Below are 56,057 nucleotides of genomic sequence, written 5' to 3'. Positions count from 1 at the left end.
TTGGTGTCGGAGTCGGTGTTGGACCCGGATTCGTGCCAGGGGCGGCGTCCTCGATCCGAATCGTCAAAACATTTGCGCTGCTGGAAAAGGAAACTTTGAGTCCGCTATTCTCCGACACGAAGCGCAACGGCACCATCGTACGACCGTCAATGATCTGAGCAGGTACGTCCAGAGCGACCACTTTTCCGTTTACGATGGCATTCTTATTATTGATCGTCAATTCGATGGAAAGGCCATCCTTGGTTCCGACCGCCTTCTTGACTGCCCCCTCTTCTACCCATTTCACCGTAAATCCTAGCGTTTCAAACAGTTTGCGGAATGGGACCAGCGTGCGACCGTCTTTCAAGATAGGCTGCTCATCGTCAAATTGAAGCTCTGTCCCTTTGAAAAGTACATGGATCGCAATATCTTTCGATCCATCCGCAGGGGACGGAGCAGGGCTCGGCGTCGGTGCAGGACTTGGAGTCGGAGCAGGACTCGGAGTCGGAGCAGGACTCGGAGTCGGTGCAGGCTGTGTCGGAACTGGTGCAGGCGAGGTTGTAGACCTTTCAGATTTCATCGGCTTATTATATTTAATCGGTTGGGAAACAATCGTACCTTGCGGTGTCTCGATTTCCAACACATAATATTGCGATTCCTTAATCGTCCCGTTGTTGCTGGCATACAAGTCGAATGTAAGCTCACCATTGAACTCGCCGACAGGCTCCTTTACATCTTTTCGAAAACCCGGGTTAATGATCACACTTTCATGAGTGGTGCCGCTTGATGTCGTTACCGTTTTATCCTGGACGATACCGAGCAACCAACCCGTGGTGGCGCGGTTTGTTCTCCACACTCCCTGAAAATTATCCTTGCCGTAATCATCGGTAGAGCGAAGCACAATCGCATTAATGACCGTTTTCTGCGCTAAGCTCAGCAATAGCTTGAAGTGGCCATCCTTATTGCCCTCCGGCTTGAAGTCAGCTGCGCCGACGATGTCGGAAGCCGTATCCAACAGACTGAACTCCTTGATTTCGGCGCCCGTAGGCGTTGTCTCGCCAAAGGCAGACGCGCTGCCGGTAAATGCGAACACTCCAGCCAGAACTGAACTGATGAATACCGATTGCATTTTATTACGTAAAATAGACATCACTTTCAACATCTCCTCATCCATTCTTCGAATCCGTGGAGGGCGTGCCTTCTCCACAAATCAGATTATAGAAGGTGCAGGGATAGCGAGGGAGGCTGAACTTTCTTCACCCTTGGAGCTGCAAAAAAAGAAGCCCGGAGGCACACCTCCAGGCTTCAACTCGACGGTTTATCTAGAACTCGCGCTTTATTTCAAGAGCTTCATCCTGATGCTTCTCACTTGCGTTTTGATCGTGTTCAAGGATTTGTGCAGCACTTCGGAGATTTGCGTCCGGTTGTACCCTTTCTCCTTAAGGTCGTGAACTTGCCGCTCGGACGGGGTGAGGAGCATCAGCCGGATTTCCTCCCGCATCGCGGTAGCGGCGTCCGGATGAATCGAAGACTGCTCGGTGACCGCTGCCCGGATCGCGCCGACGATATCCCCGAAGTTCGATTTGTTGATATAATTGACAGCCCCGTTCTGAAATGCCTTGATGATCACCTCTTTATCCGTCAACGAAGTCAGCATGATGATTTTGATGCGAAAATCGGTTAATAGCATCAATTCTTTCGTGATCTCCAAGCCGTCGAGCTGATTTTCCGTTAAGTTGATGTCCATTAGCGCGACATCTACTTGTGTCATCTTGGCCGCTTGCAGCGCCTCCTGCTTAGTGGCCGCAGCCGCAACGACGCGCAAGTCCGATTCTTTATCGAGATCCGTCGCAAAAGTGTCCCGCCAGAACGGGTCATCCTCTACAAGCATGACTTTGATCGCTTTTTCCATATGGACTCACCCTCAATTTCTGCCGATTGCAAAGGCTGTTTGTCTCTTCGCCGCGGATATATCCATGAATCGTACGCGTCTCGCCGGAAACCGAATCTCCATCCATGTACCTTTGCCCGGCTCCGTCTCGACAAGGCGAATGGAACCGCCATGCTTGAGCATGACGCCATAACTGTAATTCAGTCCTAGTCCGTAATTATTGCTGCCTTTCTTGGTAGTGAAGAACGGATCGAAGATTCTAGCCGCATTCTCCGCCGAGATTCCCGCCCCGTTGTCTTTGACCCCGATGATGATACCCCTTTTTGCTTCAAGCATGGAGACGATAAGCTTCCCTTTACCCGGTTCAACCGCATCAACCGCGTTTTTCATGAGGTTGTTCAACACTTCCCTGACGTGGGCGGCATCGCATAACACAAAGGGATCCGCCGTAAATTCACATTCGACCGCCACATTTTTCGAAGTCAGAACAGGCGCAATCGAATCCAGGCAATAGGCAAGCAAATTTTCCATGCGGTGCTCTTGTTCATTAAGAACGATATCGTCCGTTTTTTCTTTGATCCTGCTCATCATATCGAGAATATGCTCGGCTACTTGATCCAGGCTGGCCAGATTGCGCAACGTTTCTTCCATGTCATGATTAGCGACCGTGCTTTTCATCCGGCTGCTTAAGTAGTTGATTTTCTGAACTTCATTTTTCAATGTATGGTTGAGAATGAGCGCGCCTTGCGTTAAGTTTCTCATCGAATAATCGATCTTTTGCTGCTCGATCCTCAGCTTTATCCCCATAAATCCGTATCTCATCCCGTAATAGACGAATAACAGCGCGAACAGGATCACGACCACGAAGTTAAACCGCCATAAGTCATTGCTCACGATCTCCAGGCCGCTTCGGCCAATGAGGAAATAATCGATGCCGTAATAATCCGTAGTATAGAGAAAAGAAATGCATAAGGTTACGACCAAGGAAGTCCTGAAGCTGTTTTTCTTATGATCGGGATTTTTCTCGGTAACATAGCGCAGCCAGTATATGACCAGGCTAATTATGAAATAAGCACCGGACAGGATCCGAAAATAGGGATGGCCCAATTGAGCCTCGGGATACATCGGCGGGACGGTAAGCAGATAAACCGCGATCGGTATAATAAATACAAGACTGAAGAACAGGATCGACCTTCTGGAAAAAAGCCGGGTGAATACAAGAGCACACATCAAGAAGAGGTATGGCAAAAAGTGATACTCCGTCCCCCATCCGACGATGGTGAATATCCTTAAGGTCTCTATAAGGCGGGGGGATTGGAACGATTCCCGCATCCACGGAAGAACCTCCATATTCATCACGACGGAGAAGCTCGCAAAGCCTGTGATGATGAGAAGGGTGCCGAACCACCGCGTATAAGCATTTCTCCGGTTATTCACGAGCATGACCGTTCCGATCGTCCACAAGGACAAAAACATGCCGCAGTATAAAATGACCATAGCGAGTTCCTCCGAAAGGGGTGAAAAAAGTTCATCCTTACCGATGACGCCGACCTCAAATATAATTCGAAATGTAGCAAGGGAATGAAACCTGATTTGATTAAAACCGAGGAGCGTGTTCTTGATGAAAAAAGGAAAAATCGTGATGTCGACGTTGCTGGGCGCAAGTTTGGTCCTGGGGGCAGCCGTCTCCGCTGTCGCCGCCAAACCGGAAGCCAAACCCGAGATGGCCAAAGTCGTAAGCAAAGTCAAACACGAGGCAGCAAAGCCGGAAGCCAAACCCGAAATGTAATCGTTTGAACGGTCTGCTTTAAGTATAGTATGGCGGATAGGACGATGAGATGTGTGATTGGACCTATGACTAATCATGAATTCAGTCACAATAATCAAAAACAAGACCGAGCGTCGTAGGCTCGGTCTTGTTTTTGATACCAGTCATACATCCGTGCCGAAAAACTCCCGGATCGTCTTGCTCCCCCATCCGCCTTTGCCTGGATCGCTTACCGACCCGGCAAAGCCCGGCTTGGCCGGACGGCCGGGGATAGAAGGCGAGCCTGGGGCACCGCTCGTACCTGGTATGGATGACAAAGAGGCGCTGCCCGACCGCGAGAAAGCGACAACGCTCCCCGAACGGTCTCTCAGCACCCCTTTGTCCAGCCAACCGAGCGGTTGACCCGTCAGCGAAAACACTTGATTGTCTTGATAAAGCCAGCCTAGGTTGCGTCCGTTCTTGCTCACGAACCGGTCGCCGTCGGCAACGACAAACGCAGCCTGTCCGAATCTGTCGAAATACCAGTCGCTCATCGCGATCCCTCCGCGTTTTTGAACCATTATACCATGGATTCCCAACGCGGTGATTATTGCAAGTTCCGGCCCCTTGTTCCTCCGCCTAACAACCCGGCAGTACACACCGCCGCACTTAATCCGGAAACTCTGCTCCAAGCAAAGCAAGCACTTCCTGCTTTAACTCGACGAACTCCCGCTCCTTCCAGACGTCAGAACGGCGCGGCCGCGCGAACGGAACGATCATTTCCTTCAGCACTTTCGCCGGCGCCGGAGACAACACGTACAACCGGTCTGACAGCATCAACGCTTCCTCAATGCTGTGCGTGACGAACAGAACGGAACGTCTGTCGCTCTCCCACAATTCAAGCAGCCAGCGCTGCATTTCCGAGCGCGTCAACGCGTCCAACGCGGCGAACGGCTCGTCCAGGCACATGACGTCCCGTTTCATGAGCAAGGCGCGCAGAAACGATACTCGTTGCTGCATGCCGCCGGACAATAGATGCGGGTACGCCCCAGCCACATCGTCGAGACGAATACGCGCGAGCCATGCTAACGCTTGTTCCTTCGCCTCTTTTTTGGGTGCCCCGGCCGTCATAAGGGCGGTCGACACGTTATCGGCCACCGTCAGCCAAGGAAAAAGAGCAGCCTGTTGCGGCATGTAGCTGATGAGACCGCGCCGCCCTGCCGTCTCTTGGCCCGCTATGCGAATACTTCCCTGATCCGGTTTCTCGACGCCGCCTATAAGCCGGAACAACGTCGACTTGCCGCTCCCTGAAGGACCGATAATTGACACGAACTCGCCTTCGCCGACCGTCAGCGAAACGTTATCAAGCACCTGAAAACGTTCTTTGCCCCTCATGTAAACTTTGGACAAGCCTTGAACTTCGAGCATAGGGGAGTTACCCTCTCGCTCGAGACTGTTGTTGTGCTCGCTCATTCGGCCGCCCCCTTCCATTCGCCCTTGCTGCGGGGACGCCAGCGGATGATGAGCCGTTCTGCGATGACAGCGGAATAATAGAACAATAGACTCAGCGCTACGACGCATACAATCGAGCCGAACACGCCCGGCTGATCGAAACCGTTCGAATTCAGCTTCAAATAATAGCCGATACCCTTGTTCGCGCCGAGCCACTCAGCGACGAGCGCCGACGAGACGACGTACGTTGCGGCGATGCGCAGCCCAGAGAAGAAATACGTCAATGCGCCGGGAAACTCTAGCCGGATCAACATCTCCCATCGCGAAGCTCCGATCATGTCCAAATACTCCCGCAAATGCGGCTCCGATTGGCGAAGTCCGACGAGCATCGACAGCGCCACCGGGAAGAAAGACACGAGAACGAGCAGAATCAGCTTCGGCGTCCATCCGAAACCGAACCAGATCATAAGCAAAGGTCCGAGCGCGATAAGCGGTATATTTTGAGACAGGACAAGCATAGGCGATAACGCCTCGCGCAATAACGGTACTACATGTAGGAAAATACCGACGGCAATGCCGATGACGACGCCGAGCACAAGACCGACGAAAGCAAGATAAGCCGTCGAGAGCACCTGCTTCCACAAAATGGCCGAATCGTCATACATCGAGACAGCGATGGCTGAAGGCGCCGGCAGCGTGAACGTCTTAATCGAGAAAACAGCGCAGACCGCCTGCCAGAGGCCGACGAAGACAACCAAAGCGACGACAGGCAGCAGGAAGGAACGAACGGTTTTATTGCCCATCGGGATACTTCTGCAGCAGCTTGCCCATCGACGCGCCTTCTGCGGCGTCTACGAGCAGCTTGATCTGGGAAAGGACGGACGGGCTCCCCGCTTCGAACATTGCCGCATTCATGTCCTTTACGATGCCGATCAACGTATCGAGATCGCCTTCCATCGTCGTCTCCATCGGGCCGACGCGATAAGCGACGCCTGACGCTTTAATGATAGAAATCGCCTTGTCCACGTAAGGGATAACGTCTTCTCCCGGCTTTACTTTTGGCATAATTTGAATGCTGAGCAGTGCTTGAGCCATACGCGAATTCTCCTCTCGTTCGTGTAAATACCGTTAGGTCCCATTATTTCGGCAGAAATTCCGTCGTAAACATGTCGTCATAGTTCAAATCAGCTTTCATCAAGCCGTTCTGCTTCAGCCAATCTCCATATCCGGACCACACTTCTCTTTTTTGCTCGCCCCAACGCGGCGCGTCGTCTTTGTATTTCGGGCTGAGCCACTTCTGGCTCGCTTTCACGAGCTCCGCGTTGATCTCCGGCTCGGCTTTGATCAAGACGTCGGCAGCCTCTTCCGGATGATCGATTGCGAAGTTGTAGCCTTCGGATGCTCCCGCCAAAAATGCGCGAACGACTTCCGGTTTCTCTTTGATCAACTTCTCGTTCGTGAGCAGAAGCGGCGTATAGTAATCCAACTGCTTGCTGTAATCGGTCAAATAAACCATGTTGACCGGCTCTTTGCGAAGCTCCGCCTCAATACCCGTCCAGCCGTAAAAGATCCATTCGAAGTCGATTCCTTTCTTCACCGCAGTGAAGAAGTCGGCCGTACCCGCGCTGACGAAGTTCACTTTGTTTACGTCCGCTTTCTGCACATTCATCAGCGATTCGATCACCGCATGCTCGGCGGGAGAACCCCAGCCCCCGTACGACTTGCCTTCAAAATCTTTCGGCTCCTTGATGCCGCGGTCGGCCGGAGACGCGAAACCCGACGTGTTGTGCTGAATAATCGGAGCAATAGACACAAGCGGCAATCCTTGTTCTCTTGCCAATATCATACTCTCTTGCGCACCGACGCCGAACTCGGCCGTCCCGGCTGCGACGAGGGCGCTTGCGCCCGCTTCGGGCGGTTGCTCGATTTTGACTTTAAGCCCGTATTTCTCCCAATACCCTTTGTCTCTCGCGACGTAAAGCCCCGTATGGTTCGTGTTCGGAGTCCAATCGAGCACGAGCGTCACTTCCCCCAAATTATTAGCGCTGGCCCCACCGGCCGCGGCGGAAGGACTCGCTTGAGGCGACGAAACGTTTCCTTTGCCGTCTCCGCTGCCGCTATTGCCGTTGCCGCCGCATCCCGCCAGAAGCACCCCCGCGAGCGCCGTTACCGCCAATCCTTTGCCAAACCGAAACTTGCTTGCCATCTCCAATCTCCCTCTCTCTTGCATGCTGTCGAGGTCGTATTCCGGCAATAAAAAACGCCCCCCGATTCCGGAGGGCGTCCATAAGAAAATATAAACGGACAAAATACACGACGGACTATCCGCCATGTTCCCACCTTCCTACGCTGGCATTAACCAGATCAGGTATAAGGGTCTGCATCTTCGATGGGATGCACTCTCAGCCGGCCTTCTCCAGCTCCCCCGGGGCGTATTCGATTGTTCGAAACCCGCTACTCGCAATCCTTATTATAGCAGATGGTTCCCTGTTGTCTATGTTTTACGGTCGCCTGGCCAAAATTCTCTCGACTTCCGCCAAATATTCCGCGTAATACGGTTCGTTCTCATAATGCGCCGCGAACACTTCCACGAAACCCTCGTAATCGAAGTCGAACCCGACATCGATCATCATCTCCAAGCGCGGCAGCACGAACTTGTCGAGCAACGTCTTCTTCTCCGCGACGTATGCCGCCTCCGAAAGGCCTTTGCCTACGAAATGCCGTAAAATTTCCAAATACCCCCGGATCGCGACATCACCGTAATTGTAGCCGCGGGGCGCGTTAAATGCATATCGGAACATTGACAGCTTCAGCATGCTGAAGCTCGGATCCTGTTCAAGCAACGCATACAGCCAGTAAATATGATTCAAGCTTGTGCCGATGAAACGATCAGGTTCCGGCAAACTAAGCAGCGCTTCCCGGTCGACGACGATCGACGTAATGAAGCCGCTGGCCAATGACAACTCGCGTAACAGCGCCTCCATCCCTTCCAGCACTTCGACCGTTCCGTCGCTGCGCAACACGTCGATGAACAGAAATCGGGTTCGGCGGCTCAGTAACGCATACAAGATCGGTTGCACCGCGCCCGGCACGAAATAATCGTCGTCTCCGTGCAGCTTGGCGTATTTGCCTCGCGCGAACTTCACGATTTCCAAGTAATTTCGTTCCCCGCCAATATTGGACGGTTGCCGCACGACCCGCAATTGCGGATAGCGTGCCGAGAATTCCGCCAGAACAGCCGGTGTCGCATCGTCGGAGGCGTTATCCGATACGCACACTTCGACGATGCCGTTCGCACTCGTCTGCGGCAGCGTTGTCTCCAAACATTCGACGAGTTCCCTGCTGCGATTGTAGGTCGGAATACAGATGGAAAGCAGAGGACGCTCCCGCCTTCGGCTCAACACCGCAGCAACATCGGCCTCCGTGCCGATCTCGATCCAATCTTCCGCCTCCGTATCGAACATCTCCGTCACTTTGGCCGGCACGCCTTCTACGACGCTATAGTCCGGGACGTCTCCGCGCACGGAACTTCCCGCCGCAACGAAACACCCTTTTCCGATCGTAAATGGACCTTCGATAACCGCATGGGCGCCGATGTAGCTCCCTTCTCCAATAAGGAGACCACGTCGACCACCCAACACCTGGCTTCCTTGCATGCTGATAGGTAAGCCGGTTTTGCGGTATTCCGGTCCTCTGTCCGACAAAATAACGTGCGGCCCGCACCAGACGGATCGCTCCAGTTCAACGCGGTCGTCCGCGGTTACGATCAGCCCGATATCCGCTTGCACGCCGTCGCCGATAACGATTTTCGGCTTCGCTCCTCCGCCCGGCGTCGCGACGATCAGTCGATGCCCCGAACTGACGATCGCCTGTCGGCCGATCGAAATTTCTTTCTCTCCGTACGCAAGTCCCGGGCTTTCGACCGTCGCGCCTTCTCCGAATTCGAACCAGCGCGAATCGCCGCTTGCCGGCTGACGCTCATCCATTCGCCGTTCCTCCTTACAGCTTCATATACGAAATCCAAGGATCGAAAGGGAAACGCCGCAGCTCGCAATGGCGTATCGGAAGCATCTCCAGCAGCGCCGCCGTCTCGCCCGGGAAGGCTTCGCAATTCAACTCGTCGAAACAGACGATCGCCCCTTTCGGCATGCGGGGCAAGAACAGTTCAAGCGCCTTTCGCGTCGGTTCGAACAAATCGAAGTCCAAATACAGCAGCGCGACCAGCAAATGCGGATGGGCGGCAACATACGACTCCGCAGTCTCCATGAAGTCGCCTTGCACGATTTCCGCGTTCGGAATATGCGACAGATGGCGCTCCGCATCGTATTTGCCGATCGAAGCGCGCAACTGGTCAGCCGTGTCGCCTCGCATGTCGCCCGCCGTGAACGTCTTGCGCTCGTCCTCATCCTCGCCGGATAACGAAGGGAAGCCCTCGAACGTATCGAAGCCGATAATTTTGCGTGAATGGTTTGACGGTTCGAAAATATTCGCAAACTGTGCCCAAGAGAAAAATCCCGCCCCGTTAAACACGCCGCACTCGACGATACTGCCGTTGACATGCAGCAGTTCCTTATAAATTTCGTAGCGGGCGAGAAACCTTGCTACGCTTCTTTTCGTCGCGAAGCGCGGAAAAGCTTCAAGCTTGTTGATCAAAGACGTCTGCGACGCCCTGAACGTTTTCTCGGCCAGCCGATGGGCGTGCCGATCCTGCTTGGAATGATGGCGGGCGATCGCGGCCATCATCGGCTTCGGTGTATGCATGACGCCATACGGCTCCCTTCCATTCATTTTTTGCAGCATACAGCTATGACATAAAGAGGCTTGGCGTTTTTCATTCGGCTTAACGCGGCTGGCGCATATGTCCGCCCTCCTGCGATGTTATAGCCGGCCATATCCTTTTCGTCTCCGACGGAGTCGGCGATGTCGGCAAGTTCTGGAACGACGCGTCCTTGCGGCCCGAAAAATGTTTGGCCGTATAGCGCCTCAATATCATAAAGCGCCGCCAGTTCCCCGACGAATTCGCCGAGGCTATATTCGAACGCGTGATAAGGATTGCGAACTTGCTGACCGAATAGGCGATCCGGGTTGGTCACGTCCCGATTCGGCGTCGAGACAATCAGCGTTCCGCCGGGCTTCAGCACGCGTGCAGCTTCGCGCAGCCAAGCAGCACCGTCGGGAACGTGTTCGATCGTCTCGAAAGACACGACGACATCGAACGATTCGTTAGCGAACGGCAAATGCAAGACGTCATCTTGCTGGAATGAGATCCCCTCTCCGCTGTAGTCGCGCTCGGCAAGCTGGACGGACGGCAAGTCGATGTCGACTCCAGTCACTTTTGCGGCGCCGCCATCTTTCAGCATTCGGGTTCCGTATCCCGCTCCGCAAGCCGCGTCGAGCACCGCTTTGCCGACGCAGTATGACCGAGCCAGCCGGTAGCGGTAGACGTGCTCTGCCAGCACGTCGGGGTGGGAGCCGGCCACTGCCGAACTCAAAACGAGACGCTCCCCGGTAAAAGCGACATCCTCTTGCGTAATAGGCAACTGCCTTCTTTCGCTCGGTTCCGTTGGAGGAGGCGGAGGTTCACCAGATGCAGATGCCGATGTAGATCCAGACGTAGAAGCTGGAAGCACCGGCCTCGCCACAGCGGATCGAACCGTCGCAGCTGGGTCGTCAACTGAACGATCCACTCTGGTCGACGTCCCGGTTGCCGGATTCGCACCAGCCGATTTCTTGATCGCGGTGACGACGTAATACATCGTCATAAACGCTTCTCTACTCGATTCCCCGGTCAATTGGCACAAAGCGTCGATGTCCGGCTTCCGGTTATCGTTCGACACAATCGCCTCGAATCCGACTTCATCGAACCCGCTCTCGGCAAATCTCGCTTGCGCTTCCTCCATCGAGAGGAACGCTTCCTTCGGCACCGGATTTACCGGCTTTAAGTACGCTTTCGCATAATCCGCGAATAGCCGGTTCGGCACGCTCGACACGAACGCTCCGCCGGGGCGGAGCAGCTTATGCGCTTGAAGCAGACGTCGAACCGGAATCGGATTGGACATGATGTCGTTCAGAATGACAACGTCGAACCCTCTCGTCCCGGACGGAAGTTCGATCTCATCATCGTCCGTCCACACTTTCTCGGCGACCAGAGCGGCTACGCGCGCTTGCGCCTCCTCTTTCTCGTAACCGAACAATCGGAACTCCGAACGTCGGTTGCGCAACTCAAGCAAAGAGGATCCGCAGCCGCAACCGATCTCAAGCACGCTCATGCCGGGCTTAAGCAATCGCAACGGGCGGAGCAAATCTTCGCGGATATTCGTAGACACCGCCGGGTGAAAACCCCACTTGCGATAAAACAACGATTCATTTTCGGTCATTGCTTTACGATAAGCCGCCTTATCGTGTTTGAACGACGCGCTTCCTTCATGATGAATAAACGTATCTCTGCAAAGCAGAAGCTTGTAGCCGGCGAGCCGCGCCCTGAACGACCAGTCATCATCTTCGTAGTTGCCGATACCGAAGCTTTCGTCGAGCGGCCCGACCGTCTCCCAAGCGGAGCGGGAGACGAGCAGGCAGAAGCCGATCAGCTTCATCCGTTCCTCCCAATGCTCGGGGGACGACTGGTTAAACAAATCCGCATACCGTTGCATTTCTTCCATCGTCCGGTACGACGTTTCGATCATTTGCCCGTAACCGGCATAGTTCGTCAGCGGACCGACCGCTCCGACGGACGGGTGGCTCGTGAGCGCCTCCGTCATCTGCTCCATCCAGCGGGGCGTAACGACCGTATCGTTGTTCAGAAAAAGGATAGCGTCTCCTGAAGCCATTCCTGCGCCGATGTTGCAGCCTGCCGGGAATCCTTCGTTCGTCGTTCTCTCGCTGCATTTTACGTCCGTCTGCGTTCTCAGCCATTGCGTCGTGCCGTCCGTCGAAGCGTTGTCGACGACAAGGATCTCGTACGTATCGGCCTTCGTATGTTTTCTGATGCTCGACAAACATCGCTTCGTCATTTGCAACTGGTTGTGCGTCACGAGAACAATGCTCGTCTTCATACTCCCTTGCCTCCGTCGCCGCTTGCCAGCGCAGCTTCAAGCAATGCCTTGTTACGCAGTAAATTCTCATCGCGGGGCAAATAGGCGAGCGCTTTCTCATTGTGCGCGTGCGCAAGCTCCAGTTCGCCGGTCATGCCGTAACAGATGCACAACTGGAAATGCGGGAACCACGTCCAGCAGATCAGATTTAATACGCCGAAATGATGCGGAGGATTTTCCTGGGTGAGGGCCAGCTTAAACCAATAAATCGCTTTGTCGAACTGTTCTTTATCGGCGAAACACTGCCCGATCGAGCAGCAGAAATCGGCGCGCGGAACGTCATAAGCCATCGAATGCAACAGTGTCTTCAGCTTCAAGTCTTCGTTTTTCATTTCGTGATAACATGCGGCAAGTCTTGCGCAAGCCATCAATGAATCTTCGAAATAGTCCGCTTCAGTATCCAGAAACCGGACATAATGCTCTGTGGCTTCGCGAAATTTGCCTGCGTCGGACAGCTCGTTGGCGTAATACAGCATATCGCGGCCAAAAAGCTCTCCGTCTCGCTCTAGCTTGCGTTCGAGAATATCCAGATTCCTCGTCGTATGCGTATGCACGCGACCGTGCGAAACCGCAATATCGGATAAATAGTAATTTCCATCTACTAACAAATATTCGTGAACCGCGTTGTACCAGCGAAACTGCCGACTGCGTTTGACGATCCGGTTTCTGCGCGACATGGCGATCGCGTTGCCATATCCATCGAACAGCAAATGGTAGGCCATCACGACAGAATCGACTTCGTCGCTCAGGGTTCGTTTCAATTCGCGCAATTTGTCGCGATCGCGGTCTTTCAAATAATCGTCCGCGTCCAACCACATCACATACTCCATCGTTGCGTAAGAGAACGATGTATTGCGGGCAGCCGCGAAATCGTCGATCCACTCGAAATCGTAAATCCTTTTCGTATACTTGCTGGCGATTTCTTTCGTGCTATCGACAGAACCGGTATCGACGATGACAATCTCATCTACCAAGTCGGCAACGGAATCCAAACAACGAGCAAGCACCTGTTCTTCGTCGCGAACAATCATGCACAAGCTGACGGTAACCACGCAGCTCCTCCTTATATAACCGACCTATGCCCCATCTTATGACGCCGGCAATCGCTCCGCTTGGACAGGTGGTGGATAGACAGTCGCGCGATCTCATTTTTCGCGCATGCAAAAAACCGGCAACATCCGTTGCCGGTCGAGAATGACGCACTCCGTTTAGCCCGGAGCGCCTTGTTCCGCCACGCCCCAGAACACTTCGGGACCGGTCCGTTCGCCCGTAAACAAAAGACCGAGCAAGCTTCCGCCGAAAATGAACGAGGAGTAGATCGTCTCCGCTGCTGCAGGTGCGAGCAAATCTTGCGCCGTAAACGCGTAGGTGTCACTGAATGCGGACAAGCGAACCGATTGAATCATCGTGTAGATGACGTTCGCCGGATTGTACACCGTCGTGCCGCGGCAAATTTGGATCGCAAACGTACTGCCCACAACAAGCGAACTGACGCCCACCATCCCCGTCAATGTAATGACTTTGTTCACGACATTTTTCGTTTGAAGTCCGATGACGCCGAACAACACAGGCGTTGCCGTAATTGGGGTCATCGGCGCACCCGTCTGATTCGAGTTCATCGAGCTGCGTAAATCAAGAAAAGTTCCCATACATTTTACCTCCTTCGCATTTGAAGTTGGTATAGTGTATGTCCGATTCTTTTAACTGATTGGACAAACCTCATAGGTTACGAGCATAATTTCTCATCCGATTGCAGGGCGAGCGCTATCTAAACATCGTGTACAATTTGATCAAATGGAGCATGTTGTTCGGGTCGATCTTCTGGGCAATAACGAAATTGATGAGTTGATTTTCCTGCGTCTCCGTAAGCGGTTCGTTTAGTATTTGAGCGAATTGTTTCACCCATCTACGCACTTTCGTCCGATCTTGTAAGTCGTATTTCGTGACGCCGTCGAGCAGTTCTTTAATCCGCTCCTTCGTCGCCTGATTTTTCATTTTCAGCTTTACTCTTTCGACGAATTCCGCTTTAATGCCGAACTTCTGCCAGCTCTGGGTCAATATGATCACGCTCCTTCGGCTGCTATACGGTTCATCATATGCCGCTCCATGGAGAGCAATGACACTCCGGCCTTCGAAGAAAACAATCATCTGCGTTAATCTAGCGGTTCTTCGCGGTTATTCTCGTCACGTGCAAGATATTCCCTCAATCCCGCGTATACGGCGGAAGTCCAGAACTCCGGCAGCGCGGCGAGTTCAGCAGCATCGTCCCTGGCCATCTCCATCACGTCGAAATCTTCGACGAGGCTAGCAATCCTGAATTCCGGCATACCGCTCTGCCTCGTGCCGAAAAACTCGCCCGGGCCGCGAATCTCCAAATCTCGTCTAGAAATTTCGAACCCGTCGTCCGTGTCGGTCATCGCTTTCATTCTCTCCTGCCCATTCTCCGACTTCGGATCGGCAATAAGAATGCAATACGATTGGTGTTCTCCCCTGCCGACCCTGCCTCGCAATTGGTGGAGTTGGGACAGACCGAACCGGTCGGCATCCATGACGACCATCAATGTCGCATTCGGTACATCCACCCCGACCTCGATAACGGTCGTAGAGACGAGCACGTCGGTGTCCCCGGCAGCGAACGCCCCCATTGTCGCTTCCTTCTCAGCGGACGTCATTCTGCCGTGCAGCAGGCCGACGGCAAGCTCCGGAAGCGCATGGGACAATTGAGCATGCAGATCGATCGCATTTTGTACGTCGATCTTCTCCGATTCCTCGATCAACGGGCAAATAAAAAAGGTTTGCCTACCCTGCTGCACCTCTTTGCGGATAAAACCGAGCACGCGGTCCATCATATTGTGCTTGACCGAATACGTCTTGATCGGCTTTCTTCCTTTCGGCCGTTCACGAATTGTCGAGACGTCCAAATCACCGAACACCGTAATGGCAAGCGTGCGTGGGATCGGCGTCGCGGTCATCGACAGCACGTCCGGGTTCATGCCTTTACGCCTTAGTATGCTGCGCTGGTTCACCCCGAACCGGTGCTGCTCGTCCGTCACGACGAGGCCAAGACTTCTGAAGAAGACGTCCTCCTGAATTAGCGCGTGAGTGCCAACGACGATATCTAGCAAGCCCATCTGAAGTGATGCGATCACATCTCTGCGCTTGCGTTCGGTCAAACTTCCCGTCAATAATCCGACTTGAATGCCGTAAGGCTCGAAAATGCGGCCAAGCGAGCGAACGTGCTGCTCCGCAAGTATTTCGGTCGGCACCATCAGCGCTCCCTGATGTCCCGATTTGATCGTCGCATACAACGCAATGGCAGCGACCACTGTTTTGCCCGCCCCGACGTCCCCTTGCAACAGCCGATTCATCGCGGATGCCATCTTCATGTCACGCAAAATTTCATTCACGACTTGTTTCTGCGCATCGGTCAATTCAAACGGCAACCGCCCTACGAATTCACGAATTTCAGCATTGTCGACATTGTGCGCGATGCCATCCGCTTTCTTCGCGTGCATCGCGCGATAAGCCTGCAGCCGTAACTGAAATAGAAACAGCTCCTCGTACACCATACGGCGCCGGGCTTCTTGGCCCGACTTCGTGTTTTCCGGTCGATGGATGATGGAAATCGCCTCTGCGCGGGACATCAATCCATGGCGGTTAAGCAGTTGTTCCGGCAGTAGTTCTGGAATCGATCCGGCAAATTGGGTGAGCGCCTTATCGATTAATTTGCGAATCAACGTTTGCGTAATATTGCCGCCAACCGAATAGACTGGCTGAAGCGTACCTGTCTTCGACGCGCCGCGATCGGGAAACTCAGAATCCGCGACGGTCATGTTTTTGCGGCGCATGTCCCACTTGCCAGTCAGTGTAATCTCCCGCCCGACGACAAGTTGGTCTTTCAGAAATGGTCTGTTAAACCAGACGGCGGTCACAAGCGTTGATTCGACAGTTACCCGGCACGTCAGTCGGGATTTACCGCCATATCGCTGGACGACGGGTAATGACGCGATTTTGCCTTGGACGGTAATTTTCTCGCCGTCCTTCGCTTCCGAGAGCTCCCGAACTCTATAATCCTCGTAGCGGAAAGGATAGTATTCGATGAGGGCTCCGACGGTGGAAATGCCCAAGGCGTGGAGCTCCTCTGCTTTCTGAGGGCCCACGCCTTGAAGTTTGGAGATGGGGATATGAAATAGCGACAACGCCATTAGACCGACTCCATTGGAAAAACGAACAACCCGATCGTGCCTGGTCCGGCATGCGCGCCAATAACCGGTCCGATGTCCGTTTCCTTGAAGTCGCGGACGTCCAGCGCCCGCTTCAACATGTCCGTCAGCTCCGCTGCGCCTTCGGTATGCCCGGGCGTCGTGGCGATCGTAAAGTTGACAGGCCGATTGCCGATATCGGAAGAGAGCACTTCAACGATTCTGGCGAATGCTCGCTTCTGGCCTCTCGCTTTATCGAACGGGAACACGACGCCTTCTTTATCGATGGATAAAATCGGTTTGATATTCAACAGGGCGCCTAGAACGGCGGATGCCTTCCCGATACGGCCCCCTTTTTGCAAATATTCGAGCGTATCCACAACGAAATACAATCTCAGTTCATTGCGCAGTCGCTGCACTTCGGCAACGATCGCTTCCGGAGAAGCGCCATCTCTCGCCATCTCGGCCGCAGTGACAACCAATTGTCCGTAACCAAAGGAAGCGGATTTGGAATCGATGACGGTCACGTCTGTGCCATCGTCTAGCATCGATTTGGCGATCGTAGCCGATTGATAAGTGCCGCTCATCGCTGCCGATAGATGAATCGATACGACCGATTTCCCTTCCGCAACCAATCGTTCGAACACGGCCAAATAATCGGCAGGCGAAGGCTGCGAAGTCGTAGGCATGCCGGCGAACTTGGGCAGTTTCTCATAAAATTCAAACGGCTGAAGCGTAATATTGTCCAGATAACTTTCTTCTCCGAACAACACCTTGAGCGGAACCATCGAAATGCCGAGCGCAGATCTCATCTCGAGCGGAATGTCCGCCGTACTATCCGTCACGATGGCGACAGATGCCATAACGAACAACCTCCATCTGTAGAAAATAATATCGATTCGTCACGGCTCGACCGCGAACAGATACGGGTACAGCGGTTGCCCGCCTTCGTGCACTTCGACTTCCGCGTCCGGGTACGCCTCCGCAAGCCATCTTTCGAGCGCTTCCGTCTCTTCGGCCTCGGAGCCTTCCCCGGTCAACACTGTCAATATTTCTCCGCCCGTCACGAGCAATGACGTCAGTAATGCTTGACAACAAGCAATGCGGGTTGCTTCGGAAGCTACAATAGTCTTATCTTTAATGCCGATATAATCGCCTTGGCGAATGCTGACGCCGTCCATTTCCGTGTCGCGTACCGCCTGCGTCACTTGGCCAGTGACAACACGCTCGTAAGCTTTCGTCATCCGTTCGATATTCGTTTCTTCGCTGTCGTCTTCCTGAAAAGCGAGCATCGCCGCCATCCCTTGCGGCAGCGTACGCGTCGAAAGCACGGTGACGGGACGCTCGGCCAGCTCTGCCGCTTGTTTCGCCGCCATGACAATGTTGGGATTGTTCGGCAATACAAAGATGTGATGCGCTGACAACGAAGTGATCGCCCCGACCAAATCTTCCGCGCTCGGATTCATGCTTTGGCCGCCCGACAAGACGATGTCGACGCCCAAGCTGCGGAAGAGCTGCGCGTTGCCTTCGCCTACGCTTACAGCAACGATGCCGTAATCGGCCATTTCGTGCACGTCCGGGTTCGGTTCACTCTCCGGGGATGGCGCAATCGCAGGCAAGTTCACGACGCCCGGCAAGGCGTAGTCGACGTTGCCTGTAAGCGACGGGCTTGGCTGCGACATTACGGGCGCCGGAAACGGCTCGCGAGTCGTCGATGCTTGCGCCAGCAGCTCGCGGTGCTGCTCTTGCATGTTCAGAATGTGGATGTGCGTAATTGCGCCATGCGTCAGCGCGTGGTTCAAGACGTCGCCCGGACGGCGGGAATGAACGTGAACTTTCACGATATCGTCGTCTTCGATCAGAATGATCGAATCTCCGTCTCTCTCGAGCGCTTGACGGAACGAACGTTCCGGGAACGGCGTCGTCACGGAGGCGCGGCGAATGAAAAATTCCATATCGTAAGGGAAAGATATGCTTTCAGTCGCAATCTTCGATTGGGCAGTCGCATGCGTTACGGCTGGTGGAGCGGACGGTTTGGCTAGTGAAGGCGCCATGGTCTGAACCGCCGGACGTGCCGCAGGACGGGCGTCTTCTTTCTCGAAGCTGCCCCCATTCAAGTAAGCGGCAAAGCCTTCGTAAATATAGACGAGCCCTTGTCCCCCGGAGTCGACGACGCCAACCTGCTTGAGCACCGGAAGCATTTCCTGCGTCCGGGCAAGCGTCTCTTGCGCCTTGGCCAACACTTCTGCCATCCAATCCGGCAAATCCGTGAAACGCCGAGACACCGTGACGCCATGTCGCGCCGTCTCCCTCGCCACGGTCAATATCGTGCCTTCTACCGGCTTGACGACAGCCTTGTAAGCGGTATCAACTCCCTGTTGGAGCGCCGCTGCGAACAGCGGGACGGTCAACTCCTTCTGCCCGGCAACCGCGCGGGAGAACCCCCGAAATAACTGCGACAAAATAACCCCCGAGTTGCCCCGTGCGCCCATCAACAGCCCTTTGGAGAGCGCTTCGGCCGCGCGGCCGACTTCCTCCGACGGTTTATTCGTTAATTCGGCCACGCCGGCCGTCATCGTTAAATTCATGTTCGTTCCCGTATCGCCGTCCGGCACGGGAAATACGTTCAGGGCATTCACCCTGTCCACGTTGCCGGACAATCGCTCGGCACCGGCCATTACCATAGCCGACCATTCCGTACCGTTCAAGACGCGCTTACTCAATGATGCTTTCCCCTTCCTAGATAAGCTACTTTAACACTCGAACGCCCTGAACGTTCACATTCACGACGTCGACCCGTAGTCCAACGACTTCTTCCAGCACGTATTTCACTTTAGACTGGATGTTATGGGCGACTTCGGATATTTTCGTGCCGTAGCTGACAATGACGTAAAGATCTAAATGGACGGTTTCGCCTTCGTGACGAACTTCGACGCCCCTAGACAGATTCTCGCGGCCAAGCAATTCCGCGATGCCGTCCTTTAATCCTTTGCGGGAGGCCATGCCCACCAATCCATAACAATCGAGCGCCGCCGAGCCGGCGATTACCGCGATGACTTGATCCGCAACGTCAATCTTTCCGTTCTCCGAGACAAGCTGCAGAGGCATGGAAATTCACTCCTTTATGCCTATATGGTAAACCATACTTCATTGTACTATAAAAAAACGGGAGAATGAAGCCGTTTTCTAGGCAAAAGGCGCGATTATCGGCATCTGGCGCGCAAACGCGACTTTTTCCGTTGCATCCGCTAACCGCCTGTGCTAATATAGTGAAGTATTTGTATGGACGTGGCAGGGAGGTGTATTTTAGTGGCTCGTAAATGTTATATCACAGGGAAAAAGCCAGGTTCCGGCAATAACAAATCTCACGCGAATAACACTACCCGCCGTTCTTGGGGGGTTAACGTACAAAAGGTGCGCATTCTGGTGAACGGCAAGCCGAAGCGTGTGTACGTCAGCACTCGTGCTTTGCGTTCCGGTCTTGTTACCCGCGTATAAGGAACAATCGCATAATCGCCATGAAGAAAAACCGTCAGGGATCCTGACGGTTCTTTTTTTCGTGTCGTTGCCTAGAAGGCGTCAATTTTTTTGGAACGTATTAAGAATCGCTTTGACGAAGCCACCCAAAAACTTCGGCAGCTTGATGGTGTAAAACTTCATTTTCCCATCCCCCCTCCACAGGCTGAACCATTACCGGCTCCTACCTCACGAGCCCGCTCATGTTTCATGATATGCAGAGGCGGTTTTGTCCTATACCATTCGTGACGGGGAAGATGTAAAAAAAATGCGGCGGCGTCGCCTCTACCGAAGAGAGGCGATTGCCGCTGCACGGTCTTCATGGCCAAATACGTATGTCCCTGCTACTAGTGAATTCGCGCCAGCTTCTTTGACTTGTTTGGCCGTCTCCGCATTGATGCCGCCGTCGACCTGGATAAAAATATCGTCGCGACCGTGGCGATCAAGCATCGCCTTCAGGTCACGAAGCTTAGGCAACATCGCCGGCAATAAAGATTGCCCGCCGAAGCCCGGATTAATCGTCATAATAAGCACGAGATCAATCTCGTCGAGCACGTACTCGATTACGGACAATGGCGTATGCGGATTAAGCGCGACACCGGCTTTTATCCCCCGCGAGCGAATATCTGTCAGTGTCCGGTGAAGATGTGTGCAAGCTTCAGGATGCACGGTAATCCGGTCGACGCCGGCATCCGCCAGTGCCGGGAACAGCGATTGCGGATTCTCGACCATCAGATGCGCGTCGAAAAACAATTTCGTTACCGGACGAATCATCTGGACGATCGGGGGGCCGAACGTCAAATTCGGAACGAAATGATTATCCATGATATCGATATGTACCCAATCCGCTCCTGCGGCTTCGATACTGCGAACTTCATCCCCGAGAAACGCGAAGTTCGCGGCCAGAATAGACGGTGCGATAATCGTCATGTCAGTACCTCCGTTTCGTTTCTTTCCACTCCGTCATAAATGCGACGTAGTTGTCATAGCGGCTTTGCGCTACTTGCCCTTGCGCTAACGCTAGTATGACCGCGCAATGCGGTTCGTGCGTATGCGTGCAGCCACGGAATTTACACGAGCTCGCCAGCTCCCGGAACTCCCGGAAACAACTTCCGATCTCGTCGATGCCGAGCTCTGCGAAATCAAGCTGGCTGAATCCCGGTGTATCCGCCATATAACCGCCGCCAGGCACCGCAACGAGCTCGACGTGACGAGTCGTATGTTTCCCGCGGCCAAGCTTGTCGCTAATCTCATTCGTCTCGAGCTTAAGGCCCGGTACGAGCGCATTAACGAGGGATGATTTGCCGACGCCGGACTGGCCGGCCAACATATTGATATGACCGGCAAGCTGAGCCCGCAAAGTATCAAGCCCTTCGCCTTCGTGGGCGCTTGTCGGCAATACCCGGTAGCCGATGGCGTTATACAAGTTCGTCGCTTCGTCCACCGTACGACGAATGCGCTCCCCCTCTTCCCCATCCGGTATCCGGTCCATTTTCGTGAGCACGATAAGCGCATCCATACGGGCATGCTCCACGTGAACGAGAAATTTGTCGAGCAGAACAAAACTCATCTCCGGCCTCACGACCGAGAAAACTAGAACGGCCAAATCCGCGTTAGCGACCGGGGGCCGAATCAATTCCGAAGAGCGCGGCAATATTCGTTCGACCGCGCCCTCCCCGTTCTCTGTTTCCGTATAGATGACGCGGTCGCCGACAAGCGGCGACTCGCCCCGTTTCTTGAATATCCCTCTGCCTCGACATTGTACTGGCTCGCCGCCGGCATCGTCTTGCACGTAATAATAACCGCTTAACGCTTTAACGATCAAACCTTCTGGCATATATGTGCTCCTTACGGGTTCACGGCTTCACCGTCGCCTGGTGACGTATCACCTTCACTTGGTGGAGTGACGGGATCGCTGCTGGCTGGAATATCGGGTTCGGTCGGCGTCGTCGGAGAAACATAATAGGGCACATCCTCCGTCTGCAAATACTGACCGTCGCGGTAAATCATAATTTTACCGTCTTTTGTCGGTGACAGAATCAACGTCAGCGGGAACGACGTCATTTTCGTAATCGTCTTCGTCGGACCTTGAATATCGTCGCCCGTCGCATCGGAATAGACGATCTGAATTTTGCTCGATTTGCCTTCGACGGCCGGGGACACGGTCACTTTAAGCGGCTGTATCTTCGAGTCTTCCGGATAGCCGCTGCTAACCCAGATCGTCACTTCCGTATCCCGCGTTACCATTTCGCCCTTCTCTGCCGGGAATTGCTTAAATACGACGCCTTTAGGCGAATAACTCGGCTCGCGAACGATTTTCTTCGCATCGAACTTCAAGTTGTTTTTGCCGATGATCGCGATCGCTTCGGCTTCCTTCTTGCCGACCAGTTCCGGCATCGGGAACTCTTCCTCGCCTTTGCTGATCGTTAAGTTGACGACAGCCGTCTCCGGGTCGATCAACTCTTCCGGCTTCGGCACCTGATTCAGAACTGTTCCCGGCTCGCTTTCGTCGAAGATCGGATTCGTGCCGATATTTTCCTTCTTCACCCCGAGATCGACCAATATTTGCGTCGCTTCCTCCAGCGATTTGTTCGACACGTCCGGCATTTGGGACTTCGCTTTGCCTGTGCTGACCGTCAGCTCAATCGGAGAGCCTTCCTTTACATCCACATCGCTCTTCGATTGCGCCAGTACAATGCCCTCTTCCACATCCGCGCTCGCTTCTTCCTTGATCGGATCGCCGATCGTTAAACCCGCCGCGATCAGCTCGGCTTTCGCGGCATCGAGCTTCTTGCCGACAACGGACGGCACGTGCACATCCGCCGGACTGAACTCGTTCTTCAGCGATGAGATCGCCCACAGCAGAACGCCGATGAGAATGACGGCCAGCGCGCCGAGCACTGTCGGGACGACCCATTTGCGCTTGCGCTCCCCTAGCCCGTCCGAGTTCCAGCGATCTTCAACATTCGAAGAAGATTTGATCGCCGGTGCCTCGATCGTATTCGCGTTGCGCATGTCCGGCCGGATGGCGGGAACGACTTTCGTCATGTCCTCTTCGTCCATGTCGCTGCCGTAGAAAGCTGGAGCTTCGTTCAGTCGGTTAGGCTGCAGGCACGTTTCCAGATCATCCAGCATTTCCTTCGCCGATTGGTAACGCTCCTGCGGATTTTTGCGCATCGCGCGGAGGATGACGTTCTCCAGGCTTTGCGGAATATGCGGGTTCACTTTGCGCGGCTGTTCGAACGGCTCTTGCAAATGTTTGAGCGCCACGCTGATCGGGCTTTCCCCGAGAAACGGCAGTCGTCCCGTCATCATCTGATACAGCACGATGCCAAGCGAATAAATATCCGATTTCTCTCCCGTAGCCACGCCTTTGGCATGCTCCGGCGAGAAATAATGAACCGATCCGATGACGGATCCCGTTTGCGTAATCGTCGAAGACGTTACCGCGCGCGCGATGCCGAAATCGGTGACTTTCACCCGTCCGTTGTTGCCAATCAATATATTGTGCGGCTTAATGTCCCGATGAATGATCTGGTTATGGTGAGCGTGCTCGAGCGCGTCGCAAATTTGCGAGGCGATCCTGACCGCTTCGGTCGGTTGCAACGGCGCCCGCTCGCGAATGATCTCGTTTAAGTTCGAACCGTCGATGAATTCCATGACGATATAGTGGGTATCTTCTACTTGTCCGACATCGTAAATACTGACGATGTTCGGATGCGACAACGATGCGGCCGCCTGAGCTTCGCGACGGAACCGCTTGACGAAGTCGTCATCGTGCGTAAATTGCTGCCGCAGTACTTTGACCGCGACGTACCGATTCAACAATAAGTCCTTTGCCTTGTATACGAGTGCCATGCCGCCTCCGCCGACGCGGGCCAGCAGTTCGTAACGTCCGCTAAGCGTATGTCCGATCATGCCGTCTCCCCTCCTGCGGCGCTTGGCCAGCCGTCGTCGTCCGTCACGAGAACGACAGTTATGTTATCGTCTCCGCCCGCCGCCATGGCGAGGTCGATGAGCTTCTGCGCCCGTTGCTCGAGCTGTACGTTCGTTTCGCCAATCGTAGCAGACATATCGGTCGACTCGACGAGACCGCTTAGGCCGTCGCTGCATAACAAAAGCACGTCTCCAGCATGCCAGTCGATCGAGTCGATGTCCGCCTTGACATCCTGGTCCGTGCCGAGCGCTCTCGTCAACACGTTACGTCTCGGATGCCTCGCTGCTTCTTCCGCGCTGATCTGCCCCGATTTCGTCAACTCGTTGACGAGCGTATGATCTTCCGTCAGCTGCTCCAAACGACCTGCTCTGAGCCGATACGCCCTGCTGTCGCCGATATGCGCAATAATACCGCTGCTCCCGTCCAGAAGCGCAACGACGACCGTAGTGCCCATATTATGATACTGGTCGTTCAAGGAAGCCGTTTCGAAGATGGCGCGGTTCGCTTCGCGAACCATTTCGCGTAATGCCTCCGCCCCGCTTGCAACCGTCAGCGTCGCACCGACCGCTTGCAGCGACTGGACTAGGCTGTCCACGGCCATCGCGCTTGCGACATCGCCGGCGCGATGGCCGCCCATGCCGTCCGCCACGATGGCGACCGTCAGCCCTCCGGCCAATCGGCCGCTCCACGCCTTATCCTCGTTCACTTGCCTCACTTTGCCCACATGACTACGCAATACCGTTTTCACACCGATCACCCCGTCGTAGTCTCCATATGCTTCGCCCGCAATTGGCCGCAGGCGGCGGCGATATCATGGCCTTGCTCTCTGCGAATCGTAACGTTCACGTTTTTCTTCTGCAGGACGCGTTGGAATTCGAAGATGTCGTCGCGAGGCGTCCTGACGTAGTTGCGCTCCGGCACATAGTTGACCGGAATCAGGTTAACGTGGCACAGCATCCCTTGCAGCACTTCTCCAAGTTCCTCTGCATGCTCAGGACGATCGTTGACCCCGCCGATCAAGGCGTATTCGAACGTAATCCGCCGGCCCGTCTTCTCGATGTAGTATTTGCACGCATCTATGACGTCTTTGAAAGGAAAACGCCTGTTGACGGGCATCAATTTCGAACGCAGCGCATCATTCGGCGCATGGATCGAAATCGCAAGGTTAATTTGCGTATCTTCGTCCGCAAATTTGATCATATTCGGCACGATGCCGCTCGTCGACACCGTAATATGACGCGCCCCGATGTTCAACCCTTTCGGATGAATCATCGTTCGAAGAAATTGCATCGTAGCCTCGTAGTTCTCGAAAGGCTCGCCGATGCCCATAATAACGATGCTTGACACCCGCTCGTTCAATGGATCGAGAATTTTCTGCGATTGGACGACTTGCGCGATAATTTCGCCCGCCGTTAAGCTGCGCTTCAACCCGCCAAGCGTGGAAGCGCAAAACGTGCAACCGACGCGACAGCCGACCTGCGTCGTAACGCATACGCTGTTTCCGTAATTGTGACGCATAATTACCGTCTCGATCGCGTGGTCGTCCTGCAACTGGAACAGGAATTTGACTGTTCCGTCCTTCGATTCGAATTTCGCGATCTCGGTCAACGTCACGAAACGGAAACTTGCAGTCAGCTTATCCCGCAAAGACTTCGACAAGTTGGACATCTCCTCGAAGGAGGAGACGCGTTTGACATACAGCCAGTCGAAAATTTGGCCGGCGCGGAACACAGGCTCTCCCTGCTCCTTAACCCACCGCTGGATATCTTCGAGCGTATAGTCGTAAATAAAAGGAGGCAGATTCGGGTCCGGCAACTTTGTCTTCGGCATCCGCATCGCTTTTGTCTCGGCTTCCTGCGCCGGTTGCTGCGTTTGCTCGGCAAGGTCCGGTTGTATCGGATTTTCATTATGTTCGTTTGTCATTCATGTTCACCGCCATTCTTGCTATTTTACCATAAGTTTAACTCGATTTCCTCCGCATTCGCGCGATGAAGAAGCCGTCGCTTCCGAACATGTGCGGCAGCAACTGCAACATCCCCGCGAAATCGTCTGGCAGATGCCCGCTTTCCCGCAGCGTCTTCAGCAATTCCGGCGGCCACGACGCGTCAAGTTCGAACGACGGGTTTCGGGACAGAAACGTTCGAACCATATGCTCGTTTTCTTCCTTAGCGATTGTGCATGTGCTGTAGACTAACGTGCCGCCCGTCTTGACGAGAGACCCCGCCGCTTCGAGCAGCTTCCCTTGCAGCGCCGCCAGGCTGGCGATGTCGTCCGGCGTCTTGTTCCATTTGATCTCCGGTTTGCGCCGAATGACGCCAAGCCCTGAGCATGGGGCGTCTAGCAGCACGACGTCGATCGATTGTTCGGCCAGCTTGGCGGGCAACTCAAGCGCGTCTGCAGTCATCGTTGTCACGCAGTTGAGGCCGAGCCTGTCCGCTTGTTGGCGGACGAGCGCCTCTTTGTGCGGGTGAACATCGTTTGCAATGAGTTCCCCCTCGTCGTTCATCCGTTCAGCCAGATGCGTCGATTTGCCGCCCGGAGCAGCGCAACAATCGAGTACGCGCATACCAGGCTGCGGATCGGCGATCGCGGCAACGAGCATCGAGCTCTCATCCTGCACTGTCATTCGCCCGCCTTGATACGCCGGCGAATGGACGAGATTACCAGCCTTCTCGGCGACGATGCCGTCAGCAGAGAGAGCTGACTGCTCTGCTGCCGTGCCTTCGGCCTTTAATTCGGCTATAAGCTGTTCCCGGGTCCCTTTCAGCCGGTTCGTCCGCGCGGAAGCGTGAGGCGGGTTGTTGTTCGCTTCGCATATTTGCTCTGTCGTCTGTTCGCCGTATTCAGCAATCCAGCGCGACACGAGCCATTCAGGATGGCTGTGCTCAAGCGAAATTCGTTGTGTCGGCGATAGACCGGCTGGTAGTTCTCCTGTCACGCCGTCGCGCAGAAGGCCACGCAGCACACCGTTGACAAGACCGGCGATTCCAGCGTGCCCCCTCTTCTTGGCGATACGGACCGCTTCGTCTACGACCGCATGCGCCGGTACTCTCGTTAGCCAGCGCAACTGGTAGTAGCTCAAGCGAAGCAAACTTCTTACCCAGGGCTCCGTCTTGCCCGGCCACCCTTTCACTCTGCGCGCCAGCGCTTCGTCAATCGTGTTTAAGCGCTGGATCGTGCCATACACGATTTCGGTCGCGAGCGCGGCGTCCGGTCTTGACAAGCCGGAAGCTTGCAGCGCCTGATTCAATTCGAGTCCGCTGTACGCCCCCCTCGTCTCCACTCCGTGCAGCACGCCGAGCGCAACTTCTCTGGCTCCTTGCGGTTTGCCGCCCGGCAAACGGTTCTGTTTACTCATCATTCGCATCCTTATCATTTTTGCAAATTTACTTTCTGTTCCTTCAAAAAAAGCCCGGGATCGCTACCCGAGCCTTGTTTCCGTCGTTAGTCTGGCACCTTTGGCGAATTCAGACGCAGCCAGCGCCTTCTTGCCGGCCGGCTGCACCTCCGTCAGCAGTAGGCTGCCGTCCCCGGTACGAACGCGAATGCCAGCAGCTCCCGCTTCGATCACCGTACCAGGCGGTAAAGACGCAGCAGTCGCTCCAAGCTTGGCATCATCTGCCGTCGGCGCTTTGGCCCCCCACACTTTGAACACTTCGCCGTTCAGCGTCGTGAAGCCGCTCGCCATCGGATTCAGTCCCCTAATCCGGTCGAACAGCCTCCTGGAAGGTTCGTGCCAATCAAGCCGCTCATCGTCCCGCGTCAAGTTCGGCGCGTACGTCGCCTCGTCGTTATTTTGCGGGGTTCTGCCCGCCGTACCCTCTACAATACGCGGCAACCACTCGACAAGCAAAGCCGCTCCCGCCTCGCTCAGCTTCCCAAACATCGTACCTGCCGTATCCTCGTCATCGATCGACACTTCGACTGTCGAGATCATATCCCCGGTATCGAGGCCTTCGGCCATATACATAAGCGTGACGCCTGTTTTCTTCTCTCCATCGATAATCGAACGCTGGATCGGCGCACCGCCGCGGTATCGCGGAAGGAGCGATCCGTGTACATTAATACAGCCGAGTCGAGGCAAGTCCAATACAGACTTCGGCAAAATTTGCCCGTAAGCCGCAGTTACGATCAGATCCGGGGACAGCGCAGTTACGGCTGCTACGCCTTCCGGCGCCCGCAGCTTCTCCGGCTGCAGCACGGGAAGCCCGCGAGAGAGCGCGTAAGCTTTTACCGGTGTCGGCGCCAGTTCCCGCTTGCGGCCTTTCGGACGGTCAGGCTGGGTGACGACGCCAACGACGTCATAGCCGCACTCAAGAAGTGCTTCAAGCGAGGACACCGCGAAATCCGGCGTCCCCATAAAAACGATTTTTATGCGATTCATTGCGATTCCCCATCCTGATCCTGATCTTGCTCTTCGATTTTTCTCGCTTCATATACCGATTCCGCAGAATCGATGTAGAGAACGCCGTTCAGGTGATCCACTTCATGCTGGAACGCCCTGGACAGAAACTCCGTTGCCTCATATTCGATCGGATTGCCGTTGCGATCTTGCCCCCGGATCACGATGCGGTTGTGCCTGCGAACGTCCCCTTGCAAGCCAGGAATGCTCAGGCAGCCTTCTGGCCCGAGCTGTTCGCCTTCCGCGACGACAATAACCGGATTCACCAGCTCGATAAGCTCATGCTCGTCCCCGACATCCACAACGATAACGCGCTTCAGGATGCCGACCTGCGGCGCGGCCAATCCGACGCCGTCTGCGTCGTACATCGTGTCGGCCATGTCGTCTAGCAGCTTGTGCAGGTTGGCGTTAAACTTCGTAACCTCCTGCGCGCGTTCCCGAAGAACGGGATCGGGGTGTTTCACGATCAACCGAATGGTCATAACGGCAACCTTCTTTCATAACATCATTTGCGGATCAACGTCGACGCTCACCTGCACGCCGCCTTTCTTCACGGCGTCGGCCATGCCGGCAAGCGAGCGGGATACAATGAGACTCGCGTCGACTTCTCCCCGATATTTTACCATACATTGAAAACGGTAGCGATCCTTCAGCCGAGCTATCGGCGAAGAAACCGGTCCGAGCACCTCAAGCGCATCTCCTCCGGACCCATCGAACGATCGCCCGACGCCCATGTCGGCCGCAGTCTCGCGTGCCGCCGAAGCGAATCTTTCGCCTACCGACAACAACATCGGCACCGACTCGTGAGAGAAAGTGATGCAGATGAGCCTGCCGTAAGGCGGATATCCGAGTTGGTGGCGCAGCAAAAGCGCGCGCTCAACAAATCCGTCGTAATCATGCCCCTGTACGGAAGTAATGGCTTCATGCTCCGGTTCATACGCCTGAATAATCACTTCTCCCGGCAATTCATGACGGCCCGCTCTTCCCGCTACTTGCGTAAGCAATTGGAATGTCCGCTCAGCTGCGCGAAAATCCGGCAACCGAAGCGCCGCATCTGCGGCGAGAACGCCGACAAGCGTAACGTAAGGGAAATCGAGCCCCTTCGCCACCATTTGCGTGCCGAGCAACACGTCGGCGCGCCTCTCGCGAAATTCCGTCAACCAGCGCTCATGAGAGCCTTTCTCCGTCGTCGTGTCGACGTCCATACGGATGACCCGGATGCCGGGAAACGCAGCGGCGAGCGCCTCTTCGACTTTCTGCGTACCGGTGCCGAAGAAGCGAATATGAGGGCTGTCGCAGCTCGGGCACTTCTTCGGTTCAGCTTCGGAGTATCCGCAGTAATGACAGCGCAAATTGGCCGCCCCCCGGTGGTACGTCAGCGAAATTTCACAGTGCGGACATGCGGCGGTGTAGCCGCACGACCGGCACATGACAAAAGTGGCATACCCTCGTCTGTTCAGCAGCAGCACGATCTGCTCGCGCTTCTCCAATCGGTCGCGGATTGCGTCGGCAAGCGGCCTGCTGAACATCGCACGGTTGCCCATCTTCAGTTCCTCGCGCATGTCGACAATACGCACGCCGGGCAGCGGTCGGTTGGCAACGCGTTCCGGCATCGCGATATAACCGATGTCTCCAAGCCCCGAGCGGCGTCCGCCTCCGGCATGTTTCGCCGCTTCGTACGTCTCGAGCGATGGCGTCGCGGATCCGAGCACAACGGCGGCGCCATGCTGGCGCGCCCTCTCGATCGCGACTTCGCGAGCGTGATACTTCGGGCTTTCTTCTTGTTTGTACGACGTCTCGTGTTCTTCGTCGATAACGATCAGCCCGATGCTCGCGAAAGGCGCGAAAATGGCTGACCTGGCACCAACCGCTACCAGTGCTCTGCCTTCGCGGATTTTGCGCCATTCGTCGTAACGTTCCCCGTTGGAAAGACGGCTGTGCAGCACGGCGACTTTCGAGCCGAAACGGCTCTTGAACCGCTCGACCATCTGCGGCGTCAGCGAAATTTCCGGTACGAGCACGATCGCTTCGCGGCCTTGCTCGAGACACTGCTGGATCGCTTGCAAATAAACTTCCGTCTTGCCGCTGCCTGTGACTCCATGCAGCAGAAAGGTGCCGGCTTCCCTGGCGTCAATCGCCTTCCGGATCGGCGCAAGCGCCGCCGCCTGCTTCGGCGTGAGCGTCATCGGCGCTGACGGCGGAAATGCTCGATCCGCATAGGGATCGCGATCTTCCGTTACGGACTTGATCTCTAGCAACCCTTTTTCTTCCAGCGCCCGTATCGTCGAGAGCGCAACTTCCGCCTCTTCGATCAACCTTGCGACTGCGACCGAATCCGTGCCCCTCACGGTAAGAAACCGCAGCAACTCACGCTGCTTGCCGGCTCTTGCCGGTATGCTCTCCGCCGCCTGCAACAGCTTCTCCGGCGGTCCCGGGAAGACGGTCAAGACAGATTTGCCTGCCGACTTATCTTCCACTTGCTGCTTCTCCTCGAGAAATCCTTGGCGAATCCAGCGTTTCAGCTTCTCCCCTTGCTCGGGAAATTGCCTGAGCAGCGCATCCAGCTTCAGTGGTTTGCCTTTGCCAAGCGCAACCAGGAGACCGCCGCTTGCGGCGATCTCCTCTTCGCTCCACTGAACGCCGGCTGCCAGGGACACGTATTTCTCCGAGCGGCCTTTAAGCGCCGCCGGCAGCATTGCCTGGAGAGCAACCGTCAACGGACAGAGCCATCTGCGGCTCATCCATTCGCCTAATTCGACGAGTTCAGCCGACAATGGCGGCAACGCGTCAAGTACGTCCTCAAGGGGCTTCAGCTTCGCGAGATCTACGTCCGCGTCTTCGGCGAGCGCAGTGACGATGCCTTGCAGTTTGCGCGGTCCGAACGGTACGGCGACACGGCTGCCAACTTCAACCCAATCAAGCAGTCGCTCAGGAATGGCATAGTCGAATGGCCTGTCCGTATCTCGGCTCGGCACGTCAACGATCACTCTGGCAACGGTCATTGCCCGCCTCCGCTGGCTGTTGCATCTGAAGTTACCTTGTTACCACCGGTTGGCCGGGTACTTACCGCAATCAGATCGAGAATACGGCCCGCGACATCTTTCTTCGATAGCAACGGAAGTTTCTCGACGAGCCCTGCAGGTCCATAGACGCTGACGACATTCGTATCGATGCCGAATCCTGCGCCTTCTGCCGTCACGTCGTTGGCGACGATCAGATCGCACTTTTTGCGCTTTAGCTTGTCCAGAGCATGTTTCTCCACATCTGTCGTCTCGGCGGCGAAACCGATGATGAATGGCTGGCGAGCGCCAACTTCCCGTGCCGCCTTCCACTCGCCGATTTCCTGCAAAATATCGGGATTCGGCACGAGTTCAAGCGTTAAGGCTTCAGCCGATTTTTTCATTTTCTCTGTCGCTTGCCGCGCGGGACGATAATCCGCAACCGCTGCCGCCTTCACGACAACATCAACGTCCGGCAACCGTTCCATGACCGCTTCGCGCATCTCCAGCGCCGAGCGAACGGCTACGACATCGACGCCGTTCGGCGGCTCGACGTCGGCTTTGCCGACAACAAGCGTCACTTGAGCTCCTCTGTCTCTCGCAGCTTCCGCAATGGCAAAGCCCATCTTGCCCGAAGAGTCGTTCGTAATATAGCGCACAGGATCGATCCGTTCCACCGTACCGCCCGCCGTTACAAGAACCCGCTTGCCTGCGAGCGGTTTCGGTCCGGTCAGCATCGCAACGATCGCGCCGACGATCTCGTCAGGCTCGGCCAATCGTCCCTTGCCGACGTAACCGCATGCGAGCTGACCCGTCCCTGGTTCAACGAACGTTGCCCCCCGCGCCGCCAGTTTATTTACGTTGTCCACGACTGCTGGGTGTTCCCACATATGAACGTTCATCGCCGGCGCGATCAGAAGAGGCGCCGTTACGGCGAGCAGCGTCGTGCTCACCATATCGTCCGCGAGCCCGTTCGCGAGCTTCGACAGCATATTCGCCGTCGCCGGTGCGACGACCGCGAGATCAGCCGCGTCCGCCCAATCGATATGCTGCACGATCGAAGCATCACGTTCGTCGAACACGTCGGTTGCGACCGGGTGACGGGTTAGCGTCTGCAGCGTAAGAGGCGTAATGAATTGCGTTGCCCCTTTCGTCATCATGACGCGTACGTTTGCGCCGAGTCCGACGAGCCGACTGCACAACGTCGCGGCTTTGTAAGCGGCGATTCCCCCGGTAACGCCAAGCAGTATCGTTTTGCCATGTAACGGCTTGTTCATCGGTTCTCCTCCCTACTAGCTTTTTGAACTTTCTCTTGTCTACAAAAAAACAACCGCTGAGGGTTGTCCTTCCGTCTAGCTTATCTGATTGTTCGTTGTTAAGCGTTCGGTGTCAATTGCTCCACTTTGATTGCTTCATGGTAAATTTCTTCAAGCGCCACGCCGACTTGCTTATGGGATTTCGGCTGCCCGATGTTGCACATGGAGCCTTCTCTCAAATTGCGCGCGCGCTTGGAAGCGGCAACGACTAGCGTGTATTTGCTATCTACTTTCCTGACCAATTCATCAATAGACGGATATAGCATCTTTTTTCACCTCTTTCAAACGTTGTCCGCTGCTTTCACGGTTTCAAGCTGTTCAAACAACTCACCAAGAAACCGCTCCCGTTTGCAGTGTTCTGCGGTAATAATGGAACTGATTCGTTCGCAAGCCAGTTCGATCTTATCGTTCACAACCGCGTAATCGTAATGGTGCAGTAAGTTCATCTCTTCCACCGCAACGGAAAGCCTGTGGTCGATCGTCGCTTGCGTCTCCGTGCCCCGACCGACGATACGTTGCTTTAGTTCGTTAAGAGACGGAGGCATCAGGAAAACAAACACGCCTTCGGCAAATTTCTCCCGAACTTTCAGCGCGCCCTGAACTTCGATCTCGAGAATAATGTCCTTGCCTTCGGACAATGTTTTCTCCACGAAATCACGCGGTGTGCCATAATAGTTGCCGACATATTCCGCATGCTCAAGCAATGCATCTTCCTCGATCATCCGCATGAACTGTTCGCGGGACTTGAAAAAATAATTCACCCCGTCCTTCTCGCCCTCGCGAGGAGAACGCGTCGTCGCAGATACCGAATATACGAGCTCCGTTAGTTTACTGCGAAGCAACGTGCATACCGTTCCTTTGCCGACGCCGGACGGGCCGGATAATACGAATAAAATGCCTCTTTTCATGATGCTCCCCAATTCATTCGTCGTGTTCGTCGTCTTTGGTAGACAACCGATGCGCCACTGTCTCCGGTTGCACCGCAGAAAGGATGACGTGATCGCTGTCGGTAATGATGACCGCACGGGTGCGGCGGCCGTAAGTCGCGTCGATGAGCATGTGGCGGTCGCGCGCTTCCTGGATAATGCGCTTGATCGGCGCCGATTCCGGACTAATGATTGAAATGATCCGATTCGCCGATACAATGTTGCCGAATCCGATGTTAATCAGCTTGATCGCCATGGTTTGCACTTTCCCCCCGGCACATCTGCCATGCAGTTGGATGGCAACCGAACTTCGCTTCCATTGTTGCCGAAAGCGGCTGGCCGCATACCGCAAGCTCGACAATGCCTATTCTGTACGTCTTTCGATTGATTGCTTTATTGTACTTCAAATCCCCAAGTGGGACAAGAGGATTGGAGCACGTTAATTGCTCGATGTCAACTGCGCGCTTCTGCTTCGGACGTATTTCGTCAGCGAGACTGTCATCTCGTACGCCATAAATGGCGTCATGAGATAGATTCCGTTGAAATGCGTCATCGCGACATCAAGAAGTTCTTCGGCGATTTTGACGCCTTCTGCTCGGCCGGCCGTGCCTTCGAGTCCCGCCATTCTCGAGCGAACTTCGTCGGAAAGTTGGATGCCGGGCACTTCATTATGCAAATATTCGGCATTACGTCCGCTTGCAAGCGGAAAAATACCGAGAAATATCGGGATTGACAAATGTTTCGTCATGTCGGCGATCCGTACGATAAGTTCGGGATCGTAGACGGGCTGCGTCATGACGTAATCGGCACCGGCAGCGATTTTGCGTTCCAGACGCTGCACCGCTTTGTCGAGATGTTTAACGTTCGGGTTAAACGCCGCGCCGACGATAAATTTTGCCTTTTGTTTCAACGGCTTACCGGAGAATGCAACGCCTTCGTTCAACTGCTTGATCATTCGGATAATCTCGAACGACGTCAAGTCGTAAACCGAACTCGAACCCGGCAAGTCGCCGAATTTCGCGGGATCGCCAGTAACCGCGAGCACATGATCGATGCCGAGCGCATCAAAGCCCATCATATGGGTTTGCGTCCCAATCAGGTTGCGATCTCGGCAAGCAATATGCGCGAGCGGCCGAATACCGACACGCTCCTTCAGCAGCGCGGCGAGCGCCATGTTGCTCATGCGGGTGACGGCTAGCGAATTGTCCGCCATCGTCAGCGCGTCCGCTTTCGCTTCCTTAAGCGCCTGCGCGCCAGCCATAAATTTCGTAATGTCGAGATCGCGCGGCGGATCTAGTTCGACGATAACCGTGTGTCTCTCGCGTACGAGATCGACGATACTTGGTTCGCCGGTCACAGGCGGTTCTGCGATCACCGTAGGATCTGCCGCGATCTCAACAGCGACTGGCGTCGCGGTGGCAATCGCGCCGCCGGTTTGCGGCGAATACGTCTTCAGCGCGCCGGCGATGGCCGCAATATGTTCCGGAGTCGTGCCGCAGCAGCCGCCGATGAGGCGTGCTCCAGCGTCGGCGAATCGAATCGCGGAGCTCGCGAAATATTCCGGAGTCGCAGAGTAGACGACTTGCCCGTCGACATAATCCGGGATGCCGGCGTTCGGAAACACGCTAAGCGGCACGCCGATGTCTCGGGGAATGGACTCCACTGCACGTAAAATGCCATTCGGGCCGCTGCGGCAATTAAAACCAATGATGTCCGCGCCTTCGCCTTTCAGTCTCCGGAAAGCTTCCGGCAACGGGGTGCCGTCGCTCGTCCGGTGCGCGTCTTCGACGGCGAACTGACAAATGACGCTAATATCGCTTTTTTTACGAATGACTGAGAGTGCTAGCGAAAGTTCTTCCAGATCAAAGAACGTTTCAAGCAGCAGGCCGTCTACGCCAGCACCGAGCAACGCGCCGATCTGTTCCTCGAAGTCTCGCTTAACAGTAGCAGTGCGAACGTTTTTGCCTTTGCCGCCGCGCACGGCACCGATCGAGCCAACGACATAAGCGGTGTCACCGACCGCTTTACGAGCGATCGTTACTCCTGCCGCGTTGATTTTCTCGGTCTTTTTCTCCAAGCCGTACTTAGACAGCTTATGATATTGCGCAGAATACGTATTCGTCTCTATGACTTCAGCTCCCGCAGCCGCATAACGGCGGTGGACGTCAGCGATCACGTCCGGCTTGAGCAAGTTAAATTCTTCGAAGGACACGCCGACAGGCAGTCCGAGTTGATATAAATAAGTGGCCATCGCACCGTCGCCCACCATTGGCCTGAGCGTCAACGCCGTTCTCAAATCCGGTTTCATATTCCCTCTTCCCCATTCTATCATGCATAAAGTCTTTACTAATGTAGCACAATTTCTCCCCTGCGAAAACGGCAATTACCCATTTACAATTCGCCCGAAACCTGATATCGTTTATTTCGATACATATGGAAATATGCGCTGAACTTACGAAAGGGTGACGATGATGGCCGACAATAACCCAGACATCCAACAAGCGGTGAAAGTGTACAAAGCGCTTGGAGAACCGACACGGCTCAAAATCGCCATGTTGTTGACCGAGGAGTCGACGCTATGCTGTTCCGACATCGGAAACAAGCTCGAATCCGTCGCCGGCTCTACGCTGTCCCACCATCTGAAGCAGCTAACCGACTGCGGGTTGCTGAATCTTCGCAAAGACGGCACTTATATTTATTACAGCGTAAACCGCGACATGGCGACAAAATTCGCTCCCTATTTGCTCACGTAATTTTTTTTCACGCATATTTCGATGTAACTAGAAATATAGAATATTGGAGCACGGAAGGGAGAGGAATTAAGCATGTCGAATTCTTGGAAAATTTACATGCTGGCCATTGTCAGCTTTCTCGTTGGCACATCGGAATTCATTATCGCAGGTATTCTGGACAGAGTTGCGGAGGACATCGGCGTATCGGTATCCGCTGCCGGACAGCTCATTACGGTGTTCTCGCTCGCTTACGCTTTCGGCACACCGATTTTGATGGCTGTAACCGCCCGCGTCGAAAGACGGACGCTTATGGTCGCAGCGCTTGCGCTGTTTGTTGTCGGCAATCTTATTTCTTTCTTGTTCACGGGTTACGCTCCGCTTATGGGAGCGAGAGTATTACTTGCACTGAGCACCGGCACGTTCGTCGTCGTCTCGCTGACGGTCGCCGCCAAACTCGCGCCGGAAGGCAAGCAAGGAAGCGCGATCGCCACGCTCGTTATGGGATTCAGCACGGCGCTTATCGTTGGCGTTCCGATCGGCCGCGTCGTTGCCTCTCAGTATGACTGGAAGCTCGTCTTCGCGGGTATCGGGTTGCTCGGCCTGCTCGCTATGCTGGCGATCTGGAGAACGATTCCACGCTCCGGCGGGGAGGAAGCCGTTCCTCTGCGCCGTCAAATCTCGATTTTACGCAGCCCTCGAATTGCGCTTGCGCTCACCGTCACTTTTTTCTGGATATTCGGGTATGCCGTTTTGTATACGTACATTTCCCCGTTCTTGCTCGAAGTGACGGGCATGAGCGAGCGGGTCGTAAGCATCGCCTTGTTCGCATTCGGCATCGCGAGCCTGTTTGGCTCAAAGCTCGGCGGTTATAGCACCGACCGTTGGGGCGTTGGCAAAACGCTGTTTACCGGCATGACGCTGCACGCCAGTGTACTGGCGCTGCTGTCCGTCCTCTCGCCATATCCGGCGCTCGTCTTCCCTCTTCTCATGCTGTGGGCGTTCGCCGCTTGGTCTTCCGGCCCGACGCAGCAGTATTACTTGATTACGCTCGCACCGGAATCGTCGGGCATTATGCTGAGCCTGAACACGTCCGTCCTTCAACTCGCCATGGCAGCCGGCGCAGGCATCGGCGGCGTCGCGGTCGACGCGATCTCGCTCACATCCGTCGGTTGGATCAGCGTTGCGCTCGTTACCGTCGCCGCCGGCTTAACCGCCGTGTCGCTCGGCGTCTCTACCAGATATGCGAAGAAACTCGCGCATCGGCGGGAACAACTGGCAGGAGCTGCGGCGGCTACGATCGAGACGGAAGTTTCTGCGGGTTGAGTCGTGGTGTTGTCACCGAGTAAAAACGTCTCCGTCGTCAAAGGACGACGGAGACGTTTTTGAGTTATACATTGCCCGTATACACCGCTGCGGCTGGCCCGGTCATGTAGATTCGGTTGGATGCTTCGTCCCATTCGATGAGGAGGTCGCCGCCAGCGAGCGAGATCGTTGCTTTGCGGTCGGTCAAACCGTTCAGCACAGATGCGACAAGCGTCGCACATGCGCCCGTGCCGCATGCGAGCGTCGGTCCTGCTCCGCGTTCCCATACGCGCATGTCCACCTGACCGCGGGAGTTGACAGTTGCGAATTCGACGTTGATTTTGCGTGGGAACAGCGGATGTTTCTCGAGTTTTGGCCCCCATGTCGCAAGATCGAAGCTCGGCGCATCGTCAACGTAGATGACACAGTGAGGATTGCCCATCGAGACGGCTGTGAACGTGAAGTCGCGTCCGTCTACAGTCACCGTATGGCCGATTACCGGATTCGCATCGATCGTCGTTGGCACGTCAAGCCCATTCAAAATCGGCGCGCCCATATCGACCGTCGCAAGCTTCGCCACTCCGCCTTCGACCGTAAGCTTGACAGGCTGAACGCCCGCTCCGATCGTCTCGATTGTCAGCTCTTTCTTATCAGTCAAGCCGTTATCGTAGACGTACTTGGCAACGCAACGAATCGCGTTGCCGCACTGCTCCGCCTCCGAGCCATCGGAATTGATGATGCGCATCTTGAAATCGGCATCGTCCGAAGGAAGAATATAAACCAATCCGTCCGCCCCGATGCCGAAAAAACGATTGCAAAGTTCGATTGCCAAATCGGACGCATTGTTCGGCAATGACTTTTCTCCGTATACAATGACGAAATCATTGCCAAGGCCGTGCATTTTCGTAAATTTCATATGATGATTCCTCCCCGCCGGGCGGTTGCAACCGGTCGATTATCATGTCCTCATCATACCCGTTGTCCATCGAAAAGAGCATACAGCGATCATCCGTTTGTTTGCACTTTTCAACGTTTTGCGGTTTGAATCCGATCGACGGGGCAGAAAGCTCCTTACAAACCTGCTTCGGAAATACTCATCGCATCGAGGGCTTGTTTCGCCCTTTCACGCGCTTGTTCCACGTCATCCCCTGCCGACAACGCGACCGCCATACGACGGCCTGCTTTCGTGACAGGCTTACCGAAAACTCGAACTTGCGTGCGGGGAACCGACAGCGCTTCACCGATTCCGTCGACACGGTAATCTGCTAGTTCTTGCTCTGCTTTGAGAGGCCGGCTCGCGCCAGGAGAAATAAGTTCGATTTCCGGAATGGGATAGCCGAGAATCGCCCGCACGTGCAGCGCGAACTCGCTCAAATTCTGGCTAATAAGCGTTACAAGTCCCGTATCGTGCGGACGCGGCGACACTTCACTGAAATACACTTTGTCCGCAGCGAGGAATAGCTCAACGCCGAACACCCCGTAACCGCCAAGTTCATCTGTAACCGCGCGGGCGATCGCTTTCGCTTCCGCAATCTGTCTTTCCGTCATCGCATGAGGCTGCCAAGATTCAATATAATCTCCATCCTGCTGGACATGACCGATTGGCGGGCAATATTGGGTGCCGCTCGCGGAGCGCACAGTAAGTAACGTAATTTCGGATTCGAACGTAATGAACTGCTCGACGATGACGCGAGCCTGCTGTACGCGGCCGCCTTCCATCGCAATTTCCCAACTGCGCGTAAGCTCCGATTCGGAACGGCAGACGCTTTGGCCTTTGCCCGACGAGCTCATGAGCGGCTTCACGACGCACGGAAATCCCATCTCGCGGGCCGCTTCCGTGAATTGCTCGAACGTATCCGCGAACCGGTAAGCCGCCGTCGGCACGCCAAGTTTCTCGGAAGCCAATCTGCGGATGCCTTCCCGATCCATTGTCAGTCGAGCGGCACGCGCAGTCGGAATGACGCGATACCCTTCTTCCTCAAGTTTCACCAGTTCGGAAGTGGCAATCGCTTCGATCTCGGGAACGATCAAGTCCGGCTTCTCCTTCTCGATCACTTCCCGAAGCGCCTGCTTGTCCAGCATATCGATGACATAACTCCGATGAGCGACTTGCATTGCCGGAGCGCCAGCATAACGATCGACCGCAACCGTCTCGACGCCAAGCCGCTGCGCCTCGATCATCACTTCTTTACCTAATTCGCCCGAACCGAGCATAAGCAGTTTTTTCGTTTTATACATGTCATGAATCCTCCCGCTTGCATGTTCAATAACGTCCATTATACACGAAGCATGCTCGTTTTCACTCGAATAAAATGCAAAAACCGCGCCCGAAGCTCCGAGGAGTTCGAACGCGGTTAAAGTCGTTTCCTTACCTTGCGGCCGGACGATGGGCCGGAGCGCCGCCGTACGGGATTTTGCGGTTTTTCTTCTGCTTCGACGTGCCCATTACGCTGCCGATCCCCATCGCAAACGTTGGAATACCCGCGGCGACGATGACAAGAGCCCAGTCGCGGAAGTCGAGCGGCACCGTCTTAAACACGGGCTGCAGCGGCTCGACATACAGGACGAGAAGCATGAGCACGAGCGACGACAATACCGCCAGCACGAGAAACTTGTTCTCGAGCAGCTTCCGGTGAAAAATCGAACGCGAACTACGGCAATCGAACACATGAATCAATTGCGCCATGACGAGGGTTGCGAACGCAACCGTCTGGGCGTGAATCAGTTGATCCGAATGACCCGCCCCCGCATTCAACGCAAGTACGAAAGCACCGAGCGTGCAGACGCCGATCAGAATACCGCGGCTAACAATTTTCCACCCGAGCCTGCGGGCGAAGATGTTTTCCTTGGCAGAACGCGGTTTATGTTGCATCAAGTCGCTCTCGGCCTGATCGACGCCGAGTGCCATAGCAGGCAATCCGTCCGTGACGAGGTTGACCCACAAAATCTGAATCGGTACGAGCGGCAGCGGAAATCCGGCCATCATCGCCATAAACATCGTCATAATCTCGCCGACGTTGGACGCAAGCAAATACCGGATGAACTTGCGAATGTTTTCGTAAATGCCCCTGCCTTCTTCTACGGCCGCGACAATGCTGGAGAAGTTGTCATCGGAAAGCACGAGGGCGGAAGCTTCTTTCGTAACATCCGTACCCGTAATGCCCATCGCAATGCCGATATCGGCAGCTTTGACGGCTGGCGCATCGTTCACGCCGTCGCCGGTCATCGCTACGACGTGGCCGCGGCGCTGCAGCGCCTGGACGATTCGAAGCTTATGTTCGGGAGATACCCTGGCGTAGACGTTAACGTCGTCCGCAATAAGCTCAAGCTCGGCGTCATCCATAGTAGCCAACTCGTTGCCGCTTATGACGCGGCCGTCTTTGCCCATTATGCCGAGCGTCTTCGCGATCGCTTCCGCCGTCACGCCATGATCCCCGGTGATCATAACCGTCTTGATGCCGGCTTGGCGACACTTCGTGATCGCTTCCTTCACTTCCTTGCGCGGCGGATCCATCATCCCGGCAAGTCCGACGAAGACAAGACCGCTCTCCGCCTGCTCGTTGCCATCACAAGTTTCATGAGGCTTCACCTCGCGAAAAGCGAGGCCGAGCACACGAAGCGAATCTCTCGCCATCGCTTCGTTCGCCTGATGCACTTTCGTCTTGAGCGTTCCCGTGAACGGAACGACCTGGCCGTCCCACAGCACGTACGCGCACTGCCCGACGAGCATGTCCGGGGCACCCTTCGTGCAAATGAGTCTTCCGCCCTGGTGCGAGACCAGCACCGACATACGTTTGCGCTCGGCATCGAACGGGAATTCCTTCTCCCTGGCGTACAAACTTTGCGCGGTCGACTTGGCAAGTCCGGTCTTCGCTGCAAGCACCAACAGAGCGCCTTCCGTCGGATCGCCTTTAATCCGCCATTCCGTCGCATCCGAAGCGGAGGCAGTCGAATCGCCTTTGGCAGGCTTGCGATTTTTCGGATCCACGGCCGTCTCTTGCAAACTCAAGTCCGCATTATTGCAAAGCGCCGCAATCTGGGTCAATCTGCGCAAAGCAGGATCGCCTTTGATATCGATCGTTTTGCCGCCTTCCTTCAGCAAGCCGACCGGCTCGTACCCTTCACCTGTCACTTCAAGCGCCCTGCCGCCTAGCCAAATCTTCGTTACGGTCATTTTATTTTGCGTCAGCGTCCCCGTCTTGTCCGAACAGATGACCGATGCGCAGCCGAGCGTCTCGACAGAAGGCAGCTTGCGAACGATCGCCCTGCGCTTGATCATTCGCTGAACGCCGAGCGCGAGCGCAATCGTCACGATGGCAGGCAAACCTTCTGGAATGGCAGCTACGGCCAAGCTGACGCCGGCGAGGAACATGTCGTAGATCGGCTGACCATGCAGAATGCCGGCCAGAACAACAACGATGGTCAAAATAATCGAGACGACGATCAAAATTTTCCCAAGCTGCTCAAGCCGATGCTGAAGTGGCGTTTCCGATTCTTCGGTCTGCTGGATCAGATCGGCGATTTTGCCCATTTCCGTCCCCATGCCCGTTACGGTGACGACGCCCTTGGCCGTCCCGCGCGTCACCATCGTGCCGAGATAACCGCAGTTTTTGCGATCCCCTAGCGCGAGTTCTGCAGACGGCAGAACGCCCGCCTTTTTCGATACGGGGACGGATTCGCCTGTCAACGCAGACTCGTCTATCGAGCACTCGTTGCATTCGAGGAAACGCATATCGGCCGGAACGCGGTCGCCGCTCTCTAGATGTACGATATCCCCAGGCACAAGCTCCCTTGCAGGTATGAGATGAAATTCGCCGTTGCGAACGACTTTCGCATTCGGGGCGGAGAGCTCCTTCAGAGCCCGCAACGACCGTTCAGCGCGAAATTCCTGGTAAAATCCGAGCACGCCGTTAATGATGATGATCGCAATAATCGTCAACGCGTCAAGCATTTCCCCAAGCAAGCCGGAAATCACTGTTGCCCCGAGCAACACAAGCACCATAAAATCTTTGAACTGATTAAATAGCAGCTTAAGGGGCGACTCCCCACGTTTCTCCGCCAGTTCGTTCGATCCGACTTTCTCCAACCGGGAAGCCGCCGCCTCCGGCGTCAACCCGAGTTTCGGATCGGAATCCAGCGCCGAGAGAAGTTGCTCCTCGTTAAGCTGGTGCCAAGCCTTTCCTTCCACGATGGCCCATCCCCTTCCTTCATCACGCGTTTACGCCTATATGTGGTGGTTCAAAAAGTCCGATGTTGATCACGAAGCGATGCAGGAAGTGGTTTCGTCGTCGAATGTTGAAGTCAGCCGGGACTTCCGGTGCTCACGTAGGTTTGCCTACGCTCCGCTCCTCATTCCCTAGCTTCTTTCAACCTTCTCGGTGCTGAACATCGAATTTTTTGAACTCGCACTCTATATGTATTCAGACAGGCCCGAAAATATCCCCCGGTTGTCCGAAACGGCGAACACCTTCTGCGCTTCCCCTTTGCTCTGATGTGTGGCATCATAAGAGGGAATTCGAATCGACAGGAGATATCAAAATGTCATTGGACGGAATCGTCACCCGGGCGCTAACGACGGAGCTCCAGAATTGCGTCAAAGCCCGCATTCATAAAATTTACCAGCCTACGGACAACGAGCTTGTTCTGCATATTAGAGGACAAGGAATGAACGGGAAGTTGCTGCTTTCCGCCCATCCTTCCATGCCGCGAATGCACTGGACGGAACAAACATGGGTCAATCCTCCGGAACCGCCGATGTTCTGCATGCTGCTTCGCAAATATTGCGAAGGCGGCGTCATCGAAGCGATTCGTCAGAACGGAATGGAGCGCGTCGTCGAGATTGACGTCCGACACCGAGACGAGTTAGGCGATTCGTCGTTTAAGCGCATCGTTCTCGAAATTATGGGGCGGCACAGCAATTTAATTTTGCTCGATCCGGCAACCGGCATCATTCACGACGGCATTCGTCATGTTACCCCTGCGATTAGCAGTTATCGTGTCGTTCTTCCGGGCAGTGCGTATGTCCCGCCTCCGGCCCAGGATAAGGTCACGCCGCTCCCCCCCGAGAAAATGTCATTCCGTGCAGCCGTCGCAGGTCTTCCCACAGCCGAAGAAGTCGGCGAGAAAACATGGCTAGCCGCAGCCGAGACGGCGATAGCTAACGCGTATACAGGGATCAGCTTCCTCGTCGCCAAAGAAATCGCGTATCGTGCCGGGGGCCACACCGAGCAGTTGTGTTCATCTTTCGAAAACGCGATGAACGCTATCGATGCGGGCGAATTTTCTCCGAACATTGTCGTTCAGGAAGACGGAAAGACGCTGTTCTCCGCTCTTTCGCTTACGCACGCGAAAGGCGAAGTTCGTACATTTTCCACCATGCACGAATGCCTCGAAGCTTATTATGGAGATAAGGCGTCCCGGGATCTTGTCAGACAGCGCACATCGGATTTGAGTCGTTTTCTAAGCAACGAAATCGCGAAAAACGAGAAGAAGCTGGTGAAACTTCGGGAAACGCTTGAGGAAGCGAACGAAGCGGATGAGGTCCGTAAAAAGGGCGAGTTACTGACCGCACATCTCCATGCGTTCAAGAAAGGCGACAAGTCCGTCGAAGTCGTCGATTATTACGATGAAAGCCAGCCCATCCTCACCATTCCGCTCGACCCGCTCCTAACGCCTAACGAGAACGCGCAGCGGTTTTTCCGCAAATACGCGAAGCTGAAAAACAGCCGATCCGTCGTGTCCGAGCAGATTGACGTCGCGAATACGGAGCTCGACTATTTGGCTTCGGTGTTGCAAGGGCTTGAGACGGCAACACCGGCCGACGTAGAAGAAATTCGCGAGGAATTGATCGAGCAAGGCTATATCCGGCAGCGAGGCGTCAAGCGGGGGATGAAGAAAAAGAAGAAAGACGCCCCATCCGTTCTCTGCTACACGTCAAGCGAAGGCATTCCGATCTATGTCGGCAAAAACAACACCCAGAACGATTACGTCACGAACAGACTCGCTTCTTCGACGGACACCTGGCTGCATACGAAAGACATTCCCGGCTCCCACGTGCTCATCCGCGCCGCCGAATTCGGGGACGAAACGTTGCGTGAAGCGGCGATACTCGCCGCCTTTTACAGCAAAGCGAAATCGTCCAGCAGCGTACCCGTCGACTATACGCGCATTCGTAACGTTCGCAAGCCAAGCGGCGCCAAACCCGGCTTCGTCATCTATGAAGGTCAGAAGACGCTATATGTCACCCCTGACGAAGCGCTCGTTCAAGCACTCCCATCAACGATAAAATAGCCATTCAAAAGAAGCGGTTCCTCGGACTTTCCCGGAGAACCGCTTCTTTCTACGCCGGCATAATTGACCAACCACGTACTTTCGGGTGAACTGAAATCCCCGCCTATAGGTGAAAATTTTTTCCGTTATTCGGTGCACCCTCGCCTATTTGGACCGGGATAACATACCTTTTTTTCCGTTATTCCCTGCGGAAATAGCCAGTTCGCGGGCAAAACCTCAATCATTGCGGAAAAAATTGCCGCTATACTCCCCACGGGAGGAAAAATTCGCCCAATAGCGGAAAATGCCGACAATATCGAAAGTAAAAGGGATGCGCCGGAATGGGACTGCTCCGATCGCTGTCACATAGTGAACGAGGCGTAACCAGTTGAAACCTGTTTTCGCTTTTGTCGATATCCCGCTCACTCAGAAAATGTGCCACTGCTCCGCTTTTGTCGATATCCCGTTCACTCAGAAGATGTGCCACTCCACTTTTGTCGATATCCCGCTCACTCAGAAAATGTGCCACTGCTCCGCTTTGTTGCAAAATGCGGCGGCAGGACTGCCGACTTCCTCGCCCTCAAATCCCCTCAATCACTTCAATCGCTTGCTGAGCGAAGGGGATATCGGCAAAAGGGGAGAAAAGCAACCGATTTCGCCGCTTTAGTTCATACTTTGTGAGCCAAATGTGCCGTCGTATTTTTTGCGTACGCTGACACTTTACTACTTAACGTCGTCGCCAAGGCCTAGCAATCGTTTGACGACCGACATGTCGACTATCCGGCTGCCAATTGCACCATGGAAAGACTTGCCGTCGCTAATGCCATGAAAATCAGAGCCGCCAGTGACGATTTTGCCACGTTCCTCCGCCCAGCCGGCATATCGACGTTCTTCTTCATGGTCATGATCGGAATGGTATGCTTCTACTCCGTCAGCTGCGCCATCAAGCAAAGACGACACGAGCCCATCGTCTCCGTATAGGCCCGGGTGAGCAATGATTGCCGTTCCTCCGGCCTCGTGAATCCAAGAGATCGCCTCGAGCGGAGAAATTCGTTGCTCGCTTGCATAAGCCGGCTTATCTTCGCCGATCCAGCGGTCAAACGCTTCGCGAATGTCGCTGACATAACCTTTATCGACCATCGCTCGGGCAATGTGCGGCCTGCCGACGGAGCCGTTCTTCCGCTTCGAACTCGAACCGGAAGTGTCGCCCGTCGTTGCCGCCCTCGTCAGCTCATCAGCGGACACCGGCATGCCGAGCTTGGTGAGCATCTCGAGTATCGCCGCGTTTCTGCGATCTCTTGCTTTCATCTGCCGCTCAAGCCGCTGCAGCCACATTGCATTATCGGTCCGGTAACCGTAACCTAGCACATGAATGTCCTTACCGTTCGCTACGGTGCTCAGCTCGATGCCAGGTACGACAACGATACCGTACTTCTCCCCTGCCTCGAGCGCTTCGTCAATACCAGCGATCGTGTCGTGATCGGTAATCGCGAGTGCGGCCAGCCCCGCTTCCTTGGCCATTCGGACATTGTCCTCAGGCGATTGCAAACCGTCCGAAGCTGTCGTGTGCGTGTGCAAATCGGCTCTTCCGATTAACGGAGATTGTGCGTCATTTTTCATGGGACAGCTCCTTCAAATCTTCGAGCAATGCCGCAGCCGCAACCGGCAGCAGCGCCGAGCGAAGCCGAACGGAATAAAATTGCCTTTTGAAATCGACGTCCACCACCCGCACGGGCTTTAGCAGCCCGAGAGAAACTTCGTGTTTGATCGTCCATACCGACAGAATAGATAAGCCAAGCCCCGCTTCCACTGCCGACTTGACCGCCCCGTTGCTGCCGAACTCGCTAATGATGCGCATTTTCGACTCTGGAGATTCTACTAAGCCGAGCCGAATCAACTCGTCTTCAACGACCTGTCTAGTGCCAGAGCCTTTCTCCCGGAGCACCATCGGCTCGGCCAGCATCTCCTCGAGCGTTACCGTTTCGCGCTTCGCGAAAGGGTGCGCCGCCGGCGCCACGAGCACAAGTTCATCGTCCATAACGGGCTCTGCGACTATGCCAGGCGCATCGCACGGCGCTTCGATCAAGCCGAAGTCGAGCCCTTGATGAGCAACCGCGTCTACGATTTCGGTTGTATTCATCACTTTCATATCGACAGAAATGTCAGGGAACCGGCGGAGGAACGAGCCGAGCAAACGCGGGAGCACGTACTCTCCAATCGTAAGGCTCGCCGCGAATTGCAACCGGCCTTTCAAATCCTCTGCAAACCGGACCATCATCTCGTCCGTTTCCCTCATCAGTTCTACCGCTTTGCGGGCTTGCGGCAGCAACCGTTGGCCGGCTTCGGTCAGTTCCAGTTTCTTGGTCGTACGGTTCAGCAGCTTAGTCCCGAACCTCTCCTCAAGCGCCTGCACCTGCATCGTTACCGCGGGTTGCGTCATATGCAAAGTTTGAGCGGCGGCAGAGAAGCTTCCTCGTTCCGCGACCGTGTAGAATATATGCAACTGATGTACGTTTAACGCCATGTTGTCGCCCTCCGTCCGATGTCGTCTTCCGAATTATAACACATCCGGGAACCCTCGCCCGGAGAAAGCCAAAAAACCGGCCGGGAACACCCCGGGCCGGTTGAAGCGTCGTCATTTAGCTAGCGCCGTTTGCGATTATTCTTAATGAGTGTCATGCGGCGCGAGTGCCTGAGCCAGGAATAATACGTTTTCAAATCCCGCAATTCCATCGTCTCCGACATTCTCCCGAGAAACGTCACGACGATCATTTTGTGCAACGGATTGCCAAGCAGATCGGTGTCCGTCTCGCTGACGGAAAACTCCGCGACGAATACGAGATCGTCGTCGATCGTGTAGACGTCTTGTTCATTGCGGTAATACGAAGCGATTCGGTCTTCTTTCAAACATTGCCACATATACTCGGCAATGTCGGAGTAACCGGTCTTCTCGCTCTCGACCCGGTCCGCCCAGCGGGTGCGGGCGTGGTTCGTAATAATAATGTCGACGACCTTCTTGTCACCGAGAACGACGTGAAAGGGCTCATAAGTATGCCAACGCTCCGTGTGCTTATCCTTCACCCGGCACTCCCCCTTCCCGATATAGGTCAATCGGCTCAGAAATCCGCGAAAATAATAGGAACTTAAGTACATATTACCGCAAATATTCGTGAGGATTCAACAAAAAAATAATATAACCCTTTCATCCCACCATTTGGATAAAACAAATTACTTATGTATATTTCCTTTAAAACGAAAAAAGTCTCCCAATCTTCGGGAGACTTTCAGCCATTGCCGTGATTCTTGGCTCCCGGCGCATTATAATCCGTAAAAACGTGTTTTGTCCGGCACGCTTTTCTCGTACTCGGTTTTGATCTCGTTACGATAGGAACGCTCGACTTTGCGCACGAAAGGCAAACGCTGCAAGTTGCGAACGGCATCTTCGGCGACATCCGCGTTCATGTACATGACAGCGTAATGCATTTTGCGCGACAAGTAATGAAGCGTGCCGTATTTATCCAGCCCTTTGGCCGCCTTCGCGTCGCTAAACCATACGATATAGCCAGTCCGTTCGGCAAACATATAAAGCCTCCGTCCGATTAATTATCCGCAGCCGCCGCTTCCGCAGGAGCAACTGCCTCCGCCGCCGCAGCCCGAGCCTTTCGGATTCGGGTCGTTATCCGGCACTTTAATGGTGAACGACACGGCTTGCGCCAGCGTTCGGGATATATCGTGCAGCAATCCGTCCATTGCGTTCTCCGCTTGCTTGTACATACGCACGCATTCCAATCGATCAAGCTGACTTTCGAGTGCGTACACTTCATCCAGGGCGGCGTTGTAATCCGGATGGAATCTGCCGAAACGTTCGCATTCTGCGAATTTTTCTTTCGCTTTGCCGAATTGACCGGCCAATCTTCGCGCTTCGGGATCGCGGCGAACTTGATCTTTCCAATATACATATTCCGCGGCAAAATCGGAATGATTCAGCGCGTCTCCCAACTCGTAAGCTCGAGTAAGCAGTACCGCCATATCGGCGGGAACGCCGTCCATTACGCCGATTTCCACCGCCGGGAGGGTTGAAGTCATATCGGCCATCGGCCTCACCTCACCTTTCGGCTTAGTCATACCCGTCCATCATACCATAAGTGGCTTAATACTCGTCAATCGGATTCCGTCGCCAGCGGTTCCGCAACTTGCAGCGCCGGCAGGTCAATCATCAATTCGCCGATGTCTCCGGAACGAATAACAGCCGGCTCGACCTCGTCCCCTTCTTCCGTTCTCCACCGTCCGCTGACCGCCCATCCGCCCTCTCCGTCAATTGCGCCAGACGGCAGGAATGTTCCGGATCGCCCTTCCCGTCCAATATATACCGGCGTTTCCCACGCGATCGCTTGCTCCAGCAATTGTCGCTTCGTCGATACGTGATAAATGCGGGGTTTTGCAATCCACGAAGCCGGAATATCCCCCAATCCAGGAAACATGTCATCGTTAGCCGGCCAAATAACATCTGGTTCGAAAACGGATAAATCATGAGGCAAGCTTGCCCATCCCTGCTTTGTCGCCGGACCGAGAATCCCATCGCATCGCCCGCCCCCATCTTCCGCCTGCACCGTTTCCCACCGTTCCGGAGCGGGAAAGCCAAGCTTTCTCAATCTAGTACGAAGCGTCGGTAACGCCGATTCGTCGACGACAAAGATCGTTTCGGTTAATCTTTCCTTGATCATGTCGGCCACTTCTCCGTCCCTCAACAGCGCTTTGGCGACTTGCCCGTCTTCCGTTCTAAGCAGAACGACCGCTTCGTCGATAATTGCTTTGCCGAACATGCCGAACCAGTCTTTAAGCGCATTCGACACTGATTCGGGCAATGGGCCTCCGCTGCCCTCTACGAGTGCCGAGACAACCCGTGCTAACGTGTATCCGGCATTATACGCTCTCTCGCACGTCGCTTTGCTGAGTTTGTACAGACTGAGCGCGTCTTCGGCGACGACATCGGCGATTTCGCGAAGCAGCCAGCGGTACTTCAGCGGCGCTCCGGGCGGCACGATCACTTCGCCGTCCGGTTGGACGTAGATGAACAGATCCTTGGCCTGGAGATCGCTTTCGATAGGCGATGCCAAGGCGGAAGATGTGTCGGAAAGCGAAAAATCCGCAAGCAAGCGAAATGCGCTCCCTTCATCCGATTCGCCCCTTTCCGCCCAACCGAACGCCTCCAGCAACAGAATCCAATCTTCAAGCTTGCTCGTACAGCCGTATACTTCCAGCCGCTTTTGAACAATCCATACGCCCGCCGGCAACGATCGCACAAATGATGAAGCTAGCTGAAGTCCGGAATCCCCCATTGCATACACCGTCGATACCAGCTCATACAGCTTCAAGTCAGCTTCGCCCGGCGTCATTTCCAACCATTCTCTCAGCCTTGGCCCTTCGATCAAATGGATGCGGTCGCGGACTTTGCCGGTCAATCCTAGACGCATCCCGATATCGATCGCCAAAGCCGTGTTCGCGCCAAGTTGATCGGCATGCGGATAAACGATCGGCAAACAGGCTAGCACCCGTATCCCGAAATGCGGTAATCCGTTTAACTTCGCGACTGTCTGCTGATGCAGATTGCCTTTCGCTGTCCAACCAAGCGGTTGCCCAATAAGTGCATGCCAGACGGCGATCAACTGCACTGACAGCGGGGGTTGATACGCTTCGGTCAAAATACGGACATCGCTTGCAACAAGCATCTCTTCCCTCGTCTCTTCCCCCCAAGCGGGCAGCAGTAGGGGCTGCCAGAGAGCAACTGCGTCGCTCGGCAAATAAACAAGCTTGTCTCCCCAGGCTTTGCGGATCGCAAATAATATGCCGCTCCTCCGCAACCTGGCGATTGCTAACTTCACTTCCGCCCCCGCCAGCGGAAGGTCGCGGACGAGCAGACGAACGAGCGTTTCCGTCTCGAAGGGCTTCGAGCCATAATGCCTCATAAGGCCACGCAACACGAGGCGTTCCCGCTCGTCGCTTCCCGCGAGCCAGCTTCGCGCCCATGTTCCGGAACGTAAAATAACCGCGAGCTTTTCACCGTTCGCATATCTCGAACGTACGGCAGGATCGTTTCCGATCAGCTTGATCGCCGATTCGGGAAGTCTCTCCAGTGACTGCTCGACATTCATCCTTTTCCCTCCCCGCCTGTGCCGGAAACCTCGTTTATGACCGACCGATCGACGACGTAACCGTAACCTTGTTCGAGTAAAAACCTGCCCCGATTGCGGGCGAATTCCACTTCGTCCGTTCCTTCGCTGACAAGAGAATAGAAGGCCGCTTCAACGCTTGTTTTTTTCGGCCGCAATATTCTCCCAAGTCTCTGCGCTTCTTCTTGTCGCGAACCGTAACTGCCGGATACTTGAATGGCGACCGCCGCGTCTGGCAAATCGACAGCGAAATTGGCGACTTTGGATACAAGCAGCGCTGATATTTCGCCTGATTTGAATTTCTCAAATAGCATCAGCCGATTACGATGGGATGTCTCTCCCGTAATAAGCGGCAACGCCAATTGTTGCGATAGCACCCGAAGCTGATCCAAGTAATGGCCGATCACCAACGTCGGCGTATGCTTATGCTTCTCTAACAGCGCCTTAACAACTTCTGCTTTGCGCGGATTTTCCCCGGCGATGCGATGTCTGTCGCTTTTCGGTGCATCCGCGTACTGTCCGGCGACTTCACGATCGAGCGGCACTCTTACTTCCGTGCAAGATGCTTTCGCGATCCACTCGCCGCTTTCCGCTGCTTTCCACGGCAGTTCGTAAAGTTTCGGTCCGATAAGGGAGAAGGCGTCCGCTTCCTTACCGTCTTCGCGGACAAGCGTCGCCGTAAGTCCGAGGCGTCTAGTCGCCTGAATGTCTGCCGTCATCCGAAATACGGGCGCTGGCAGCAAATGAACTTCGTCATAAATGATCAGCCCCCAATCCCGGTTAACGAACAGCCGGAGATGGGGATAACGCCCATCCCTAGTGTTTCTATAGGTCAAAACCTGGTATGTCGCAACGGTAACTGGCTTGACGTCCTTCGTTCGCCCCGTATATTCCCCGACTTCTGCCTCCGTTAACGTCGTGTGGCGTAATAGTTCGGCGATCCACTGGGAGACGGAAACGCCGTTTGGAGTCAAAATCAACGTCTCGCACTGCAATCTGGCCATCGCAGCCATGCCGACCCACGTTTTGCCTGCCCCGCAAGGCAGCACGACAACACCGCTGCCGCCGCCTGCCGACTCATTGCCTAACAAAGCGTCGGCCGCTTCCGACTGGTAGCTCCGCAAAGCAACTTCCGCCCCCGCGTCCGTCCTCGCCCGCATGCTCATCGCAAGCGGCTCTCCGGCGTGAAACCCCGCTTCGTCCTTGACCGGGTAACCTAGCGCGGCGAGTTCCCGCTTTAATGTTCCTCGATGTTCGTCTCTTACGCGAACATATTGCTTCGAAACCGCTCTCGCACCCTTGCCCTCCGAAACGACAGTCGGTTCTATCAACCCGCGCGGCGCAACGGTACTCGCAAGTTGCTCCAACAACTCCCTCGTCTCCGTGTAAAGCCGCAATTCCCCGCCCTCTGCCACGAGTCGAATTTGACCGTACCGGTCCATGTTTTCGCGGATCATCCGTTCCGTCGCGTGCGGAAGCGAATGTCCGGACAGCGTCGCGAGCGCATCGATAACGCTTTGCGAGCGCCAACCCGCGGCTGCAGCGTTCCATAACGTCACTTTCGTCATGACATACGTATGCCATGCTCCCGGACGTTTGCGAAGTTCCGCGAACTGCCTGAGCAATCTCCCCGCTTCGTCCCTGTCCCGGTGCCGCTCGTCCAGGAGCAGCGTCCCATCCGATTGAACCCACAGCGGTTTTGCCGTCGCCATTGCCCATCCCCTTTCGTTATCTTTCATCCTTCCCTCGTACCTATCGTTCATGCGTGCAAGCGACCGACAAATCACAAAAAAAGCCCATGTCCCTCACTGCGGGGGAGCATGGACTTTCGTAGTCGCTATTCATTCGAATCCGTGGCGGAATCATCAGCTACAGCGATAATGAGGCGGGCCGCATGCAACATCGCTTCTTCCACCAGGTCGAAGCGAGGATGATGGTGCGGTGCCGAGCCGCCGTCGTCCCTTCCCGCTCCGACGAAAAAGAAACAGCCGGGCTTTCGTTCCAAGTAGTAAGCAAAATCTTCGCCAGCCATAATTCGTTCGCAAGGTTGCCCGCCAGACTCCGGAAGTAGCTCGGCGATCACGCGGAGCACTCGCCGCGCCTCGCGCTCGTCGTTAACGACCGGAGGATAGCCTTCAATGTACTTAAATTCGTAATCGCATCCGTACATGTCGCAAGTATGATTCACGACGCTTTCCATCCGTTCACGGATAAGCGTTCTCACCGACTTGTCGAACGAACGGACCGTGCCGCTGAGTTTGCATCTTTCCGCAATGACGTTGTTCGCCGTGCCTGCGGACATTTTGCCGATCGACAACACGCCGGCATCGAGCGGGTTTACGTTACGCGAGACGATCGTCTGAAGTGCAGTCACAAGATAGGCGCCTACGACAAGAGTGTCTTTCGCTTCGTGAGGCAAGCCGCCATGCCCGCCGCGCCCGACGATTTCCAGCTCGAATTCGTCCGGCGTCGCCATGAAAGCCCCAGGCTTCGTCGACGCCGTTCCGTACGGCATCGGAGACCATAAATGAACGCCGTATACGGCATCGACGCCGTCCAGCGCGCCATCCGCGATCATCCGAACCGCGCCGCCAGGCAATACTTCCTCGCCGGGCTGGAACAGAAAAACGCGAGTGCCAGCCGTTTCTTCCCGATGCAAGCTGTAATAACGCGCCACAGCAAGCAGTTCGGCCGTGTGGCCGTCGTGCCCGCATGCATGCATGACACCGTCTACAGTCGAACGATAATCCTTCGTCTTCGCGTCTTGAATGGCAAGGGCGTCGATATCCGCGCGAAGCGCAATCGTTCGCCCTGGCTTGCCTCCGGTCAGCTTGGCGATTACACCTGTTCCGGCCACGTCCCTCCGAACGTTAAGCCCCCAGGATTCGAGCAAATCCCCGATCATCCGGGACGTATTGTATTCATGGAAGGAAAGCTCTGGATTCATGTGCAAATGCCGGCGCCAGCTTACCATGTCCCCGTATAACGATTGCAACGTCTGTTCATTGACAGTCATGGTCGCGCCTCCTGTTGCCGTTTCCCTATTTATTTTTATTATTGTATCAGAAACATCTAACTTCCGTAACCTCGCTTTAGTACATGTCGTGCATTGGCATTCAGGAGATAAATGTCAATGAACGTTCGAACTTGGCCCTGTTCGCGGGCTTGCGCTAGGTTCGCAAACCGACTATCATGGAGGGGATAACGCTTGTTTACAAGGAGGATCTTTCATGTTACTCGAAAATACAGGCCTGGTCGGCGTGCGCAGCGACCTTGGACATCTTGACGATTCTTGCGACAAATTAGGTTTCGTGCGGTGGCAATGGGAATATCGCCGTGCTACATACGATTTGAAACTTCACGACCGTCCGAGCGGCAACGACTACTTCCTGCGGATGGCAACTCGCGCAATCGAAGGCAAGCTTGAAAATCCAGACGCAGTTCTCGAAATCGAATCGGTCTATATCGGCCGAGCTACGTTCCCGCATGGTATGGAGTATGAATCGAAAATTCCGGATGCAGTTATGGGCATTGCCAATCAGCGCATGCAGGAATTAAAGAAACTGCTGTCCTAGCGACGAGGGGAATGACCGATGAAGACTCCCGAGAGCGGACGGCGGGGAACGCCTGATTTTTTGTTGCTGATCCTGACTTTTCTGCTCGTAGGCTTCGGTCTTGTCATGGTGTTCAGCGCGAGCTCGAGCATGGCGGTGTCCGATCCCGACTTTAACAACGATGCGCTTTTCTTCGTGAAGAAGCAGCTGATGGCCGTCGGGCTCGGGTCGATCGCCATGTTCGTACTCATGAACATCCATTTCCAGAAATACAAGAAGTTGTTCCTGCTCTTCTTCGTTGGAACGCTTGTACTGCTTTTCCTCACCCCGATTATAGGCAGAGAACTGAACGGCGCCCGTAGCTGGGTGTTCGGCGTGCAGCCGACTGAATTCGCGAAGCTGGCCATCATTTTGTATTTGGCTTCTATCATCGCGAAAAAAGACGAAAAATTCCGCGATTTCAAGAAGGGCTTGCTTCCCGTCATGATCGTCGTCGGATTTTTCGCTTTCTTGATCATGCTGCAGCCTGACTTCGGCTCGTGCGCCATTCTGGTCATGTGTGCCGCAGCCATTGTTATCGCGGGCGGATCCAATTTGAAGCACATCATGATGTCGGCCGCCGTCTTGCTCGGCCTTGCCGCACTTGGGACAAGCTTGTATTTCTTGACGCATCCCGACGCCGACTTCGGCTACCGAGGCAGTCGGTTCACCGCATTCATGGACCCGCTCGCCGATCAGGACGGTATCGGCTACCATATGGTCCGTTCGCTTGAAGCATTCGGCCACGGCGGATTGACCGGTACGGGGCTTGGTCACAGTATTCAGAAGCTGTACTACTTGCCATATGCCTATAATGACTTTATTTTCGCCGTCATCGGCGAAGAGCTCGGCTTCCTCGGCACGACCGCCTTTATTGTCATTTACGTCGTTTTCCTCTGGCGCGCACTCATCGTTGCACTGCGTTGTCCCGATATCTACGGAACGTTAGTCGGTATCGGCCTCGTATCGCTGATCGCCATCCAGGCACTCATTAATATGGGAGGCGTCAGCGGAGCTATTCCGGTAACAGGCGTAACGCTGCCTTTCATCAGTTACGGAGGCACTTCCATGTTGACGCTGTTGACAGGGATGGGTATCTTGCTCAGCATATCGAGGGAATACAATAGAGTAGAGCGAGAACAACCTGCCTCGCGAGGCACCAACGTACGCCAAGTAGAGTAGAGAACTGAAATTTCATTGGGGGGCGGAAGCCCTCCTTTTACTTTTTCAGCTCCCCCTTCATCAAACCGGACGTGAGGTTTTCCCTCATCCGGCTTTCCGATGTTCTTCTTCCTTCAGCGTTGCAGTACTCTCCTTAGCTGGCGACTTTCTTGAGTCCAGCGAGTTGAGCCGCCATGGCGGCCTGCTTGGACCTGCTGTGCTTATTACGACGATTGCGTTTCTTGTTCCAGAACAGAGTGAGACGCTTTCGAATGTACCAGTCGATTTTGTTTAGGAACTTGTCGGCAAAGACGTCCAGTCCATAGTAGTTCTTCCACCCTTGTATTTTTGGGTTTAGTTCTTCCACCATCC

53 protein-coding genes and 1 riboswitch are annotated in these 56,057 nt (G+C 54.9%); of the genes, 8 read left to right on the top strand and 45 right to left on the bottom strand.

The genetic code is table 11. The features are described from left to right. The 3 genes from ACFPOF_RS03960 to ACFPOF_RS03950 all read right to left on the bottom strand — a co-directional run. Positions 1-1,129 (bottom strand): copper amine oxidase N-terminal domain-containing protein (locus ACFPOF_RS03960; protein WP_378129812.1); only part of this gene is annotated, 1,129 nt, incomplete at its 3' end. 186 nt (positions 1,130-1,315) lie between these two features. Next, entirely contained in the window at positions 1,316-1,891 is a 576-nt protein-coding gene (locus ACFPOF_RS03955; RefSeq protein ID WP_378129810.1) for a response regulator, read from the bottom strand. Positions 1,892-1,903: 12 nt separating this feature from the next. Continuing rightward, positions 1,904-3,367, bottom strand: a complete 1,464-nt coding sequence (locus ACFPOF_RS03950; RefSeq protein ID WP_378129808.1) for an ATP-binding protein — start codon at positions 3,365-3,367, stop codon at positions 1,904-1,906. A 124-nt stretch (positions 3,368-3,491) separates the two neighbouring features. On the opposite strand from ACFPOF_RS03950, the gene ACFPOF_RS03945 reads away from it, so the two are divergent. Then, positions 3,492-3,659: a hypothetical protein gene (locus tag ACFPOF_RS03945; protein WP_378129806.1), complete on the top strand. Its 168-nt coding sequence runs from the start codon at positions 3,492-3,494 to the stop codon at positions 3,657-3,659. A 143-nt stretch (positions 3,660-3,802) separates the two neighbouring features. Here ACFPOF_RS03945 and ACFPOF_RS03940 read toward each other — a convergent pair whose 3' ends face one another. From ACFPOF_RS03940 to ACFPOF_RS03870, 15 genes are all read right to left on the bottom strand, one after another. Then, positions 3,803-4,171, bottom strand: a complete 369-nt coding sequence (locus ACFPOF_RS03940) for a 4-fold beta flower protein (protein ID WP_378129804.1) — start codon at positions 4,169-4,171, stop codon at positions 3,803-3,805. A gap of 115 nt (positions 4,172-4,286) precedes the next feature. Next, positions 4,287-5,090 (bottom strand): ABC transporter ATP-binding protein, encoded by an 804-nt coding sequence (locus tag ACFPOF_RS03935; protein WP_378129802.1) that lies wholly within the window; start codon positions 5,088-5,090, stop codon positions 4,287-4,289. Continuing rightward, complete coding sequence (locus tag ACFPOF_RS03930; protein WP_378129800.1) at positions 5,087-5,872, bottom strand: ABC transporter permease; 786 nt, start codon at positions 5,870-5,872, stop codon at positions 5,087-5,089. The genes ACFPOF_RS03935 and ACFPOF_RS03930 overlap by 4 nt, the downstream gene beginning before the upstream one ends. Continuing rightward, positions 5,862-6,164: a thiamine-binding protein gene (locus ACFPOF_RS03925; protein WP_378129798.1), complete on the bottom strand. Its 303-nt coding sequence runs from the start codon at positions 6,162-6,164 to the stop codon at positions 5,862-5,864. The genes ACFPOF_RS03930 and ACFPOF_RS03925 overlap by 11 nt, the downstream gene beginning before the upstream one ends. 43 nt (positions 6,165-6,207) lie before the next feature. Beyond that, positions 6,208-7,275, bottom strand: a complete 1,068-nt coding sequence (locus ACFPOF_RS03920) for an ABC transporter substrate-binding protein (protein ID WP_378130074.1) — start codon at positions 7,273-7,275, stop codon at positions 6,208-6,210. A 118-nt stretch (positions 7,276-7,393) separates the two neighbouring features. Beyond that, positions 7,394-7,506: riboswitch (TPP riboswitch) on the bottom strand. A gap of 64 nt (positions 7,507-7,570) precedes the next feature. Beyond that, complete coding sequence (locus ACFPOF_RS03915; protein ID WP_378129796.1) at positions 7,571-9,055, bottom strand: glycosyltransferase; 1,485 nt, start codon at positions 9,053-9,055, stop codon at positions 7,571-7,573. A 13-nt stretch (positions 9,056-9,068) separates the two neighbouring features. Continuing rightward, positions 9,069-9,830, bottom strand: coding sequence for a TylF/MycF/NovP-related O-methyltransferase (locus ACFPOF_RS03910; protein ID WP_378129795.1), 762 nt, complete (start codon positions 9,828-9,830; stop codon positions 9,069-9,071). Positions 9,831-9,853: 23 nt separating this feature from the next. Next, complete coding sequence (locus ACFPOF_RS03905; RefSeq protein ID WP_378129794.1) at positions 9,854-12,121, bottom strand: methyltransferase domain-containing protein; 2,268 nt, start codon at positions 12,119-12,121, stop codon at positions 9,854-9,856. Next, positions 12,118-13,212, bottom strand: a complete 1,095-nt coding sequence (locus tag ACFPOF_RS03900; RefSeq protein ID WP_378129793.1) for a glycosyltransferase — start codon at positions 13,210-13,212, stop codon at positions 12,118-12,120. Before ACFPOF_RS03900 ends, ACFPOF_RS03905 begins: the two co-directional genes overlap by 4 nt. 156 nt (positions 13,213-13,368) lie before the next feature. Continuing rightward, positions 13,369-13,809, bottom strand: a complete 441-nt coding sequence (locus tag ACFPOF_RS03895) for a hypothetical protein (protein ID WP_378129792.1) — start codon at positions 13,807-13,809, stop codon at positions 13,369-13,371. A gap of 115 nt (positions 13,810-13,924) precedes the next feature. Then, complete coding sequence (locus ACFPOF_RS03890; RefSeq protein ID WP_378129791.1) at positions 13,925-14,218, bottom strand: stage VI sporulation protein F; 294 nt, start codon at positions 14,216-14,218, stop codon at positions 13,925-13,927. A gap of 95 nt (positions 14,219-14,313) precedes the next feature. After that, a complete protein-coding gene (recG, locus tag ACFPOF_RS03885; protein ID WP_378129790.1) occupies positions 14,314-16,365 on the bottom strand; it encodes an ATP-dependent DNA helicase RecG in 2,052 nt (683 codons plus the stop codon). Next, the gene (locus ACFPOF_RS03880; RefSeq protein WP_378129789.1) at positions 16,365-17,225 is read right to left on the bottom strand and encodes a DegV family protein; all 861 of its coding nucleotides are present in this window, start codon (positions 17,223-17,225) and stop codon (positions 16,365-16,367) included. The genes recG and ACFPOF_RS03880 overlap by 1 nt, the downstream gene beginning before the upstream one ends. Before the next feature lie 39 nt (positions 17,226-17,264). Further along, on the bottom strand, positions 17,265-19,085 hold the full coding sequence (locus tag ACFPOF_RS03875; RefSeq protein WP_378129788.1) for a DAK2 domain-containing protein: 1,821 nt from the start codon (positions 19,083-19,085) through the stop codon (positions 17,265-17,267). A gap of 25 nt (positions 19,086-19,110) precedes the next feature. Continuing rightward, positions 19,111-19,470, bottom strand: a complete 360-nt coding sequence (locus ACFPOF_RS03870; protein ID WP_209747049.1) for an Asp23/Gls24 family envelope stress response protein — start codon at positions 19,468-19,470, stop codon at positions 19,111-19,113. A gap of 201 nt (positions 19,471-19,671) precedes the next feature. On the opposite strand from ACFPOF_RS03870, the gene rpmB reads away from it, so the two are divergent. Continuing rightward, positions 19,672-19,860: a 50S ribosomal protein L28 gene (gene rpmB / locus ACFPOF_RS03865; RefSeq protein WP_378129787.1), complete on the top strand. Its 189-nt coding sequence runs from the start codon at positions 19,672-19,674 to the stop codon at positions 19,858-19,860. Positions 19,861-19,941: 81 nt separating this feature from the next. Here rpmB and spoVM read toward each other — a convergent pair whose 3' ends face one another. The 15 genes from spoVM to ACFPOF_RS03790 form a co-directional block, all read right to left on the bottom strand. Further along, the gene (gene spoVM, locus ACFPOF_RS03860; protein ID WP_010345573.1) at positions 19,942-20,022 is read right to left on the bottom strand and encodes a stage V sporulation protein SpoVM; all 81 of its coding nucleotides are present in this window, start codon (positions 20,020-20,022) and stop codon (positions 19,942-19,944) included. Between the two features lie 141 nt (positions 20,023-20,163). Beyond that, positions 20,164-20,808 (bottom strand): ribulose-phosphate 3-epimerase, encoded by a 645-nt coding sequence (rpe, locus tag ACFPOF_RS03855; protein WP_378129786.1) that lies wholly within the window; start codon positions 20,806-20,808, stop codon positions 20,164-20,166. 1 nt (position 20,809) lies between these two features. Continuing rightward, complete coding sequence (gene rsgA / locus ACFPOF_RS03850) at positions 20,810-21,715, bottom strand: ribosome small subunit-dependent GTPase A (RefSeq protein ID WP_378129785.1); 906 nt, start codon at positions 21,713-21,715, stop codon at positions 20,810-20,812. An 11-nt stretch (positions 21,716-21,726) separates the two neighbouring features. Beyond that, positions 21,727-23,796 (bottom strand): Stk1 family PASTA domain-containing Ser/Thr kinase, encoded by a 2,070-nt coding sequence (pknB, locus tag ACFPOF_RS03845; protein ID WP_378129784.1) that lies wholly within the window; start codon positions 23,794-23,796, stop codon positions 21,727-21,729. Continuing rightward, a complete protein-coding gene (locus ACFPOF_RS03840) occupies positions 23,793-24,563 on the bottom strand; it encodes a Stp1/IreP family PP2C-type Ser/Thr phosphatase (protein ID WP_378130072.1) in 771 nt (256 codons plus the stop codon). Before ACFPOF_RS03840 ends, pknB begins: the two co-directional genes overlap by 4 nt. A 5-nt stretch (positions 24,564-24,568) precedes the next feature. Then, positions 24,569-25,615: a dual-specificity RNA methyltransferase RlmN gene (gene rlmN / locus ACFPOF_RS03835; protein WP_378130070.1), complete on the bottom strand. Its 1,047-nt coding sequence runs from the start codon at positions 25,613-25,615 to the stop codon at positions 24,569-24,571. A 160-nt stretch (positions 25,616-25,775) separates the two neighbouring features. Next, positions 25,776-27,173, bottom strand: a complete 1,398-nt coding sequence (rsmB, locus tag ACFPOF_RS03830; RefSeq protein ID WP_378129783.1) for a 16S rRNA (cytosine(967)-C(5))-methyltransferase RsmB — start codon at positions 27,171-27,173, stop codon at positions 25,776-25,778. Positions 27,174-27,236: 63 nt separating this feature from the next. Beyond that, on the bottom strand, positions 27,237-28,199 hold the full coding sequence (gene fmt, locus ACFPOF_RS03825; RefSeq protein ID WP_378129782.1) for a methionyl-tRNA formyltransferase: 963 nt from the start codon (positions 28,197-28,199) through the stop codon (positions 27,237-27,239). Then, a complete protein-coding gene (def, locus tag ACFPOF_RS03820; protein WP_378129781.1) occupies positions 28,196-28,699 on the bottom strand; it encodes a peptide deformylase in 504 nt (167 codons plus the stop codon). Before def ends, fmt begins: the two co-directional genes overlap by 4 nt. Positions 28,700-28,714: 15 nt before the next feature. After that, positions 28,715-31,219, bottom strand: a complete 2,505-nt coding sequence (priA, locus tag ACFPOF_RS03815) for a primosomal protein N' (protein ID WP_378129779.1) — start codon at positions 31,217-31,219, stop codon at positions 28,715-28,717. Then, complete coding sequence (gene coaBC / locus ACFPOF_RS03810) at positions 31,216-32,493, bottom strand: bifunctional phosphopantothenoylcysteine decarboxylase/phosphopantothenate--cysteine ligase CoaBC (RefSeq protein WP_378129777.1); 1,278 nt, start codon at positions 32,491-32,493, stop codon at positions 31,216-31,218. The genes priA and coaBC overlap by 4 nt, the downstream gene beginning before the upstream one ends. A 98-nt stretch (positions 32,494-32,591) precedes the next feature. Continuing rightward, positions 32,592-32,798, bottom strand: coding sequence for a DNA-directed RNA polymerase subunit omega (gene rpoZ / locus ACFPOF_RS03805; protein ID WP_378129775.1), 207 nt, complete (start codon positions 32,796-32,798; stop codon positions 32,592-32,594). Positions 32,799-32,813: 15 nt separating this feature from the next. After that, positions 32,814-33,440 (bottom strand): guanylate kinase, encoded by a 627-nt coding sequence (gene gmk, locus ACFPOF_RS03800; protein WP_378129773.1) that lies wholly within the window; start codon positions 33,438-33,440, stop codon positions 32,814-32,816. 13 nt (positions 33,441-33,453) lie between these two features. Next, positions 33,454-33,714: an extracellular matrix/biofilm regulator RemA gene (gene remA, locus ACFPOF_RS03795; RefSeq protein ID WP_209747074.1), complete on the bottom strand. Its 261-nt coding sequence runs from the start codon at positions 33,712-33,714 to the stop codon at positions 33,454-33,456. A gap of 183 nt (positions 33,715-33,897) precedes the next feature. Further along, on the bottom strand, positions 33,898-35,766 hold the full coding sequence (locus tag ACFPOF_RS03790; RefSeq protein WP_378129771.1) for a bifunctional homocysteine S-methyltransferase/methylenetetrahydrofolate reductase: 1,869 nt from the start codon (positions 35,764-35,766) through the stop codon (positions 33,898-33,900). 163 nt (positions 35,767-35,929) lie between these two features. On the opposite strand from ACFPOF_RS03790, the gene ACFPOF_RS03785 reads away from it, so the two are divergent. Both ACFPOF_RS03785 and ACFPOF_RS03780 read left to right on the top strand, forming a co-directional pair. Further along, a complete protein-coding gene (locus tag ACFPOF_RS03785) occupies positions 35,930-36,211 on the top strand; it encodes an ArsR/SmtB family transcription factor (RefSeq protein ID WP_378129769.1) in 282 nt (93 codons plus the stop codon). A 72-nt stretch (positions 36,212-36,283) separates the two neighbouring features. Continuing rightward, the gene (locus ACFPOF_RS03780; protein WP_378129767.1) at positions 36,284-37,513 is read left to right on the top strand and encodes an MFS transporter; all 1,230 of its coding nucleotides are present in this window, start codon (positions 36,284-36,286) and stop codon (positions 37,511-37,513) included. A 64-nt stretch (positions 37,514-37,577) separates the two neighbouring features. Here the strand turns inward: ACFPOF_RS03780 and dapF are convergent, their stop codons facing one another. The 3 genes from dapF to ACFPOF_RS03765 form a co-directional block, all read right to left on the bottom strand. Further along, the gene (gene dapF, locus ACFPOF_RS03775) at positions 37,578-38,408 is read right to left on the bottom strand and encodes a diaminopimelate epimerase (protein WP_378129765.1); all 831 of its coding nucleotides are present in this window, start codon (positions 38,406-38,408) and stop codon (positions 37,578-37,580) included. 155 nt (positions 38,409-38,563) lie between these two features. Then, complete coding sequence (gene purT, locus ACFPOF_RS03770; RefSeq protein ID WP_378129763.1) at positions 38,564-39,730, bottom strand: phosphoribosylglycinamide formyltransferase 2; 1,167 nt, start codon at positions 39,728-39,730, stop codon at positions 38,564-38,566. 130 nt (positions 39,731-39,860) lie between these two features. Continuing rightward, the gene (locus ACFPOF_RS03765; RefSeq protein WP_378129761.1) at positions 39,861-42,680 is read right to left on the bottom strand and encodes a calcium-translocating P-type ATPase, SERCA-type; all 2,820 of its coding nucleotides are present in this window, start codon (positions 42,678-42,680) and stop codon (positions 39,861-39,863) included. 350 nt (positions 42,681-43,030) lie between these two features. Between ACFPOF_RS03765 and ACFPOF_RS03760 the strand changes: the two genes are divergently transcribed. Beyond that, a complete protein-coding gene (locus tag ACFPOF_RS03760) occupies positions 43,031-44,782 on the top strand; it encodes an Rqc2 family fibronectin-binding protein (protein WP_378129759.1) in 1,752 nt (583 codons plus the stop codon). 367 nt (positions 44,783-45,149) lie between these two features. Continuing rightward, positions 45,150-45,428: a hypothetical protein gene (locus ACFPOF_RS03755; protein WP_378129758.1), complete on the top strand. Its 279-nt coding sequence runs from the start codon at positions 45,150-45,152 to the stop codon at positions 45,426-45,428. A gap of 56 nt (positions 45,429-45,484) precedes the next feature. Here the strand turns inward: ACFPOF_RS03755 and ACFPOF_RS03750 are convergent, their stop codons facing one another. The 8 genes from ACFPOF_RS03750 to ACFPOF_RS03715 form a co-directional block, all read right to left on the bottom strand. Then, positions 45,485-46,381: a PHP domain-containing protein gene (locus ACFPOF_RS03750; protein ID WP_378129756.1), complete on the bottom strand. Its 897-nt coding sequence runs from the start codon at positions 46,379-46,381 to the stop codon at positions 45,485-45,487. Next, positions 46,371-47,285 (bottom strand): LysR family transcriptional regulator, encoded by a 915-nt coding sequence (locus tag ACFPOF_RS03745; protein WP_378129754.1) that lies wholly within the window; start codon positions 47,283-47,285, stop codon positions 46,371-46,373. The genes ACFPOF_RS03750 and ACFPOF_RS03745 overlap by 11 nt, the downstream gene beginning before the upstream one ends. 119 nt (positions 47,286-47,404) lie before the next feature. After that, positions 47,405-47,842 carry a hypothetical protein gene (locus ACFPOF_RS03740; RefSeq protein ID WP_378129752.1) on the bottom strand — a complete coding sequence of 146 codons (438 nt, stop codon included), beginning with the start codon at positions 47,840-47,842 and terminating at the stop codon, positions 47,405-47,407. A gap of 237 nt (positions 47,843-48,079) precedes the next feature. Continuing rightward, entirely contained in the window at positions 48,080-48,343 is a 264-nt protein-coding gene (locus tag ACFPOF_RS03735) for a YlbG family protein (RefSeq protein ID WP_378129750.1), read from the bottom strand. A 21-nt stretch (positions 48,344-48,364) separates the two neighbouring features. Continuing rightward, positions 48,365-48,886, bottom strand: a complete 522-nt coding sequence (locus ACFPOF_RS03730; RefSeq protein WP_378129748.1) for a YlbF/YmcA family competence regulator — start codon at positions 48,884-48,886, stop codon at positions 48,365-48,367. A gap of 35 nt (positions 48,887-48,921) precedes the next feature. Continuing rightward, positions 48,922-50,913, bottom strand: a complete 1,992-nt coding sequence (locus ACFPOF_RS03725) for a helicase-associated domain-containing protein (protein ID WP_378129746.1) — start codon at positions 50,911-50,913, stop codon at positions 48,922-48,924. Beyond that, positions 50,910-52,643 carry a DNA repair helicase XPB gene (locus ACFPOF_RS03720; protein ID WP_378129744.1) on the bottom strand — a complete coding sequence of 578 codons (1,734 nt, stop codon included), beginning with the start codon at positions 52,641-52,643 and terminating at the stop codon, positions 50,910-50,912. Before ACFPOF_RS03720 ends, ACFPOF_RS03725 begins: the two co-directional genes overlap by 4 nt. Before the next feature lie 125 nt (positions 52,644-52,768). Next, complete coding sequence (locus tag ACFPOF_RS03715; RefSeq protein WP_378129742.1) at positions 52,769-53,947, bottom strand: M20 metallopeptidase family protein; 1,179 nt, start codon at positions 53,945-53,947, stop codon at positions 52,769-52,771. 214 nt (positions 53,948-54,161) lie between these two features. Here ACFPOF_RS03715 and ACFPOF_RS03710 point away from each other — a divergent pair, with 214 nt between their 5' ends. Together ACFPOF_RS03710 and ftsW are read left to right on the top strand one after the other, a co-directional pair. Further along, positions 54,162-54,506 carry a YugN family protein gene (locus ACFPOF_RS03710; RefSeq protein WP_378129740.1) on the top strand — a complete coding sequence of 115 codons (345 nt, stop codon included), beginning with the start codon at positions 54,162-54,164 and terminating at the stop codon, positions 54,504-54,506. Positions 54,507-54,524: 18 nt separating this feature from the next. Continuing rightward, positions 54,525-55,706: a putative lipid II flippase FtsW gene (gene ftsW / locus ACFPOF_RS03705; protein ID WP_378129738.1), complete on the top strand. Its 1,182-nt coding sequence runs from the start codon at positions 54,525-54,527 to the stop codon at positions 55,704-55,706. 133 nt (positions 55,707-55,839) lie between these two features. Here ftsW and ACFPOF_RS03700 read toward each other — a convergent pair. Then, a partial coding sequence (locus ACFPOF_RS03700; protein ID WP_378129736.1) for a group II intron maturase-specific domain-containing protein occupies positions 55,840-56,057 on the bottom strand: 218 nt, incomplete at its 5' end.

The sequence above is a fragment of the Cohnella soli genome (genome assembly GCF_042655525.1).
GTDB lineage: Bacteria > Bacillota > Bacilli > Paenibacillales > Paenibacillaceae > Cohnella > Cohnella soli.
This window is presented reverse-complemented; position numbering and strand designations above follow the sequence as displayed.

Excerpts from the sequence above, each read along its gene's own strand:
- ACFPOF_RS03955 (WP_378129810.1), bottom strand. The coding sequence starts at position 1,891 with ATGGAAAAAGCGATCAAAGTCATGCTTGTAGAGGATGACCCGTTCTGG.
- ACFPOF_RS03950 (WP_378129808.1), bottom strand. The coding sequence starts at position 3,367 with ATGGTCATTTTATACTGCGGCATGTTTTTGTCCTTGTGGACGATCGGA.
- ACFPOF_RS03945 (WP_378129806.1), top strand. The coding sequence starts at position 3,492 with ATGAAAAAAGGAAAAATCGTGATGTCGACGTTGCTGGGCGCAAGTTTG.
- ACFPOF_RS03940 (WP_378129804.1), bottom strand. The coding sequence starts at position 4,171 with ATGAGCGACTGGTATTTCGACAGATTCGGACAGGCTGCGTTTGTCGTT.
- ACFPOF_RS03935 (WP_378129802.1), bottom strand. The coding sequence starts at position 5,090 with ATGAGCGAGCACAACAACAGTCTCGAGCGAGAGGGTAACTCCCCTATG.
- ACFPOF_RS03930 (WP_378129800.1), bottom strand. The coding sequence starts at position 5,872 with ATGGGCAATAAAACCGTTCGTTCCTTCCTGCTGCCTGTCGTCGCTTTG.
- ACFPOF_RS03925 (WP_378129798.1), bottom strand. The coding sequence starts at position 6,164 with ATGGCTCAAGCACTGCTCAGCATTCAAATTATGCCAAAAGTAAAGCCG.
- ACFPOF_RS03920 (WP_378130074.1), bottom strand. The coding sequence starts at position 7,275 with ATGGCAAGCAAGTTTCGGTTTGGCAAAGGATTGGCGGTAACGGCGCTC.
- ACFPOF_RS03915 (WP_378129796.1), bottom strand. The coding sequence starts at position 9,055 with ATGGATGAGCGTCAGCCGGCAAGCGGCGATTCGCGCTGGTTCGAATTC.
- ACFPOF_RS03910 (WP_378129795.1), bottom strand. The coding sequence starts at position 9,830 with ATGCATACACCGAAGCCGATGATGGCCGCGATCGCCCGCCATCATTCC.
- ACFPOF_RS03905 (WP_378129794.1), bottom strand. The coding sequence starts at position 12,121 with ATGAAGACGAGCATTGTTCTCGTGACGCACAACCAGTTGCAAATGACG.
- ACFPOF_RS03895 (WP_378129792.1), bottom strand. The coding sequence starts at position 13,809 with ATGGGAACTTTTCTTGATTTACGCAGCTCGATGAACTCGAATCAGACG.
- recG (WP_378129790.1), bottom strand. The coding sequence starts at position 16,365 with ATGGCGTTGTCGCTATTTCATATCCCCATCTCCAAACTTCAAGGCGTG.
- ACFPOF_RS03880 (WP_378129789.1), bottom strand. The coding sequence starts at position 17,225 with ATGGCATCTGTCGCCATCGTGACGGATAGTACGGCGGACATTCCGCTC.
- ACFPOF_RS03870 (WP_209747049.1), bottom strand. The coding sequence starts at position 19,470 with ATGCCTCTGCAGCTTGTCTCGGAGAACGGAAAGATTGACGTTGCGGAT.
- spoVM (WP_010345573.1), bottom strand. The coding sequence starts at position 20,022 with ATGAAGTTTTACACCATCAAGCTGCCGAAGTTTTTGGGTGGCTTCGTC.
- rpe (WP_378129786.1), bottom strand. The coding sequence starts at position 20,808 with ATGACGATTATCGCACCGTCTATTCTGGCCGCGAACTTCGCGTTTCTC.
- rsgA (WP_378129785.1), bottom strand. The coding sequence starts at position 21,715 with ATGCCAGAAGGTTTGATCGTTAAAGCGTTAAGCGGTTATTATTACGTG.
- pknB (WP_378129784.1), bottom strand. The coding sequence starts at position 23,796 with ATGATCGGACATACGCTTAGCGGACGTTACGAACTGCTGGCCCGCGTC.
- rsmB (WP_378129783.1), bottom strand. The coding sequence starts at position 27,173 with ATGAGTAAACAGAACCGTTTGCCGGGCGGCAAACCGCAAGGAGCCAGA.
- fmt (WP_378129782.1), bottom strand. The coding sequence starts at position 28,199 with ATGAATCGCATAAAAATCGTTTTTATGGGGACGCCGGATTTCGCGGTG.
- def (WP_378129781.1), bottom strand. The coding sequence starts at position 28,699 with ATGACCATTCGGTTGATCGTGAAACACCCCGATCCCGTTCTTCGGGAA.
- priA (WP_378129779.1), bottom strand. The coding sequence starts at position 31,219 with ATGACCGTTGCCAGAGTGATCGTTGACGTGCCGAGCCGAGATACGGAC.
- coaBC (WP_378129777.1), bottom strand. The coding sequence starts at position 32,493 with ATGAACAAGCCGTTACATGGCAAAACGATACTGCTTGGCGTTACCGGG.
- rpoZ (WP_378129775.1), bottom strand. The coding sequence starts at position 32,798 with ATGCTATATCCGTCTATTGATGAATTGGTCAGGAAAGTAGATAGCAAA.
- gmk (WP_378129773.1), bottom strand. The coding sequence starts at position 33,440 with ATGAAAAGAGGCATTTTATTCGTATTATCCGGCCCGTCCGGCGTCGGC.
- remA (WP_209747074.1), bottom strand. The coding sequence starts at position 33,714 with ATGGCGATCAAGCTGATTAACATCGGATTCGGCAACATTGTATCGGCG.
- ACFPOF_RS03790 (WP_378129771.1), bottom strand. The coding sequence starts at position 35,766 with ATGAAACCGGATTTGAGAACGGCGTTGACGCTCAGGCCAATGGTGGGC.
- ACFPOF_RS03785 (WP_378129769.1), top strand. The coding sequence starts at position 35,930 with ATGGCCGACAATAACCCAGACATCCAACAAGCGGTGAAAGTGTACAAA.
- ACFPOF_RS03780 (WP_378129767.1), top strand. The coding sequence starts at position 36,284 with ATGTCGAATTCTTGGAAAATTTACATGCTGGCCATTGTCAGCTTTCTC.
- dapF (WP_378129765.1), bottom strand. The coding sequence starts at position 38,408 with ATGAAATTTACGAAAATGCACGGCCTTGGCAATGATTTCGTCATTGTA.
- purT (WP_378129763.1), bottom strand. The coding sequence starts at position 39,730 with ATGTATAAAACGAAAAAACTGCTTATGCTCGGTTCGGGCGAATTAGGT.
- ACFPOF_RS03760 (WP_378129759.1), top strand. The coding sequence starts at position 43,031 with ATGTCATTGGACGGAATCGTCACCCGGGCGCTAACGACGGAGCTCCAG.
- ACFPOF_RS03750 (WP_378129756.1), bottom strand. The coding sequence starts at position 46,381 with ATGAAAAATGACGCACAATCTCCGTTAATCGGAAGAGCCGATTTGCAC.
- ACFPOF_RS03745 (WP_378129754.1), bottom strand. The coding sequence starts at position 47,285 with ATGGCGTTAAACGTACATCAGTTGCATATATTCTACACGGTCGCGGAA.
- ACFPOF_RS03735 (WP_378129750.1), bottom strand. The coding sequence starts at position 48,343 with ATGTTTGCCGAACGGACTGGCTATATCGTATGGTTTAGCGACGCGAAG.
- ACFPOF_RS03730 (WP_378129748.1), bottom strand. The coding sequence starts at position 48,886 with ATGACTAAGCCGAAAGGTGAGGTGAGGCCGATGGCCGATATGACTTCA.
- ACFPOF_RS03725 (WP_378129746.1), bottom strand. The coding sequence starts at position 50,913 with ATGAATGTCGAGCAGTCACTGGAGAGACTTCCCGAATCGGCGATCAAG.
- ACFPOF_RS03720 (WP_378129744.1), bottom strand. The coding sequence starts at position 52,643 with ATGGCGACGGCAAAACCGCTGTGGGTTCAATCGGATGGGACGCTGCTC.
- ACFPOF_RS03715 (WP_378129742.1), bottom strand. The coding sequence starts at position 53,947 with ATGACTGTCAATGAACAGACGTTGCAATCGTTATACGGGGACATGGTA.
- ACFPOF_RS03710 (WP_378129740.1), top strand. The coding sequence starts at position 54,162 with ATGTTACTCGAAAATACAGGCCTGGTCGGCGTGCGCAGCGACCTTGGA.
- ftsW (WP_378129738.1), top strand. The coding sequence starts at position 54,525 with ATGAAGACTCCCGAGAGCGGACGGCGGGGAACGCCTGATTTTTTGTTG.